70 protein-coding genes and 1 tRNA gene (1 of these 71 cut by a window edge) are annotated in these 55,948 nt (G+C 32.6%); 17 read left to right on the top strand and 54 right to left on the bottom strand.

Going from position 1 to position 55,948, the window contains the following annotated elements; all coding sequences use genetic code 11:
* The 7 genes from BKH44_RS06895 to BKH44_RS06860 all read right to left on the bottom strand — a co-directional run.
* On the bottom strand, positions 1-24 hold the 5' portion of the coding sequence (locus tag BKH44_RS06895) for a phage baseplate assembly protein V (RefSeq protein WP_095271655.1). The gene continues 453 nt to the left of window position 1, outside the view; the window shows 24 of its 477 coding nt (coding positions 1-24); its start codon is at positions 22-24; the stop codon falls past the left edge of the window.
* A gap of 9 nt (positions 25-33) precedes the next feature.
* Positions 34-228, bottom strand: a complete 195-nt coding sequence (locus BKH44_RS06890; protein WP_095271652.1) for a hypothetical protein — start codon at positions 226-228, stop codon at positions 34-36.
* A 493-nt stretch (positions 229-721) separates the two neighbouring features.
* Positions 722-2,440: a terminase gpA endonuclease subunit gene (locus BKH44_RS06885; RefSeq protein WP_095271650.1), complete on the bottom strand. Its 1,719-nt coding sequence runs from the start codon at positions 2,438-2,440 to the stop codon at positions 722-724.
* Position 2,441: 1 nt separating this feature from the next.
* On the bottom strand, positions 2,442-2,981 hold the full coding sequence (locus BKH44_RS06880; protein ID WP_095271648.1) for a hypothetical protein: 540 nt from the start codon (positions 2,979-2,981) through the stop codon (positions 2,442-2,444).
* On the bottom strand, positions 2,978-3,499 hold the full coding sequence (locus BKH44_RS06875; protein ID WP_095271646.1) for a hypothetical protein: 522 nt from the start codon (positions 3,497-3,499) through the stop codon (positions 2,978-2,980). The genes BKH44_RS06880 and BKH44_RS06875 overlap by 4 nt, the downstream gene beginning before the upstream one ends.
* 352 nt (positions 3,500-3,851) lie before the next feature.
* On the bottom strand, positions 3,852-6,188 hold the full coding sequence (locus tag BKH44_RS06865) for a phage tail tape measure protein (protein ID WP_095271640.1): 2,337 nt from the start codon (positions 6,186-6,188) through the stop codon (positions 3,852-3,854).
* Positions 6,185-6,703, bottom strand: coding sequence for a hypothetical protein (locus BKH44_RS06860; protein WP_095271639.1), 519 nt, complete (start codon positions 6,701-6,703; stop codon positions 6,185-6,187). The genes BKH44_RS06865 and BKH44_RS06860 overlap by 4 nt, the downstream gene beginning before the upstream one ends.
* A gap of 75 nt (positions 6,704-6,778) precedes the next feature.
* Here BKH44_RS06860 and BKH44_RS06855 point away from each other — a divergent pair, with 75 nt between their 5' ends.
* The gene (locus tag BKH44_RS06855; protein WP_095271636.1) at positions 6,779-7,630 is read left to right on the top strand and encodes a hypothetical protein; all 852 of its coding nucleotides are present in this window, start codon (positions 6,779-6,781) and stop codon (positions 7,628-7,630) included.
* A gap of 197 nt (positions 7,631-7,827) precedes the next feature.
* Here BKH44_RS06855 and BKH44_RS06850 read toward each other — a convergent pair whose 3' ends face one another.
* The 19 genes from BKH44_RS06850 to BKH44_RS08835 all read right to left on the bottom strand — a co-directional run bounded on the left by BKH44_RS06850 (position 7,828) and on the right by BKH44_RS08835 (position 21,076).
* A complete protein-coding gene (locus tag BKH44_RS06850) occupies positions 7,828-8,088 on the bottom strand; it encodes a phage tail assembly protein (protein ID WP_095271634.1) in 261 nt (86 codons plus the stop codon).
* Positions 8,089-8,159: 71 nt separating this feature from the next.
* Positions 8,160-8,369 (bottom strand): hypothetical protein, encoded by a 210-nt coding sequence (locus tag BKH44_RS08725; RefSeq protein WP_257842618.1) that lies wholly within the window; start codon positions 8,367-8,369, stop codon positions 8,160-8,162.
* Positions 8,335-8,637, bottom strand: coding sequence for a hypothetical protein (locus tag BKH44_RS06845; protein WP_095271631.1), 303 nt, complete (start codon positions 8,635-8,637; stop codon positions 8,335-8,337). The genes BKH44_RS08725 and BKH44_RS06845 overlap by 35 nt, the downstream gene beginning before the upstream one ends.
* Entirely contained in the window at positions 8,637-9,110 is a 474-nt protein-coding gene (locus BKH44_RS06840; protein WP_095271629.1) for a glycoside hydrolase family protein, read from the bottom strand. The genes BKH44_RS06845 and BKH44_RS06840 overlap by 1 nt, the downstream gene beginning before the upstream one ends.
* Complete coding sequence (locus BKH44_RS06835) at positions 9,107-9,424, bottom strand: phage holin family protein (protein WP_095271627.1); 318 nt, start codon at positions 9,422-9,424, stop codon at positions 9,107-9,109. Before BKH44_RS06835 ends, BKH44_RS06840 begins: the two co-directional genes overlap by 4 nt.
* The gene (locus BKH44_RS06830) at positions 9,424-9,984 is read right to left on the bottom strand and encodes a hypothetical protein (protein ID WP_095271624.1); all 561 of its coding nucleotides are present in this window, start codon (positions 9,982-9,984) and stop codon (positions 9,424-9,426) included. Before BKH44_RS06830 ends, BKH44_RS06835 begins: the two co-directional genes overlap by 1 nt.
* Before the next feature lie 149 nt (positions 9,985-10,133).
* Positions 10,134-11,597 (bottom strand): hypothetical protein, encoded by a 1,464-nt coding sequence (locus tag BKH44_RS06825; protein ID WP_095271623.1) that lies wholly within the window; start codon positions 11,595-11,597, stop codon positions 10,134-10,136.
* A complete protein-coding gene (locus BKH44_RS06820; RefSeq protein ID WP_095271620.1) occupies positions 11,590-12,678 on the bottom strand; it encodes a hypothetical protein in 1,089 nt (362 codons plus the stop codon). The genes BKH44_RS06825 and BKH44_RS06820 overlap by 8 nt, the downstream gene beginning before the upstream one ends.
* Positions 12,679-13,173 carry a phage tail protein gene (locus BKH44_RS06815; RefSeq protein ID WP_095271619.1) on the bottom strand — a complete coding sequence of 165 codons (495 nt, stop codon included), beginning with the start codon at positions 13,171-13,173 and terminating at the stop codon, positions 12,679-12,681.
* Complete coding sequence (locus tag BKH44_RS06810) at positions 13,173-14,201, bottom strand: baseplate J/gp47 family protein (RefSeq protein ID WP_095271616.1); 1,029 nt, start codon at positions 14,199-14,201, stop codon at positions 13,173-13,175. Before BKH44_RS06810 ends, BKH44_RS06815 begins: the two co-directional genes overlap by 1 nt.
* Positions 14,198-14,581 (bottom strand): hypothetical protein, encoded by a 384-nt coding sequence (locus tag BKH44_RS06805; protein WP_095271615.1) that lies wholly within the window; start codon positions 14,579-14,581, stop codon positions 14,198-14,200. Before BKH44_RS06805 ends, BKH44_RS06810 begins: the two co-directional genes overlap by 4 nt.
* Before the next feature lie 302 nt (positions 14,582-14,883).
* On the bottom strand, positions 14,884-15,972 hold the full coding sequence (locus tag BKH44_RS06800) for a phage tail sheath family protein (RefSeq protein WP_095271612.1): 1,089 nt from the start codon (positions 15,970-15,972) through the stop codon (positions 14,884-14,886).
* Positions 15,973-15,981: 9 nt separating this feature from the next.
* The gene (locus BKH44_RS06795; RefSeq protein WP_095271609.1) at positions 15,982-16,491 is read right to left on the bottom strand and encodes a phage major tail tube protein; all 510 of its coding nucleotides are present in this window, start codon (positions 16,489-16,491) and stop codon (positions 15,982-15,984) included.
* 285 nt (positions 16,492-16,776) lie between these two features.
* A complete protein-coding gene (locus tag BKH44_RS06790; RefSeq protein WP_095271607.1) occupies positions 16,777-16,965 on the bottom strand; it encodes a hypothetical protein in 189 nt (62 codons plus the stop codon).
* A gap of 3 nt (positions 16,966-16,968) precedes the next feature.
* Positions 16,969-18,714: a phage major capsid protein gene (locus tag BKH44_RS06785; RefSeq protein WP_180674139.1), complete on the bottom strand. Its 1,746-nt coding sequence runs from the start codon at positions 18,712-18,714 to the stop codon at positions 16,969-16,971.
* A complete protein-coding gene (locus tag BKH44_RS06780) occupies positions 18,707-20,155 on the bottom strand; it encodes a phage portal protein (protein WP_095271601.1) in 1,449 nt (482 codons plus the stop codon). Before BKH44_RS06780 ends, BKH44_RS06785 begins: the two co-directional genes overlap by 8 nt.
* Positions 20,152-20,367, bottom strand: a complete 216-nt coding sequence (locus BKH44_RS06775) for a hypothetical protein (RefSeq protein WP_095271598.1) — start codon at positions 20,365-20,367, stop codon at positions 20,152-20,154. The genes BKH44_RS06780 and BKH44_RS06775 overlap by 4 nt, the downstream gene beginning before the upstream one ends.
* Positions 20,364-20,684, bottom strand: a complete 321-nt coding sequence (locus BKH44_RS06770) for a hypothetical protein (protein WP_095271597.1) — start codon at positions 20,682-20,684, stop codon at positions 20,364-20,366. Before BKH44_RS06770 ends, BKH44_RS06775 begins: the two co-directional genes overlap by 4 nt.
* 251 nt (positions 20,685-20,935) lie before the next feature.
* Entirely contained in the window at positions 20,936-21,076 is a 141-nt protein-coding gene (locus BKH44_RS08835) for a hypothetical protein (RefSeq protein WP_180674138.1), read from the bottom strand.
* 810 nt (positions 21,077-21,886) lie between these two features.
* Here BKH44_RS08835 and BKH44_RS06765 point away from each other — a divergent pair.
* From BKH44_RS06765 to BKH44_RS06755, 3 genes are read left to right on the top strand one after another with little or no spacing between them, the layout of a single operon-like run.
* Positions 21,887-22,117 (top strand): type II toxin-antitoxin system HicA family toxin, encoded by a 231-nt coding sequence (locus BKH44_RS06765; RefSeq protein ID WP_095271594.1) that lies wholly within the window; start codon positions 21,887-21,889, stop codon positions 22,115-22,117.
* On the top strand, positions 22,114-22,479 hold the full coding sequence (locus tag BKH44_RS06760; protein ID WP_095271591.1) for a type II toxin-antitoxin system HicB family antitoxin: 366 nt from the start codon (positions 22,114-22,116) through the stop codon (positions 22,477-22,479). Before BKH44_RS06765 ends, BKH44_RS06760 begins: the two co-directional genes overlap by 4 nt.
* A gap of 23 nt (positions 22,480-22,502) precedes the next feature.
* A complete protein-coding gene (locus tag BKH44_RS06755; RefSeq protein ID WP_095271589.1) occupies positions 22,503-22,778 on the top strand; it encodes a helix-turn-helix transcriptional regulator in 276 nt (91 codons plus the stop codon).
* A gap of 426 nt (positions 22,779-23,204) precedes the next feature.
* Here the strand turns inward: BKH44_RS06755 and BKH44_RS06750 are convergent, their stop codons facing one another.
* From BKH44_RS06750 to BKH44_RS08985, 5 genes are all read right to left on the bottom strand, one after another.
* Positions 23,205-23,432, bottom strand: a complete 228-nt coding sequence (locus tag BKH44_RS06750) for a helix-turn-helix domain-containing protein (RefSeq protein WP_095271586.1) — start codon at positions 23,430-23,432, stop codon at positions 23,205-23,207.
* A gap of 403 nt (positions 23,433-23,835) precedes the next feature.
* Positions 23,836-24,081, bottom strand: a complete 246-nt coding sequence (locus BKH44_RS06745; RefSeq protein WP_095271583.1) for a transcriptional regulator — start codon at positions 24,079-24,081, stop codon at positions 23,836-23,838.
* A 396-nt stretch (positions 24,082-24,477) separates the two neighbouring features.
* Positions 24,478-24,717 (bottom strand): transcriptional regulator, encoded by a 240-nt coding sequence (locus BKH44_RS06740; protein ID WP_095271581.1) that lies wholly within the window; start codon positions 24,715-24,717, stop codon positions 24,478-24,480.
* 377 nt (positions 24,718-25,094) lie between these two features.
* Entirely contained in the window at positions 25,095-25,316 is a 222-nt protein-coding gene (locus BKH44_RS06735) for a helix-turn-helix transcriptional regulator (RefSeq protein WP_095271578.1), read from the bottom strand.
* A 43-nt stretch (positions 25,317-25,359) separates the two neighbouring features.
* A complete protein-coding gene (locus tag BKH44_RS08985; protein WP_257842617.1) occupies positions 25,360-25,485 on the bottom strand; it encodes a hypothetical protein in 126 nt (41 codons plus the stop codon).
* A 326-nt stretch (positions 25,486-25,811) separates the two neighbouring features.
* Between BKH44_RS08985 and BKH44_RS06730 the strand changes: the two genes are divergently transcribed.
* Positions 25,812-26,030: a hypothetical protein gene (locus BKH44_RS06730; protein WP_095271576.1), complete on the top strand. Its 219-nt coding sequence runs from the start codon at positions 25,812-25,814 to the stop codon at positions 26,028-26,030.
* Here BKH44_RS06730 and BKH44_RS06725 read toward each other — a convergent pair.
* The 8 genes from BKH44_RS06725 to tatB form a co-directional block, all read right to left on the bottom strand.
* The gene (locus BKH44_RS06725; RefSeq protein ID WP_095271574.1) at positions 26,027-27,073 is read right to left on the bottom strand and encodes a site-specific integrase; all 1,047 of its coding nucleotides are present in this window, start codon (positions 27,071-27,073) and stop codon (positions 26,027-26,029) included. The genes BKH44_RS06730 and BKH44_RS06725 overlap by 4 nt on opposite strands.
* 185 nt (positions 27,074-27,258) lie before the next feature.
* Positions 27,259-27,346, bottom strand: a tRNA-Ser gene (locus BKH44_RS06720).
* A 25-nt stretch (positions 27,347-27,371) separates the two neighbouring features.
* A complete protein-coding gene (locus tag BKH44_RS06715) occupies positions 27,372-27,752 on the bottom strand; it encodes a hypothetical protein (protein WP_095271571.1) in 381 nt (126 codons plus the stop codon).
* Positions 27,749-27,961 (bottom strand): PP0621 family protein, encoded by a 213-nt coding sequence (locus tag BKH44_RS06710; RefSeq protein ID WP_257842616.1) that lies wholly within the window; start codon positions 27,959-27,961, stop codon positions 27,749-27,751. Before BKH44_RS06710 ends, BKH44_RS06715 begins: the two co-directional genes overlap by 4 nt.
* A complete protein-coding gene (gene rsmG / locus BKH44_RS06705; RefSeq protein ID WP_095271568.1) occupies positions 27,961-28,539 on the bottom strand; it encodes a 16S rRNA (guanine(527)-N(7))-methyltransferase RsmG in 579 nt (192 codons plus the stop codon). Before rsmG ends, BKH44_RS06710 begins: the two co-directional genes overlap by 1 nt.
* Positions 28,536-29,576, bottom strand: a complete 1,041-nt coding sequence (gene queA / locus BKH44_RS06700; RefSeq protein WP_095271565.1) for a tRNA preQ1(34) S-adenosylmethionine ribosyltransferase-isomerase QueA — start codon at positions 29,574-29,576, stop codon at positions 28,536-28,538. The genes rsmG and queA overlap by 4 nt, the downstream gene beginning before the upstream one ends.
* Positions 29,577-29,580: 4 nt before the next feature.
* The gene (tatC, locus tag BKH44_RS06695) at positions 29,581-30,330 is read right to left on the bottom strand and encodes a twin-arginine translocase subunit TatC (protein WP_095271563.1); all 750 of its coding nucleotides are present in this window, start codon (positions 30,328-30,330) and stop codon (positions 29,581-29,583) included.
* A 3-nt stretch (positions 30,331-30,333) separates the two neighbouring features.
* On the bottom strand, positions 30,334-30,852 hold the full coding sequence (gene tatB / locus BKH44_RS09025) for a Sec-independent protein translocase protein TatB (protein WP_095271560.1): 519 nt from the start codon (positions 30,850-30,852) through the stop codon (positions 30,334-30,336).
* Between the two features lie 201 nt (positions 30,853-31,053).
* Here tatB and serS point away from each other — a divergent pair, with 201 nt between their 5' ends.
* Genes serS through BKH44_RS06650 form a run of 8 tightly spaced genes read left to right on the top strand, consistent with a single transcriptional unit; the run spans position 31,054 to position 39,751 of the window.
* Positions 31,054-32,343 carry a serine--tRNA ligase gene (serS, locus tag BKH44_RS06685; RefSeq protein ID WP_095271556.1) on the top strand — a complete coding sequence of 430 codons (1,290 nt, stop codon included), beginning with the start codon at positions 31,054-31,056 and terminating at the stop codon, positions 32,341-32,343.
* Positions 32,344-32,354: 11 nt separating this feature from the next.
* Positions 32,355-34,805 (top strand): tetratricopeptide repeat protein, encoded by a 2,451-nt coding sequence (locus tag BKH44_RS06680; protein ID WP_095271553.1) that lies wholly within the window; start codon positions 32,355-32,357, stop codon positions 34,803-34,805.
* Positions 34,798-36,843: a UvrD-helicase domain-containing protein gene (locus tag BKH44_RS06675; protein WP_095271550.1), complete on the top strand. Its 2,046-nt coding sequence runs from the start codon at positions 34,798-34,800 to the stop codon at positions 36,841-36,843. The genes BKH44_RS06680 and BKH44_RS06675 overlap by 8 nt, the downstream gene beginning before the upstream one ends.
* Before the next feature lie 2 nt (positions 36,844-36,845).
* The gene (gene flgA / locus BKH44_RS06670; RefSeq protein ID WP_180674137.1) at positions 36,846-37,517 is read left to right on the top strand and encodes a flagellar basal body P-ring formation chaperone FlgA; all 672 of its coding nucleotides are present in this window, start codon (positions 36,846-36,848) and stop codon (positions 37,515-37,517) included.
* Complete coding sequence (locus BKH44_RS06665) at positions 37,514-38,089, top strand: UbiX family flavin prenyltransferase (protein ID WP_095271545.1); 576 nt, start codon at positions 37,514-37,516, stop codon at positions 38,087-38,089. The genes flgA and BKH44_RS06665 overlap by 4 nt, the downstream gene beginning before the upstream one ends.
* A complete protein-coding gene (gene coaD / locus BKH44_RS06660) occupies positions 38,086-38,577 on the top strand; it encodes a pantetheine-phosphate adenylyltransferase (protein WP_095271673.1) in 492 nt (163 codons plus the stop codon). The genes BKH44_RS06665 and coaD overlap by 4 nt, the downstream gene beginning before the upstream one ends.
* Positions 38,562-39,170: a dTMP kinase gene (gene tmk, locus BKH44_RS06655; protein ID WP_095271543.1), complete on the top strand. Its 609-nt coding sequence runs from the start codon at positions 38,562-38,564 to the stop codon at positions 39,168-39,170. Before coaD ends, tmk begins: the two co-directional genes overlap by 16 nt.
* Complete coding sequence (locus tag BKH44_RS06650; protein ID WP_095271540.1) at positions 39,167-39,751, top strand: ComF family protein; 585 nt, start codon at positions 39,167-39,169, stop codon at positions 39,749-39,751. Before tmk ends, BKH44_RS06650 begins: the two co-directional genes overlap by 4 nt.
* Here the strand turns inward: BKH44_RS06650 and BKH44_RS06645 are convergent.
* From BKH44_RS06645 to BKH44_RS06605, 9 genes are read right to left on the bottom strand one after another with little or no spacing between them, the layout of a single operon-like run.
* Positions 39,748-40,593, bottom strand: coding sequence for a hypothetical protein (locus BKH44_RS06645; protein WP_095271537.1), 846 nt, complete (start codon positions 40,591-40,593; stop codon positions 39,748-39,750). The two genes, BKH44_RS06650 and BKH44_RS06645, sit on opposite strands and share 4 nt — an antisense overlap.
* Positions 40,583-40,792 (bottom strand): DUF5408 family protein, encoded by a 210-nt coding sequence (locus tag BKH44_RS06640; protein ID WP_095271534.1) that lies wholly within the window; start codon positions 40,790-40,792, stop codon positions 40,583-40,585. The genes BKH44_RS06645 and BKH44_RS06640 overlap by 11 nt, the downstream gene beginning before the upstream one ends.
* A gap of 3 nt (positions 40,793-40,795) precedes the next feature.
* Entirely contained in the window at positions 40,796-41,629 is an 834-nt protein-coding gene (locus BKH44_RS06635; RefSeq protein ID WP_095271532.1) for a metal ABC transporter permease, read from the bottom strand.
* An 11-nt stretch (positions 41,630-41,640) separates the two neighbouring features.
* Entirely contained in the window at positions 41,641-42,996 is a 1,356-nt protein-coding gene (locus BKH44_RS06630; RefSeq protein WP_095271529.1) for an FAD-dependent oxidoreductase, read from the bottom strand.
* 2 nt (positions 42,997-42,998) lie between these two features.
* Positions 42,999-43,736: an ATP-binding cassette domain-containing protein gene (locus BKH44_RS06625; RefSeq protein ID WP_257842615.1), complete on the bottom strand. Its 738-nt coding sequence runs from the start codon at positions 43,734-43,736 to the stop codon at positions 42,999-43,001.
* On the bottom strand, positions 43,733-44,572 hold the full coding sequence (locus BKH44_RS06620; protein WP_180674136.1) for a zinc ABC transporter substrate-binding protein: 840 nt from the start codon (positions 44,570-44,572) through the stop codon (positions 43,733-43,735). Before BKH44_RS06620 ends, BKH44_RS06625 begins: the two co-directional genes overlap by 4 nt.
* On the bottom strand, positions 44,572-45,936 hold the full coding sequence (locus BKH44_RS06615; protein WP_257842614.1) for an SH3 domain-containing C40 family peptidase: 1,365 nt from the start codon (positions 45,934-45,936) through the stop codon (positions 44,572-44,574). The genes BKH44_RS06620 and BKH44_RS06615 overlap by 1 nt, the downstream gene beginning before the upstream one ends.
* Positions 45,933-46,289, bottom strand: a complete 357-nt coding sequence (locus BKH44_RS06610; RefSeq protein WP_095271523.1) for an arsenate reductase family protein — start codon at positions 46,287-46,289, stop codon at positions 45,933-45,935. Before BKH44_RS06610 ends, BKH44_RS06615 begins: the two co-directional genes overlap by 4 nt.
* Before the next feature lie 19 nt (positions 46,290-46,308).
* Entirely contained in the window at positions 46,309-46,767 is a 459-nt protein-coding gene (locus BKH44_RS06605) for a low molecular weight protein-tyrosine-phosphatase (RefSeq protein ID WP_095271520.1), read from the bottom strand.
* Positions 46,768-46,862: 95 nt separating this feature from the next.
* On the opposite strand from BKH44_RS06605, the gene BKH44_RS06600 reads away from it, so the two are divergent.
* A complete protein-coding gene (locus tag BKH44_RS06600; RefSeq protein WP_095271517.1) occupies positions 46,863-48,026 on the top strand; it encodes a metallophosphoesterase in 1,164 nt (387 codons plus the stop codon).
* Between the two features lie 38 nt (positions 48,027-48,064).
* On the opposite strand, the gene hisS is transcribed toward BKH44_RS06600, so the two are convergent.
* Positions 48,065-49,387 (bottom strand): histidine--tRNA ligase, encoded by a 1,323-nt coding sequence (gene hisS, locus BKH44_RS06595; RefSeq protein WP_095271515.1) that lies wholly within the window; start codon positions 49,385-49,387, stop codon positions 48,065-48,067.
* An 88-nt stretch (positions 49,388-49,475) separates the two neighbouring features.
* Here hisS and waaF point away from each other — a divergent pair, with 88 nt between their 5' ends.
* Together waaF and BKH44_RS06585 are read left to right on the top strand one after the other, a co-directional pair.
* The gene (gene waaF, locus BKH44_RS06590; protein WP_095271512.1) at positions 49,476-50,504 is read left to right on the top strand and encodes a lipopolysaccharide heptosyltransferase II; all 1,029 of its coding nucleotides are present in this window, start codon (positions 49,476-49,478) and stop codon (positions 50,502-50,504) included.
* Complete coding sequence (locus tag BKH44_RS06585; protein WP_095271509.1) at positions 50,494-51,081, top strand: flavin reductase family protein; 588 nt, start codon at positions 50,494-50,496, stop codon at positions 51,079-51,081. Before waaF ends, BKH44_RS06585 begins: the two co-directional genes overlap by 11 nt.
* Here the strand turns inward: BKH44_RS06585 and BKH44_RS06580 are convergent.
* Genes BKH44_RS06580 through BKH44_RS06565 form a run of 4 tightly spaced genes read right to left on the bottom strand, consistent with a single transcriptional unit; the run spans position 51,076 to position 54,262 of the window.
* A complete protein-coding gene (locus BKH44_RS06580) occupies positions 51,076-51,531 on the bottom strand; it encodes a hypothetical protein (RefSeq protein WP_095271507.1) in 456 nt (151 codons plus the stop codon). The genes BKH44_RS06585 and BKH44_RS06580 overlap by 6 nt on opposite strands.
* Before the next feature lie 48 nt (positions 51,532-51,579).
* A complete protein-coding gene (locus BKH44_RS06575) occupies positions 51,580-52,371 on the bottom strand; it encodes a TerB family tellurite resistance protein (RefSeq protein ID WP_095271504.1) in 792 nt (263 codons plus the stop codon).
* 10 nt (positions 52,372-52,381) lie between these two features.
* A complete protein-coding gene (locus tag BKH44_RS06570; RefSeq protein WP_095271501.1) occupies positions 52,382-52,693 on the bottom strand; it encodes a hypothetical protein in 312 nt (103 codons plus the stop codon).
* A 39-nt stretch (positions 52,694-52,732) separates the two neighbouring features.
* On the bottom strand, positions 52,733-54,262 hold the full coding sequence (locus BKH44_RS06565; RefSeq protein WP_095271499.1) for a DUF5644 domain-containing protein: 1,530 nt from the start codon (positions 54,260-54,262) through the stop codon (positions 52,733-52,735).
* 308 nt (positions 54,263-54,570) lie between these two features.
* Here BKH44_RS06565 and BKH44_RS06560 point away from each other — a divergent pair, with 308 nt between their 5' ends.
* Positions 54,571-54,783 (top strand): hypothetical protein, encoded by a 213-nt coding sequence (locus tag BKH44_RS06560; RefSeq protein ID WP_095271496.1) that lies wholly within the window; start codon positions 54,571-54,573, stop codon positions 54,781-54,783.
* Between the two features lie 159 nt (positions 54,784-54,942).
* Here the strand turns inward: BKH44_RS06560 and BKH44_RS06555 are convergent, their stop codons facing one another.
* Positions 54,943-55,335: a DoxX family protein gene (locus BKH44_RS06555; RefSeq protein ID WP_095271495.1), complete on the bottom strand. Its 393-nt coding sequence runs from the start codon at positions 55,333-55,335 to the stop codon at positions 54,943-54,945.
* Between the last annotated feature and the right edge of the window lie 613 nt (positions 55,336-55,948).

Here is a 55,948-nt window from a genome sequence, read left to right as displayed (position 1 = left end):
GTAGATTTTCACTTCCCCAAACATCATTATCCTTTAATAGATTTTTCCAATCCCACTTTGTGCATTCGCAGTCCCTGTAGTCTTGACTTCAACAATGGCTTCTGTTTGAAGATGGACGATAAGGCACTGAGTGATTGCATCAATGAATAATTTATTTTCAGGAGTGATTTTCAAACCTTTGATTTTGAGATAGGTTTGTATTTTTTCAGATAATTTTGTTGGGTTCATTGGGTATCCTTATTAGTTTTTAAGAATATTGCTAGGTGTTTTGCTGTTTCAATCATAGCACTCATAAAAATCCTTATTCCAATAAATATAATCTCATATTCTAACTCTTGATTTTTGGAGGGTATGTGTATTTAGGTTAAAAAATAGTTTAATACCATTTTAGAATCATCATTTAAAATAATTTATAATCATTTGAAATCATCTACAATCATTTTAGTTTATTTACTTTTTGTTTATATTTTAATTTAAATGAGGTTTTTATGAAGCATAAAAGAGGGTTAGATATTGAGAGAGGGCTAAAAACCCTCTTATCTTGAGATTCAATATACCTTGCTTATTAATAAACAAAGTAGTATAATAATCATCAAGATATTGCTCAATATCTTAAGTAATGACATTTTCATCACCTCTTTTCGAGGTCATAAATTTGCCAAGAGGTCTTGACCCTCTGGCAAAACCTCACATAAATCATACAATAAAATCAATCCTTATCTTAATTTTGCTTTCCTTTCAAAGTCCAGACATCTAGTTTTTTCAGCTTAGCTCCCAAAAGATTCAATACACTAATATCTAATGCCTCATTCCTCTCCCTTAACTTCTCCCATTTATAAACACTATAGCCTTTATCATTTTTGGTTTTGACTAATTTTTCTGAAGTGAGTTGATAAAAATACTCTAAGCTATAGTTTTGATTGTAGTGCTGGTATCCTGCTCCAAAACTTTTGGTTTGAAGCAGCCTAAAGATTTCAGATTTTCCTTTATATGTCCCTACAGAATAAAGCCATATGTCTTTTAATTTTTTGGGTTTGTTGACAAAATCTTTTTTAGTTTCTCCCTCACTAGCTCCCTTAGTAGCTACAAATCTCCCCTTACCCATCTTGACAAATTTATAAACTTTTTGTGTTTCAAATCCACTATCCACAAGCACAATGCTAGCATACATCCGCCTCCCATTGATGGTGCTAAACATCTTTTTAGTAGAGACATAGGCATCATCCCATACTTTGGGTAGATTGGGATCACCTTGTAAAATCAAGTATTCTATCCCCCAGCTTTCAAATCCAAGCCCCCATCCCCTGAACTCCATCTCAATCCTATCATGTTGAATATCTACACCACAAGTGATAAACATTACCTCATCAGGGAGAGTGCTAGCGGTATAATTTTCTCTCCTTGCATAAAGCTCATTTTCTTCAAACTTAATGCTTGGTGGTTCAAAAGACTCAGCTTTGATCGTATTGGTAAAGACTTGGAATTTTTGCACATTGTCTTTGGATTCTAAAAAATCTTTTATTATATCTTTTAGCGTAAAAAAGGGACTATAAAGGGCATTGAGATAAAAGCCTGCTATTTTTGAAGTGGGATTTTTTGCCTCCCAACTGCCTTTAGAGACGGCATTATTCTTCTCACTCTCACTCCACAGACCCCCACATTCAATACAAGCATACCCCACACTTTCCAAATCATGACTTCCATCTTCTCTTTGACTCCATTTGATATTTTCAAAAGATAGTGTTTGAGAAAAGCCACAATAAGGACAAGGCACAAAATAAAAGCGTTTATCACTTGCTTCAAATTCCCTCTCAATACTGCTATGTCCTTTGATAGTTGGCGTGGATACTTTTATGATTTTCCTATCATAATAAGTATTGGTTCTTTTTTGTGCAAGGTCAATGCTATGCCCTTCTTTGGTATTTTCACACCTATCGACCTCATCGACTATGAGGACTTTGATAGGCTTTGAAGCTAGCTTTGAGGGTGAGTTGCTACCCACTAAAGCGAGGTTACCGCCTTTGAAGTTTTTGATAAGGATTGTATTGCTAGCCTCCCTATCATTGATAAGCTCATCTAGCACTTTTGTATCTCTAAACATCGGTGCAAGCCTTCGCTTGGAATAATCCTCTGCCATATCTTCAGAAGGCAATAAGAAAAGGATAGGGCTAGGGTTTTGGTGGATATAATAGCCAATGGTGTTATTGAGTATTTCAGATTTGCCTAGCTGGGCTCCCCACATCAATACCACTTCCCTGATATTAGGGTTAGAGATAGCATTCATTGGTTCTATCTGGTAACTCAAAGCTTCAAATCTCCCAAACAATGCTGAGCTTTCTTTAGACAAGACCCTATATGTGTTACTCCATTCTGTGAGGCTTAGCTTTGGTTTGATGAAGATAGATTTAGCAAACGCTTCAATCAATGGGGATTTACTCATTTCACCTATCCAACTCCTTCATAAAGATTTCTTTGACTTTAGGCATTAGGCTTTGAGACTTTTCTTTAGCTATTTGACAAAAAGGCTTAGAACTCAGAGGATATAAGAGTTTTTGAGTTCCAGAAAAGCTCGCATATGCCTTGCTTGATTTTTTGTATTCAAAGTTTGGATTTTTCATATGCTTAGAGTTTTCTCTTATAGCGATGAATTCTCCTTGTTTATCTCTATTTTTGGCTATAAAATGCCCGTTTAGAAATACCTTGCTAGATTGATTGAGTTTGACATTCACGCCTATGATTTTTCTGCCTTGCATGACTTTGGATTTCTTGAAGTGCTTGATACTCACTCTTCCGCTAAATCCTAAAATTGAAGCTTTTAGATTATAAAGAGAGGCTTTTTTTATCATAGTGAGGGATTTGATTTTTTTATCTGGCAAATCAAATCCTTCCCTGATAGCCTTAGCTTGTTCTTTGGCTACTTTGATTATAGCTTTATTGAGGGATTTTTGTATATGCTTGCTTAAATCTTTTTCTAAGCTCACAATACCACTCCTTCAATGCTTAGCTCTTTACAATAATAGCTCACTCCTCGCTCAGTAATCATCACCCAGTTCTTCTTGGATTCACTCAGCCTTTGGATAAGGATTTTTTTAGGCTTTTCAGAGAGGATAGATAGTTTGAGAGGTTTGGCTTTTTTGACCAGCTCTTTAAACCCTTCAAATTCACTCATTTGTGTGATGAGGATTTTAGCTTCAAAGCTGATAATCTCTTCATTGCCTCCTATCTTTTGATAGATTGGTTTTTTGATTGTTTCAATCTTCTTGATACCCATATTCAGAGTCGTGGTTATGGACTCGATATTTTGAGAGACTTTGAAGGCAAATCTATCTATTTTAATGAGTGTATCTTTGCTCTGAATGGATTTGTATTCCTTAAAAGGGTCTTTTAGCTCTTCTTGTGGTTGATTTTCTAGTTCTTTTTGCTTTTGTCTTTGTTTTTGCACTTCAGATTCTAGCTCTTTTCTTGGGTCTGTTTTGGTTGTGCTAAAAATATTTTCCATTATTTTTCCTTTTTATGTTAAAATTCTGTTTTAATGCTGTATTTAAGCAATACAAACAACAAGGATTGAATTTGACATTAATGGCAATAGCTATCATTTTTCTCTTCTTAGGGTTGTTCTATTCTCTGATAGTCATCTCTATGGAATTCAATAAACCACAAAAAGATAAAACCTTCTTGTTTTTTAAACACAGAGCCAAACAATGGAAAAATATCATTTTTGCCAATTTTTGCTTTATCATATTTACCTTTTTTTTATATTTGCATACCAAAAACATAACAGCAATTTATTTTACTTGCTTTTTTATATTTCTTTTTCTAGGCACTATTTTCAACCTCATTAAGACTTATCGCTACAAATCATCATCATAACTATAGCTATTGATAGCACTCACGATAGCTTGTGGACTTTGATTGGTATTGATAGTGATATTTTTATAGTCATTGATTTGTCTTGAGTTATCAGTTTGATTACTTTGAATAGAGCTTAACATTTTAGCTTTATTTTCATTTTGTTTAGCGATGACCTCATCAATGAGACCTTTATGAATGATAGAATTGGTTTGATTTGCATTCACATCAACCTTCTTATCCCCAATCCCAAAAATATCACCTATCCAACTAGTAATCTTCCCCACTGCTTCAAAAGTCAGAGTAATAATTTTTATCAGCCATTCAAAAGGCTTAGCTATCAAATTTATCACCTCGCCAATCACCTTACCCACTGTCAATCCAACTCGTGCAAAACCACTCAGCTCTTCTTGTGTGCTATTAATTTGCCCAAAGATTTTACTAAAAAGTGGAGCAAAAGGAGCAAAAGCGGTTTTAATTGACACCCATAAAGCAGAGAAAGTTTGCTTGAGTGGGGTGATGGCTTCAGATATACCTTCAAAAAATCCTCCAAAAAATGCTTTAATTGGTTTCCAAAATTTGTAAACAGTCAATGCCACGCCTGCTAAAGCCATACCAATCCATCCTATTGGAGTAGCAAGCAATGCAATACTAAAAGCACGAATACCAACAATAGCCGCCCTTAGACCTGTGCTAAAAGATAAAAAACCAATTTTCAAAAAGTTCAAGGCTTTTCCAAATATCCCTATTTTTCCTGCAATCAAGGAGTCTAAAAATCCAAATATCCTCTTTGTCGTCACCATAATACTTTTATTTAGGGTATTAAATCTAAGTTTTAGCCAATTCAAACTATCTCCAAAAATAATATTAGTCAAATTTGCCTTTTTAATAGTATCAGAATAGCTTATCATTGCTATTTTAGACTTTGTCATCATAATTTGAAAAGGATAAAATACAATTGTTTTAAGAGGATTAAAAGCCACTTTAATAAGACCAACACTTTTTACCAATGCAAGGATACCAACACTAAATCCAATAAATAATTTACTCCATTCATTGTTTTTTAAAAAGTTTGTCAATCCTCCTAATACACTCCTTGTCAAATCAGCAAGCCATTTTAAAGCAGGCACAAAGATACTCCCTATCTCATTTTTAAATTCTAGCCAAGCAGCCTTTAACTCAAATATACTATCTCCAAATCCATCACCTGCAGCTCTATCTACAGCTTTTTGTAAGGCTCCTGCAGAATCCTTACTTGATTCAAGTGCTTTTTCAAAAGCCCTCACTCCATCTTTTGCCGAATTGATATTATTTGCCATTTTCTTGCCAAAGATTTCAGATATGACTCCAAACCTCTCTTCATCACTAAGATCATTTAAATCTTCAAAGAGATTTTTGATAGCTTCTTGAGGATTGTTTTGTATATCTTCTTTTAGTTGCTCTGCATCTAGTCCCATTTTTGCCAAAGACCTTTTAAAGCCCTCAGTCGCATTATCAATATTATTGAGTTCGGTAAAAAATTTATTGATAGAACTACTTGCCTCAGAGCTATCAAGCCCTACAGAGAGGAATGAGGCAGATAGAGCAGATGTTTCCTTAGCAGACAAGCCAAATGCCTTAGCCCCTGCTAGAGTAGATTTAGTAACTTCTAAAATCTTTTTTGCACTTTGCTGGGTTACTTTTGACATAGCAGTGATTTCATCAGAAAAAACTTGTGTTTCTTTGACCCCCATACCAAAAGCTTTAGAAATACTTGAGCTGAGATTGACTGCTTCATCTTGAGATAGACCTAAGCCTATTTTTAGATTGATAGCATTTTGAGTAAAGTCTTTGAGTTCTGTTTTGCCTATGCCTAGCTGGGCAGATAACTCACTTATTTTTAATATATCATTAAGCCCTAATCCATTGGCTTTACCCAAATCAAACATATCTTTTTTGAACTTTCCAAGCTCTGAGTTTGAAAAATCAGCGAATTTATTGATTTCATTGATAGCTGTGTTAAAATCAAGACTAGCAGACACAGGGCTAGATATGAGACCTTTTATAGTGCTATATGTCCCTATAAATTGTGGGATTATATTTTTTAGCTGATTGGTAGCTTGGTCTATGTTGAATTTTAGTTGCACACTTGTAGCTTCTTTGATTTTAGCTTTTAGTTCATTTATTTCTGCAATAGGCTTATTTTTAGCTAATCCTTCCTTAAGTCCTTTGGTAGCCTCTTCTAATGCTTTTTTGATATTGATACCCAAATCAATTTTCATTGATTTATTGATAGCCTTGATACTTTTATTCAGTGCATCCAAATTAGCCTGTATATCTAATGTAACTCCTGTTTTCATTTTTTATCCTTTGTGTTGATTTTTTTATTATTTTGGATTAAAATTAACTTGATTAAATTAAAAGGTTTTAATATGTGGTTTCTTGTAAGTATGCTATGTTTCTTTTTGGTTATTTTTCTAATAAGAAACATGACTAAATTTTTAAACATTGAAACAAAAAAAGCAATATATATAGACTTTCCTAATAATTTTATAATGTTAATATATGCCTCAGCATTTATAGGGGGCATTCTATACTTTTTATCAGCTTGGATAGATGGTTGGGTGATTGATGTTAATAGCAAAATGTTTATAATAAGCATGGTGATGATGGGTTGGGGTATTGTTTTATTAGCTGGTTTATTCCTTTTCATGTTCTTTTTTACTCCTATCGCAATGATTTTGTTTTTTATTTTCGAACATTTATTTTTATTTTGTCTCCATTTATCAAAAGATGAACTCAGTGTTACAGAAAAGTGGGATTTATTTTCATAAAATACCCTAAAATAATTATCTAATGTAACTCCTGTTTTCATTTTTTATCCTTTGTGTTGATTTTCTGATAATTTTGGTGTAAAATATTTAAAACTTTTTGAGAAAAAGGAAAGCTTATGCAACTTGATTTGGGCGATTATCTCCTCATTAGTGCCATAATACCTTCTAATGATAGCTATTCGAAAAGTTTGGAAACAAAAGCACATAATGCAATCGCTGAGCTTAAGATTGCTACCATCAAATTTCAAATAGCTATGAATGATATTCTTCAAAAAGAAAATGAAATACTTGCTAAAAATATCAATGATTACAATCAATTTTTTGATGAGACTTATACTGAACTCCGCCCTAAGTTTCAAGAAAAAATCCAATCTCTTGATAATGGACTTCAAAAAGAACTTCAAGAGATTAAAACAAGCATTGAATCTAAAAAATCTGTCGATATTAATGAATTGGTAGAAACAAGAAAAAAGCAAAATGAGATAGTAAAAGAATACCTTAAAAATAAAATCAAGATAGCTAATGACATTGAACTTGATAAAAAAATCAGCCTCATTAATAAAAAATTTGAATCTAAAAAAATAACAAGCTTCATTAAAAAAATAAAAGCAAAGTTTTTTCAAAGAGCTATCTATGTTCAACAAATTAACCAATATACAAATATTGTTTTGCCAACCAATAACGATGAACCTAAAAAATCTATAACAAGAAGGCTTTGTATATACACTCTTAATTTTTTCAAAATCATTACATTTTACTATCCTTGTATATTTATAACCATAATTTTTATACTCGCTGGGAATAATGATTATGAAAAAATTATGGAAACTAGTGCTTATGGCTTGTTGTTTTTTATACCTGTTTATTGGGTATTGCTTCTGATCCAAAAAATAATGACAGATATTTTTGACAATGCTAATAAAGATGAATATGTTAATTGCTACAGATTCTGGGAGCAAATGATGTAATTGATTTTTAACTCTATCATAGTCTAATATAACTCCTGTTTTCATTTTTTATCCTTTGTGTTGATTTCTTCAAAACCCCTTCACTTCAAGTATTTCCTTAGCTATCCTTAGATAGTCCATAAACTCACTAAAACTCATATCCTTTATATCTGATAAACCAAAGTGCAAGGCATAGCCAATCAAAGCTATGCCCTCCCTTAGTCCTTTAGGTCAATACCTACAAATCCTTTCACACATTCAGATAACCTTAAAAACTCACCAAAAGGAAGAGCATTGATAGAATCTTTATCCAACTCCCCTTCAGTCATATCTATCAATAAAGACTTAATCACTTCAATATCATCTTTATTTTTACTATGAGCTGCATTGATTTGTAACAATGTAGGTTCTTTGAGTGTAATCTCTTGCCCATCCCTGAAAGTAAATGTTTTTACCTCTGTGTTTATTTTTAATGCCATAACTACTCCTTTTTATACTTTGTTTGATTTACCCTATGGGTTAAAAAGCCTTATTACTTGAATAAAGCCATTTAACGCATATGCGGTTCATTCCCTCTGCAAAATTCCAAATCCTTTGCTATCCCTTCAGAATAAATCAAGATGTTTTTAACATCTTGGGCTAAATCCCCAGTTTTGATAGGATTCTCCCTTTTAGGGATTTGGCAAGCTGTAGGGATAAACACTTCCTTAACCCTCACACACCCACTAAAGCATATGCTTGAAAGAATCAAAATACACATCCATTGCATCTTTTATCTCCTCTAGCTTACCTTCACAACCCTCTTCTTTAGGATGGATGACTTTATATTTGGTGATGATTTTTTCTTTTGATAGGGTCTTGATATAGTTTTTGGTATCAAGGGCTTGTTTTGCTATGGCTTGATTTTGCCTTTGGAGCAATTCTTTGGCTAGCTGTGCTTGCACACCCGTTTTTATCCGCACATAGATATACCCCTCAATAGCCAAAAATCCAAGAACTATCCCCGCCAAAATCACCCCTAACCTCATCAGGCATTCACCTCATCATTTTGTTTTATCTCCCTCATTGCTATTGCTAGCTTAGAAGCCCTGCTTTTGACTTGCATAGCCCAGCCACTATTTAGCATTTCTCTACTCGCACTCGCATAATCCCCACTATTGAGGGCTAAAATCATTTTTTTGAAAAGCAAGAGTCTAGGCACGCCCAAATTATAAGCCATATCCAAGACAATAGCTTGCCTATAAGTATCTAGCTTCTTAAACCAGTGGTATTTATTTAGCTCGTTTTCTAGCTTTTGGAGCTGATTTATGAGCCACTCTTGTGCGTCTTCTTTAGAATACCTGCCTTCATTAATAAGGATTTCCCTTTGTTCATCTTCACTCAAAGGATAAGCACTCAAGTTCCTCCCATAGCCTATGGTTTCAATATTTGCAGTATCTAAATAAGGCTTAGCACTAAAACCCTCATGAGATTTGATAAATTCTAATGCTTGCTTGTTCATTCCTTATCCTCTAATCCAGCCTTTTTCTTGAATACCCTTATCACCAGCCTAGCTATGCTCTCAGCACCCACAAAGCCCATCCCTCCACCAATCGCACAAGCAAGACTAGGAGGCAATCCATAAAACACAAACACCTCATACCCTATCCAAGTAATGAGCATAGAACTCCCCACTCCATAAACGATAAATTGAATCATCTTTGCCTTCGTATCAATGACTTCTTCAGAAATAGTCCTCATCACAAACAAGCAACCCACAAAAATCCCAATCACAGCCACAAACAAATAAGTCTTAATCAATTCAAGATAATTCATTATCTTTCCTCCTGCCTTGTGATATCCTCATAATCCTCCCATTTCACCCTCTTGATAGAATCTAAATCATCAAGACTTTTTACATATTCTTTCAACACACCACATATATAAATGATTCCACTCTTAGCTTTGAGTCCATCAGAATAGACTTGTTTTAATTGTTCTTTGGTATGAGGGATATTTTGTTTATCATCAGGATCAGAAGCTTTAGCACACCTAAAAAAGCTATCAATCCCAGCAATGAGCAATCCCATCAAATTAATCTGGTCTTCTTGTGCCATATCATAGATATAAGCACTCCCTAAGGCAGAAGATTGAAAGTTTTGTAAATATTTATCACAAATCCTATTGAGCTCTGAAGTCTTTTTGACTCTTTCATAAGACAATATCTCTTGTCTTTTTTCTTCATATTCTTTTGGCAAATCTTCTTGGATAAAAGGCTCATTTAGTTCTATGTCTTCTAAGGGTTGCACATAGATAAATCTTCCATTGCTATAGAGGGTTTTGAATTCCCCTTTGACCTCAGCAATCTTATCTGTGCTTAATTTGTATGTTTTCATTGTTATCTCCTTATTCATTTATTTTCACTTGCATTCATAGCGATTCAATCGCTTTGTTCCTAAAGTTCAGGGGGCGACTTGCCAATTCAAGCCCCCTTGTCCCCCTCGCAAAAAACTAATTAAAAAACTATAAGTTTTCATTATTTTCCTCATTTCAATATTTGGGGTTGTAAGATATTGCTAGTGATATTCAAATTACCCTCATAAACACTCCCACACCCATACAATCGCTCTCCATCACTAGCGATAAATGCCCTTTCACCCTCATAAAAAGAACAAACACAAAAATCAATGATCTTAGCTGGAAGGATTACAGGAGTCATAGCCCTTATAGGGCTAGTAGCATTACCCACACCCAGTGCTTGGGTTTGGTTATAGCCAAAGGCTGCGATACTGCCATTTTGATACTGGATATAATTAGCAGGATAGCGATACCCTTGCTTTTCAATCCGTTTTACTCCACTAGCAATCTTCTTACACCGACTATGAGCAGTCCTATCATCTCCCAAGCCCATATCAGCACATCCCCAAGAAAATAACTCCCCCTTATTATTTATGGCTAAAGCCACATCATAAACACCACCACCCTTAAACGCTATGATGTCTTTGAGTGGTAAATTGGATTCATTCAATATAGGCACAAAGGTATTCCTTTGATTGGCATCAGATTGGCTTAAATTCCACTGCCCGTTATAGCCTGCCCCCAATAATCTATTATCAGTCGTGATGATGAAAGTATTGCCATACCAAGTTCCATCATTATAAGTAGAATGATAAATTGTTTTAGCATTTTCAACATTGCTTACTAATGTGGGTGTATTCACATTATTGCTATGCCCTAGCCCTAGCCAACCAGTGCGATTATATCCCCAAGAAAAAAGCCGCCCATCATAAGTGATGGCATACACACCACCTGCCCAATTATTACCGATAAAAAAATCTGCTACATTACTCAAAGCTTGTAAAAATTTTGAGCAATCAATATTATTGCCAATCCCAAGCTCCCCATCAGCATTCCTCCCAGCTCCCAGAAGCCTCCCATCTTCTAAAAGCACAAAAGCAAATTGACAACCTGTGCTAAAGCTAGCAGAAGCAATTTTTTTTATCTTTGCAGGGAAACTGACTCTTTGGGGGATTAAGACATTATTGCTATGCCCTAGCCCTAAACAACCCTGAGCATTCACTCCCCACACCCACATAGCATCAGAGTCCTTTTCTTGAGCGAAAAAACTCCCATGCCCACCAACTACATCTATTATCTCTACACCATAAGGGATACCCACACGATAAAATCCAAAGCTAGCCACTCCTTTCCCAGCCCCGCTCCTGATAGCATCTCCTCCTGCGACCATTATGTCCCCATATTTGATAATATTGCCTTTGTTATCTTCATAAACTTCTTGATAAAAAACACTCCGATAGCCATTGACATTTTTCAAAAGCCTGATTTTTTTCTTTGAAGTATCTTTTAAAATATCTTGTGCGATTTGATTCAAGTCATCTTTAAGGCTTTCATTATAAGTTTTCAAAATCCCTAGACTATTTTCCACACTAAGAGTTTTCAACTCCTTTAATTCTTGGATTTTATTTTCTAAGTTTTCTAAATTATCCATTTTTAACTCCTATTAAATTTTTTAAATCCAAAGGAAAGCTTTTTATCCTCTCTCCTGCATAAATCCCCTCAAGATAGCTAATATGATTGACTTCTACATCATCGCTCCTCCCATAGATAGGGTTACTCATAGAAGCCTTAAATCCCACTTGATTATTTTTCCATCCATCTGTGCCTCCTTTCCATTGCCAGCCTGTGCTACCATTATTAAAAAACACTCCATTTCCAGTCAAACTATCATTCCCCCCTTGTATATCCCCTCTAATATCAGGCAAGCCACTTTCTTCAAATCTACCCACTAAATTCAAATCTAAAGTCCCTTTAGAATAAAGCCCTCCTTTTGGGATAGAAAAATACTCCCTCCCATCATTGCCTACGCACCCTAGTGTGAAATACCATAGCAATGGATACTCATCCCTGCTTAATCGCTCCCCCATCCCTACATAATCACAAGGCAGTGAGTTGCGATAAAAATAATTTTTCCTACCAATATCATTGAGCTTATCCATATTTGATTTAATGGCTTGGATTTGAGTATCTAGGTAGTTTTCCAAATCCAAAAGCAGCATTTTTAATTTGGCTTTGTATTTAAAATCTTCAAGCAAATCCTCAAATTTATCAACAAAATCCCTAAAAGGTTCAAACTCAGCCTCTGATATATAATCATCAGCCTTAAAAACCATCTCCCCACTCCTACCTTCTATAGAAGTTTTTAAAACAAAAGTCCCCCCAATCCCTTGCATTTTTTTAATCTTTGGTGTGAGTGCTAGCACAAAAATACTCTCTTCACTCACGATAGCTAGTGCATAAATGGTATTTTCTGAAGCAATGTCATAATCTAGGTTTACCTCAAAACACAAGCAGTTATTGTCATCAAAATAAGCCCTCCTCACATCGGTTTGGATAAAAGCATTTCCTTTGATTTGCTCAAGTGTGAGTTTTGAATCTTTTAATTTTGTTTCCAAAACCTCATCATTTGGATTTTTAGAACCAACAAAAAGGGCTTTTGTATTTTTTTCTTTGAGGGTTTGAAGTATTTGTTTTGAAGTCAAGTTATTTAGGATTGATTGGATTGTTTGCATTCATAGCCTCCATAAGATTGAATTTTTTAGCAAAATATCACATTGCAAGCAAGGCATTTCAAAATCAATCCCAGCCAAGCTAGCCCTCAAAGGCTTCGTTTCTTCTACGATACTTTTAATAGCCATTAATCCCTCCTCATCAATCCCATTATCAACATTAGCTTTGATAGAGAATTCAAAGGGTTTTAATTTATTATCTTCTTGAATGCTCTGGATAACAACCTCACCAAAAACCTTATTCAAACTAGTTTTTAAGGCTTCTTTGGTTCCAAGTCTTGATTTTGAAAGCATAGGAGTTTGAAGTATTTTTATTATTTGATTGAGGTTAAAACCTAAAATATTAATATCAAAAGTCTGTGCAATCAAAAAAGCATTTTGCTCTGTAGGGCTATAGAAGTTTTGATTTGTAAAATTTAGTTTTTCATTCACAAAATCCCCTAAAACCTCATCAATGATTTTGAGTTCTTTGAAGTGTGAGGGCAGGAGTGATTTCATCAAGCCTCCTTATCTATGATAGTTAGGTTTTGGAGTTTGAAAATCCCATTTTCCTCCATAGCAGGCAATGGCGAAACTTCAATATCAAGAATATCCAAACTCAAAAAGCTAAGAGCAATGATTTTAGATTCACTCAATCCCTCTTCAATCTCTAAAGTTTCAAACAACCCCCTGACTTGCTTATCAATATCAAAAATAATGCTAGAGATATTTTGCAGCGATTTTAATGTCAAAGTGATAGTAAGCTCTATGGGTATCTCTATGGCTTTGGTATAGATAATGGTATCTGTGAGTGGTATATTAGGTTCTATTGAAGCTTTTAGCTTTTGGAGTGCATCTTCAGAATTCTGTGTATAAATGACCTCAACCACACCTAAATCTTTGTGTTTGATTTTACTTTTAAGCACTTCAGGTATCGCACTATAGTATTGATAGCTTTTGAGATTCCCTGCTGTTGAAGGCTTGCTCAAAGAGAGTAAAAACCTCTTTTTGAGGCTTTCATCATCTTCTTTGCTTGCTTTTTGCACAAAAGCACTTAGTTTTTTGATGCTTGTGATGTAAATATGAGGGATTTCAAGATAAATCGTATCAAAATCCCCTTCTACTCCATCTTCTAAAACAATCTCACCCTCCCCTTTCAAGCCTTCATCAATGCTCAAATCTTGATTCAAAAACGCATTATGTCCTTTCATATCAATAAACTTAGTGCCTTTTGGAAGGTGCAGTGGAGTGCTAGAGCAAACCTCAATTTTTGCCATAAAAGGAGTGCCTTCAAATCTCTTAATCCCAGCCAATGCTACCAAAGAATCCAAAAACTCCCCACTGCTATAAGGGAAATAGTTTTGTGAAATGACAAAATTAATATAATTGATGTATTTGTTCAACCTGAACAAAAAACAATCCAGCAAAATAGCAAAATCATCACCCCTCAAAGGCTCATAATCAGGTAGCTTCTCTCTCAATTCACTCAAAATAATGTTTCGTTCACTCTCTATATCACAAGGGATTAAGAAATCAGGTAAGTTCATAGGCTAAATTCCTCACAATAATACCTCACACTAAAGTTCAAACTCAGCTGATGATAAGGGACATCTTCAAAATTGCTCTCTAAAGCCGTAGTCCTCAAACAAAATATAAAAGTATCTTTTGGGAGATTTTTAATGATTTTAAATACCTCTTGGGCTAAATCATACTCTGGACTCAAAGAGATAATAAAAATGCTTAGCTCACAATCATATTCCCAAGTCCCTGAAGCAGGTATGTTGACCTCTGATGAGTTTTCTTTGATGATACATACAGGCAAATCCTCTTTGTCATAAGTGTATCTTTGTGAATAATCAATACTTTTAAAGCCTACACAACCTAAAGATTGGGATAATAAACTAAGTAACTCTTCTCTTTTTGTCATTTTTATTCCTAAACTTATGCTATAATTGACTTATCTAAGCTGATTACTTAGATAAGCATTAAAAAGTGTGTGCCTTATAGTGAATCCCGATGAGTCCATTATGGACAATCGGGTTTTTTTTTGTAGTGGTGGGAGGGTGGGAATTCACTATAAGGAGTCCAAAAATGGACTTAAACATCCTTTTTGTAGTTCTATCAATGCTTATTAGCATTTTTAGAGAAGAGATTAGGGATTTCCTTAACCTCAAATAACTGCACACCACACACTTCACCTCAAAGGACTCATCACCCTTTGGGGTGTTTTTATATCTCTTTAACAAGCTCAGAACCATAATCATTAACTTTATAAATCTTATTGGTGATGTTTTTCATCAATGGCATTTCTTGGATTTGATGTTGGATATAGATTTTACCCTCAGCTATGGATTCATTGGTATTTAAATCCATTGGCACAGATACTTTAAAGCCCACAGCCACATTATTTGCCACAAGCTTGCGGTAAAATGCTTCCAAATCATCTACTACTTTTTTAAGGTAATCGCTCACTTGCTTATCAATAGCTTCAATTTGAGATTTTTTGATAGATTCAATGATGGTATCAAAGATAACCACACTATGAAGGCTTTTAAAATCACTATCCCTTACTTCTCCTCCCCAAGCCCTCAATCCACTATGACTAATCACCAAGCTAACCCCGACCCCTCTAAGCCTATCAGCCACACAATCCTCCCCACTGATGAACTCTACTTTATCCACCACTCCTATGATTCCATCAATGAGGCGATTAGAAAATGTTTGAGCAAAGCCATATTCAGATGCACTCATCACTTTGGCATAACTAGCAATGATAAAGCCCCCCAAAGGTCGCACAACTTTATCCAAGCGAGTTACCTTTTGATAAGTAATGATCGCTCGCTTGGATTGGAAATCTTTGAGTGCTTCTAAAATCTTATCTTCACTCCCCTCATCAATCTCAATTGCATAAATCGCTCCTAATTTATCCCCTACTCCTTTTAACTTTTCCCACACACCCTTATCTTTATTGTAGATTGAAGCAAGGATAAATTTAGGGCGATAGCCTGTGCTTTGTTCAGATAAAATCAAATCATCAATAGCTTTCAATACATCTTCAGCTACCCTATCTGATTTGATGAAGCTAGAAATGATAAGCGTGGATTCCAATCCAGCAGCTTTCAAATCCTCTAAAGTATCTTTGATACTTCCCTCTCCGACACAATCTATTGCCTCTTTGATAGAAGGGTAGTATTTGAGTCCTGTATTTTCTACTTTGACATCATCACCCACAATAGCAATGCTGCGTGTATTATTGATAGATATATCTGAACTGCTAGCGTTTTTAACTTCAATATTGATTCCATATTTTGCACCCATATCACCTCCTTATTGTATGTTTTTTCTTATTTCTAAGAATTGGTCGACTCCATTGATGGCATAAATAGAGTTATGCACATCATAAAGCAATGCAGGGACTTTATCTATTTGATAGCTAAACATATACACATTCATCTCCAAACTAAGCTCAGCTTCTTTGTTCATTTCAAACTTAGGCAACTCTAAGATTTTGATATTGCCATTGAATGTAGCAATGATTTGTGTTTCTTTTTTTACCATCCCTCCGCTAGAGAGGTTTGATTTGATATAGATTACTTGTGGGATATAAGCATTCAGGGTATTGAAATACACCATATCCACATTATTTAGCACAAATTTAGCATTCAGAGGTTTTAGCGTGGGTAAGACTTGCTCATATTTCCCTATGCTAGAGCTTTGTTCTATGACTTCTTGTTCTATTTTTGGGGGTTCAAAAGATTTCAAAACCCCCAAACAACCTACCCCATCTATAAATAGATTTCCCCCACTGAAAGCCTGTGCATTAAAGTTAAATGCCATTTTGATACTCCTTTTATTGATTTGTCTGGATTTAGCCTTGCTAAATCTAAGAGCATTCAAAGCGATTCAATCGCTTTGTTCCTAAAGTTCAGGGTTATTCACTCGTTCATCAACCCAGTTTTATTTGTCTTTTCCAAACCAAACCCAACTACTGACCTGACAGGCAAAAGGTCTAAGGGTGCGTGTTGGGGGTTTGGGGTTTAAGGGGATAAGGGGGCGACTTCGCAATTCAAGCCCCCTTGTCCCCTCTAATACAAGCTTATTCCAAAACTTTGCTTTGTCATCTTATTTGTCTTTTCCATTTATCTTCTTACTCTTAGTCTGAATAGTTTCTTCTTCTATAACCTCAATCACTTTATTTTTCACCAGACTCAATATATAGCCCTCATCTGTGCCTTTAGGGAAGTTTATGATTTCACCTTTGGCTTTGAATTCATTATTAATCTGTGTGTTGTATAAAACTTTATAATCCATCCCTTAAGCCTTTATTTTTGAAATCACAAACGCATTGTTTCGCTTCAAAGCAAAATCAATATCATAAAATCCCTCGATAATGAGGTTATCCCCTTGTTCTTGATAAGTTTTTATCTCAATGCCATCACTCCAAATGCCTAATATCGCATTAGAAAAATCCCCCAATATGATGTCTCCATCTTTCATCAAGTTGTTTGGATAAATATCAAAGCCTCCGAGTTTGTTATTTTCTAAAAGGGTTCGCTCAGTGGTTACATTGGTCGTATTGATAGATTTTGGTGTGCCTTCAAGTTCAGTGAAGCCCATCGCATTCACAAAAAACGCACATCTTGAAGTATCATAATCTGCTGATTGTAAGAGTCCTTTGAATCTCAAAGTCGATTTGAAATCAGGGGCTTTCATAAAGCTTTCTACCATTTGCACGCCACTGGTTTCAAAAATCCCTGTGATAGGCTCAGGTGATTTGCCATAAAGGACTACTTTTTCAAGTTTTCGCCTTATGCCTGTTACCATTTTTGAAATCACAAAGGATTCTAGGGCTAGTGGAGTCATTTCAAACATCCTTCTAGTGATGATGACTTTGTTAGAGAGGGTTTGAGGGGTTAGTTTGATATGGTCAAAACTTAGAGTTTGTGCCTTAGAAGTTGCTCCCTCATCTAAGAAGACAGCATCTAATTCAGTATTATCTCTTGGGATTTGTTGCACAGATACCAAGCCACTCATAATATCTAGCTTTTGAAGCAGTGGCGATGTGCTACGAACCAAGTCAATAAACTTATCCCCCCTCCAATAAAGTGGTTCAATAGAAGCGACTCCATCATTAGTGGATTTAGTGATAATATCTCCCCCAGAGCCAGTATCAAATTTCTTATAAAAAGTATTAGGGATTTTGAATTTCCTTGTGCTTTGATTGAAAAACTCCATTTCAAAGCCATCAGCCTTATTGGTGATGATGTTAAACAAACTGAACTCTTGCTCAATTTTGGTTTTTGAAGTTTGGATATGGAAGGTTTTGTTTTCTTTGGATTTTTCAAAAACACTCTTTTGAAACTCAGCATAGCTCACTCCCTCACTGATAGCTTTGAGTCCTAATTCCTTTTGCCCTATTATTTCAGCTAATTGTGCGATTTCTAAGGCATCATTTTTGAGGACACTTAGTTCTTGACTTGGCATATTTTCTTCTCCTTGATTTGTATTTTGTTGGATTTCTGGCATATTTTCTTCTCCTTGTTTTTCTTCTGATAATGGTTTTTTTGTTTTAGCAAAACTAGAAACCACCGCCTTAGGGTCAGCACCCAACCACACAGCTGAAAGCTCAATGATTTCTCCACTCTTGATTTTAAAATGTGGCAAATCATCAATCTCACCGATTCGCTCAATATCTGCTTCTCCAAAGCCTACAGATACACTATTAGATAACCCCGCCTTGTATCGTTCAAAAGCTTCTTTAGAAGCAGGGATATTGGCGAAAAACTTCACTTTAACTTTAAAGCCCTCATTATCTTTTTTCACCTCATCAATGAGTCCCACAGAATTATTAAAGGTCGGGTTGTGATCTAAAAAAAGATTCTTAGCCTTCCACTTCACTTTATCTGTATCTATGCTGATGTAGTAATCTTGATAAAATCCTTCTCTTTTAATCGTAGGATTAGCACTCAAAGCCTTAAAACATATGCTCATCTCTTCATCATCAATAGGGTCTTGAGGGATAAGCTTAGCACTGAAATTCAAGTCTTTAATATCAATCATTTTCATCTCCTTTTGGATTGTCTTCTTCATCTTCATCATCTTCTTGATTATTTGCTGGAGTTGGGTGAGGGGATAGCACAGACCTCAGCCTTGAGAGTTCAGTGAGCAAAATATCATTCACTTCTTTTATATCCCTCACTTGTGCTAAAGGCTCGATCCCTTTATCACTCCAAATTTGTTTTATACTTTTGAGTCCTAGTTCAACTTCCATTTTCAAAGCAGTGATTTCTTTTGCTGGGTCGACATAAGGATAACCCTGTGTTTTGAAGCTATATTGAGAAAGGGCATTTTTAGCTTCTTTGGGCGTGATTTTTCCTCTCAAAGCTAGGTTTTGGATAAAGGCTTCATAAATAGGAGAGTGTATTTTTCTAATCAAAAGCTTTTGAATGCGTTTGAAATTTCGCCTCTCTCCTTCAACCCCTAGTCTTGAACTTGAAAAATTAGCATTCCTCAGATTGCCTGTGAAAGTCATATAAGAAATCCCTAGAGCTTTAGCGATTTTAAGGTTTATATCTAGCATAAAGGCTTCTATGTTAGGGTTATGATTGATGTTGAGTGGTTCGATTTTATAATCCTCATTCATAGCTATGATTCGCCCATCTTCTATTTCAATGGTCTTTGGCTCTACAGGCTTATTTTCTTCCAAATCACCCATAAAATTACCGCTATAGCCTTCTGTTTCTTCTTTGGGCGTGGCAATGAGGGATAGTTTAGAAGCGATGTTAGCTTGTGTGATGACAGATTCTATGTATTTATCACTTTGCATCACTTTGAATATCACAGGGGTCAAATGGCTAATCCCTCGAATCTGCTGTGTGCTAAAAGTGCGTTTGAGGTGTATCATATCCTCTGCACTCACACGAATCTTTTTACTCCTATCCATATCATCGATGTTGATATGATAGGCTATGACTTGATTGACTTGATTGAACTCGATACCTTTTTTGATTTTAACCCCATCATTGTAGTTATAATCAATATGCTCAGGAGGGATAACCTGCAGTTTGAGTCCATCAGCTTGAGAACTCATATGCACAAAACACTCTCCATCACGCAGATAGTGCATCAAAACAAATCGTTCAAAGTCTTTAAAGTCAAATTCTCCTTTCAAATCACATTCTTTTTCCCATTCTTTCCAAAAGCCCTCAATCTTGAGGTTAAAATCTTCATTTTGAGTATCCAAATCTAGGATAAAGCCCTTTTCTCCATAGATTTCAGATTCCATTGTTTGTAAATATCCATAAATAGAGGGATTAGAGATAGCAAGGTTGCGAGCAATTTTCAAAAGTCGCAAAGAAGCAGAATCCAAATCAAGACTTTGTAGCATTTTAGCTGTTTGTTTGTAATACACACTCTCAGGAGACAATGCCCCCATATAGTGAGAAAATTGCCTTTTGATAGCAGTTTTTAGTTTTTTGAATTCAAAGCCAAATATCCTCATAACACCACCTGAATATAAGGAGGGAGTTTGTTAGCAGAAGCGATGAAAGAGGCTTTAAGTTTTTCCAAAGCTTCAATCATTTCAAACACAGATTTTTTCTCAATCGATATTCCATCGATGCTGTATTTAATGATTTGAGATTCACTCATAGGCTGGGTTAAGAGTTCGTTTATATGCTGGTTGCACAAATCAATCTTTTCTTTTAAAGTCATCTTGCTTCCTGTGGTTTTATTTCTTCTAAAACAAGTCGTTTTAACACATTGACTTCACTTAGGATTTGCACAATCTTGTAGGATTTTCCAGATTCTTTATGTGTTAGGATATCTTTGAGTTTGAGCTTTGAATTGAAAAAATCCTTAGCACTCATCACAAAGGTATTACAATAGCCAACAGCCCTATCATCATATATCACTTCAGCATTTTGTTTGAATCGCCCCTTAAAGCTAAATTCATCTTTGATAAATTCATCAGCCCCCGCAGAAGATAGGATTGAAGCGATGTCTTTTTGCAATAAAGATTTTGGAACCAAAGCAAGCCTTTAATATTGAATGAGCGGATTATAACTCTTGATTTTTAGGAGCTATGAGTATTTAGGTTAAATAATATTTTAATCCTAAATCACAATTTTCATTTAAAATCATTCACAATCATCTGCAATCATTTATCATCATTTTTATTTGTTTACTTTTGGTTTACTTAATAGATTTTATAAGCATTATAAGCATATTGAAGAACCAAAATTTATAAATTCAAGACTCTACCCCCAAAATCTAGCATCTGCTACCTCACTCCAGCTTCCACCACAACTGAACTCCCAAAATCCTTCATTTCATATGATTTTTTAGATACTATTTTTTTGTTTTTGTCAAGTCCAAAAGTCTTAAAAGCATCAATCTTTAAGCCTCTTGAATCCTCAAACAAATCCCTTCAAATCTTTTTTAAAATCCAAATACTATTTCAATCCCTCAAAACAAAAGCCCTCACTATCTCTTTGAATCAATCCTAAAGCCTTTTTATTTCTAGTATTTTTAAAATCTATTTTCAAACAAAAATCATATGAATATGAACTGACCTTTTTCAACCCACACACCCCCTCTCCCCGCAGGCGGGCAACCGCAGGGAATGGGGGGAGGGTTAGGAAGAACCTAAGAGAGGGGGAGTGCAAAAGAGATAAATTCAATCAATTAAAATTTTAAAAGCTTTGAGATTGATTAAAATCATTACCTTCAATCCTCATAATCCATTCTTAATCTTGAGTTGTTACCTTTTAAGATAAACAACTTAAATCTTTTTTGGATTTAAATTTGCTTTTTAAAAGAAAAAAATACAAGATTTTAAGAGAATATTTTTGTGCACTTTATCACTACAACTAAGAGACATCTCTAGCAAAATCATCAATCAAAGTTTTGTGCAAAATCAATCAATCCATCATTTAAAATCAAAGGCTTTAAAGTCTGTATTTATGAGTTGTTTTAGGGTTGATTTTAAGTAAAGTTTTCAGGGTATATTTTTCGGAAAATCAATAGCCATATTTCATAATGCTTTTGCGGAAATTAAGGGATTTATTCGTGGTTATTTTTCGGAAAATCAGTTTGAAGATAAGAGCAAAATCACAGGGATTTTTGAAGCAGTTTTTATATGATAAATTCAGCGGTAATTAAGTAAATATCCTTAAGAAATATATAAGTAATATATGTGTATAATATACTTATATTAAAGATAAGGATTATGATGAGTTCTAAAGATAAACTTTTGAAGAATATACAAAATAATCCTAAAAATGTATCATTTGAAGATTTAAAGAAAGTTTTAGAACAAAATGGTTTTATATTAGATAGAGCAAAGGGCAGTCATCATACTTTCTATAAAGGAGATATTACCATCACTATCCCATATAAAAAACCTATCAAAGAAGTTTATGTAAAAATGGCCTTAATCTATATTAAAGGAAATAACCAATGAAAAAAGATTTGAATTATTATCTTAACCTACCTTATGACATTTTGATTAAAAAGATTCCACAAGAAGAAGGCGGGAGTTATAGTGCATTTATGCCTGATTTTAAAGAAATAGCATTTTTCTATGGGGATGGGGATACCCCCCAAGAAGCTTTAAAAGACTTAAGAGAAGCATTTGAAGCTACACTAGAAAGTATGATAAATCGAGGAGTTTTTATCCCTGAACCAAATCAAACTGATAAAACAGTGCGTTTAAATATCACTCTGCCCCAACGCATTGTAAATATAATTGATGCTAAAGCTAAAGAAATGTGTTTGAATCGCTCAGCTTTAATTGCAGATTTAGCTAGAAAGGCATTTATGTAAATAAAACAAATAAAGGAGTAAAAATGGATTTTGAAAAATTAAAACAAGAATCAATGAAAGACCCTGTATTTAAAAATGAATGGGAAAGACTTACCCCTTATTATGAACTTCAAGAACAACTTATTAAAGCAAGAGTTCAATCTAAAATGACTCAGAACCAAATTGCTGAAAAAATGGAGGTTAAACAAAGTGTTATCTCAAACTTTGAAAGAAAAAAACTTGATTATCGGATTTCAACACTTATAAAATATGCTGATGCTTGTGGCAAAAAATTAAAGATTGAATTTGTAGATAAATAAAATCCAGAGGTTTGGAACACAATCCAAACCTCTGGATAGATTTTACTTTGAATCCTTTTTGTCCATCTTAAATACTTTATAACTCAAAAGCCCAAGCCATATGATGATAATCCCAAATAAAATATTCTCTAGCATTTTTTAACTCCTTGTGCTAAAATTATGGATACACAAATTTAATGGTTAAGATAAGAGGGCTTAAGCCCTCGTTCAATCACTATGTAAGGATTTTATAAATCCAAACAATGGTAGCGATTAATTCGGAAAGTTTAATCATAAAATCTAACCATTTCATTTGTGTTTCCTTTCTTCTGGATTTAAAAGGATTGTTTTAATCCTTTTATGCTGTAATTATATACTATTTTAATATTATTGTCAATACTTTTAGAATTATTTTGATATTTTTTTCAGATATTTCGTATCAAAATACTATTTTGATAACAACCTCTTAATAGTCCGATAGTCTTCAAGCTCTTTTTTTAATTCTTGAATCTCTAAAAACATCTCTATAGACTTAACAACTTGATTATTTATTTCTGCACTAGTAGCTAACCTTCTTATACTTGCTTCGCTAAGCCCTATCGCTTCACCTAATTCCTTATAAGTCATTCCTAGCTCTTTGGCTGTCTTTTTGATAAGGTTTTGTTCATTGCTCATTTGGATTCCTTCTCTAGTTTTTCTATGCGTTTGTCAATCTTTTTTTCTAGCAAAAACACATATAAGGTCAATAAACTCACTGCTATGCCTAAAATCAAAGTTTCCATTTTTATCTCCTATGGTATAATTAGCTCACGATACAATGTTTAAGCCTCCCCTTTGGGGATTAGCCTGTAAGTAATTTATAGATACTTAAGGCATAAAAAACAATTTGGGTTAGAATCAAAATAGCTTTTAGCTTTTTCATTGTATCGCTCCTTTCTTTTTGGATTTAAAAACAATTCTAAATTGTTTTTATGCCATAATTATACAATAATTAATTGTTATTGTCAATACTTTTATAATTATTTTTAATTAATATTTCATATTTTATAATTTTAAGTTATGCAAAAGAGTTTTAAAATCACTCTTCTACAATATTTTTAAGGGCGTTTTTAAGAATTTCATAGTCTTGTAATTTTTTCTTCAGATTAAGGTTCTCAAGATACAAATCAATCGCTTTTTTTATTTGATTGCTAATTATTGCATTATCTTTGGAAGCCATATTGTTTAAACTATCACCACTATACCCTATCGCTTCACCTAATTCTTTATAAGTCATTCCTAGCTCTTTGGCTGTTTTCTTGATAAGGTTTTGTTCATTGCTCATTTTTGTCCTTTAATCCTTTGATTTTATTTTCAAGTTTATTCAAACGCCACTCATTTATTCCAACCCAGCCTGCCAATATGATGATTAACAAAAATTCTAAGTCCATTTTTTACCTCCTATGGTATAATTAAATGTATAGATAAGATGAACCCCTTTAAAAGGGGCTTTGTTTAACTTATAAATATTTTAGCTATCGCTAAAATATAAAAAACGATTTGTAAAACTATTGCTGCAGCTCTAAGTTTTTTCATCTTATCTTGCCTCCTTTCTTTTTATTTCAAAAGTCTTTTTAAATCCTTTTGATACCATAATTATATATTAATAATATATATTTGTCAAGTATTTTATAATTATTAATATATTATATTTAATATAAAAGTTATTAAAAATACTTTTTTAAGAATCTAAAAAGTCTTTTAAATTTTGCTTAAAAACTTCGCTTGCTTTCAATTTATCTTCTAATTCTTGAATCCTATAATACATCTTTATGGCATATGCCATTGGTGAACTCACATTGTCAGTAGCTATAGCATTTTTGATAGCCCCTTCCGTATACCCTATCGCTTCACCTAATTCCTTATAAGTCATTCCTAGCTCTTTGGCTGTTTTCTTGATAAGGTTTTGTTCATTGCTCATTTTTGTCCTTTTGTAGTTTTTCTATGCGTTTGTCAATCTTTTTTTCTAGCAAAAACACATATAAGGTCAATAAACTCACTGCTATGCCTAAAATCAAAGTTTCCATTTTTATCTCCTATGGTATAATATTTAAGAGTATCAATGCTAAATTTTTTTAGTAACCCCCTCCTCTCTCTTTTAGAAGAGAGATTGGATTTTGATAATCCAGTAAATCAACTGAATCATCAGGACTAAAATTCTGAGTAACTTTAGCATTTGATACTCCTTGTTTTGGATTTGTTTTTAGTTATCTACCAAAAACATAAGAGTATTATATAGAAATTTTCTAATAAAATCAAGATATATATAGAATATTTATAATAAATATGATAATTAAATTAGATATTTTCTAAATTTGAAAGTGTTTTTATAGCATTTTGCACTAAATCCATTTTTCTCTTTAGTCTATGATTTTCTAATATCAAATCAAGACAAAAATCAGCATTTTTTGGGATTTTTTCTTTCCATTTTGAAAAAGCAGTGAAGTGCATTCCCATCATTTCAGCTAATTGATTTTGTGTAATTCCTAATTCTGCACAAATCATTTTTACCTTGTCCATCCTTATCCCTTTTTAGTAATATTCTAAATATTATAATATATTTTTAGATATTTTCATTTTTATCCTTTTCTAGTTTTTCTATGCGTTTAGTTAAATCTCTAATCTGCCACCATGTACAAGCTAAAATCACTATTAAAGAAACACTCGATACAATATCTAACCAATTCATTTTTCACTCCTTTTTTATATGCTATAATGCCAAAACACAATGAAAAAAGCTACCATATTTACCCTTGTAAACAAGGGTCGGGGTTCACCCCGCCCAAATCTTGATGATTTGGCTAATGGTTAAGATTAAAAAACTTAGTTCTGATAAGATTTTAATCGTTTTTCTTAGCTTCCTCATTGTGTCTCCTTTCTTCTGGATTTGTTTTTAGTTATCTACCAAAAACATAATGTAATTATATTATAAATAATTAAAATTGTCAAGTCTTTTTTTGTATTTTATATATAATATGGTATAATTTTATATTAAAACACATAAAAGGATAAATATTGACAAGGCTAGAATTTGATAAAAAAATAAAAGAATTAGACTTGACTCGCAAAACTTTTGCAGAAATAGCAAATGTTAGCTATAGTGGGATTTCAACAAATTGGAAAGATGACAAAGAAATTCCTAGCTGGGTAGAACCCTTTTTATACTACTATGAAAAAAGCAAAACATTTGATACTTTTTTGAGTGCGATTGAGAAGTATAAGGATAAAGATTAATCCCATAATTTTTCTACACATTCCTTACCGCTATCAGGCATCAAATGAGAATAACGCATTGTCATTTGTATGTCTTTGTGATTGAGGAGTTTTTGTATGATTTGAATGCTCGTGTCTTTTATAGCTAGATGAGAGGCAAAGGTATGACGCAATGTGTGGATAACGACTTTTTGCTTATCATCTGTAACATTTTGATTGAAAAGCTTATTAAATAGGTCTCTCAAGTCTTCAGTGAGCAATCTTTTAGCTTTTTGAATAACTTTATCATCATCTTTTAGATTACCCCATTTTTGAAGCAAAAGCTCTTTTACCTCATCATTTAGATAACCTTGATAGGTCGAAGAGTTTTTAAAGTCTCTTAAAACAATGGTTTTATTATCCAAATCAATATCTTTTTTTCTAATTTCTAAAATAGTCATCAACCTAGCACCCGTGCAAAGGGCTAGATTGACAAACAACAAATATTCATATTTATCTTTCAAAACCTCTTTAAGGTTATTCACTTCCTCTTTGCTTAAAAATCGCTCTCTAGCATTATTGACTTTTAGACTCCTGACCTTATTTAGGTTTTGATTGATGATTTTGTATTCATCTTCGGCAAACTTAAGGATTGCTTTTGCTATAGCAATCACTTGATTGATAGTTTTATTAGCTAATGTATCCTTTAAAGAGATAATAATATCATTCATATCTTTTTGAGTGATGAGGTGGATATATTTATCGTTAAAAGGCTCTAAATGCTTGATTCGTCCGCTATATGTTGAAAATGATTTTTTCCTTAGGTGAAGTTTTTGGATTTCTAAATACCTATCAGCAACCTCTTTGAATTTGAGAGGTTTTTGTTCTACTTGACTATTTTCTAACTCTGTTCTTTTGCCAAAAGCCTTTTTTTCATTCCAGCCTTCAAACTTAGTGCCAACTTTCTTATGCTTCCTTTCTCCATCTTTTGTATACCTTACATAATATGATATGTTCCCATCTTTTAAAATCTTATACCTCACACCCTCGTATTTAAGACTTTCAAAAATTTTTTCCGTTCCCATTTCGTTCCCACTTGTAAATTATTTTGAATGATTTTAGATGATTTTAAATGATGAATTATGATTTTTTACATTTTAAAATCACAAATAATTATACCTCATCAATATCGTAATTATGGGTTAAAATGATGTTAAATGATTCCAAATGATGAATGATGATTTTTTTAAGAATTGCAGCTAAAAACCTATGGCGGAGAGAAAGGGATTCGAACCCTTGAAGGCTTTCACCTTACACGCGTTCCAGGCGTGCTCCTTCGACCACTCGGACATCTCCCCTAAATTTTTGAGAATTATAACCTATCTATACTAAAACATCTCTAAAAATAACCCCATCAATACCTATTTTTGCCAATATTTGTATTTCTTCCTCATCTTCAATCATATAAAGTATTTTAAGATCCATCAAATAATTTTCAACAATTTTTTGATAAATTTCAGGAGATTGATCCAAAATAACATATGCAGGTTTTAACGCTGCAAAGATCATAAAATCCTTAATATTATCAACATAGACAGCATATTTAATATTATTTTCACAACAATGTTTTGATAAAACATAATCCTTATCCCGATCACCATAAAACCAAATCATTATATTATTTGGCACAGAAGCAATGCCTGATAATGAACAAATTTCTTTAAACTTTGGATAAGCAATAGCTTTATGTCCAATGATAATCATCTTTGACCTCTTTTATTCAAGCAAGTTTTTGAACAAAAATATTCACCTCTTTTGACTATAGCTTCTTCAGATGAAATATAAGTACCACATTCACAACACTCAATCATTAGTTCTTCTGTTTGCTTTTTTTTCGTCCTTTGAATTGGTCTTCTAAAGAAAAAAAACCATACAACCACACCAATCACAATCAAAAAAAATAAAATCCTCATTAAATTTCCTTTCTATAAAAATAAACCCGATTTTCCCTCAAAAAACATTCATTATCCTTAAAATCTATTTCTTTATCTAAAGAAATTCCTTTATAAAAGAGATAATGACCATTTTTGTTTAAAAACTTTTCAGACCAAAATATCAAATCCTTGCTTGACATCACTGCTCTTGAAGTAATCAAATCTGTATTGAAATCTTGAGGAATCTTTAAATCTTGTATCAAACATTTTTCAACACTTATATTTTTAAGACCCAGTTCAATTACAACACTACGCAAAAAACTTGCTCTTTTTATTCGTGGTTCTGTCAAAATAAAAGCAGTCTTTTTTTTACATATTGCCAAGGGTAAGGCTGGAAATCCTGCACCACTTCCAATATCTATGCAAAAACCAAAATCTTCAATAAACCTCAATGGATAGATAGAATCAAAAATATCATTATAAATATCTTCTAAATCCTTAACACCACTTAGATTATGAACCTTATTCCATTGTAATAAAATCTGAGCATAATGCTCAAAGGACTCTTTACAAGCATTTCCTAAAGAAAATTCTTCAATCAATACTTCCAAATTCATAAAATCAACATCCCATCCCCATAGGAATAAAATCTGTATTGTTTTTGAATTGCTATTTCATAAATCTCTTTACATTTTTCTAACCCCACCATTGAAGCAACAAGCATAATAAGGCTTGATTTTGGTAAATGAAAATTTGTCAAAAGATAGTCTGCATAACAAACCCTATTACCCAAATGCAAAAAAATATCGCATTCACCAAAAAAATCCTTACCTTTATCCAATACCTGTAACCTCTGATAATATTCAACACTCCTTAAAGCTGTTGTACCTATACACAAAATACTCTCAGCTCTATGAATCTTTTGCATTGAAGAAACCGGAATATGGAGAGATTCGGTATGGATTTTATACTCCCTAATATCTGGAGTATCAACACTATTAAAAGTTCCTGCTCCAACATGAAGTGTCAAAAAACAATAATTAAAATTTCTCTTAATATATTCCATTGAAGAATCTGAAAAATGCAATGAAGCTGTTGGTGCTGCCACTGCACCATAATTTTTAGCAAATACACTTTGATATTCAACCAAATCTAATGTTTCATCATCACGTTTCATATAAGGAGGTATAGGCATATGTCCAAGCTCTTCAAGCATTTGAAAAACAAAATTCAAATCAAGACAAATATTATTTTTGAAAAAAGAAACTACCCGATAACCTTCATCAAGCATCTCCTCAACCAAACATTCATAGCCTTTTTGAAGGATAATTTTAGTATTTTTTTTTACTTTCCCCCCAATCTGGACTAAATAAACCTTATCCCTTATTTGGCGATGGAACAAAATCTCAATACTACCACCAGATTCTTTATATCCATAAAGCCTAGCCTTTATGACTTTTGTATCATTGAAGACAATCAGAGCTTTTTTTGGAATAAAATCAAAAATATGATAAAAATCACTATGAAATATTCTGTCCTCTTTGCGATGATATACCAAAAGCCTAGCCTTCTCTTTTGGAAAGACAGGATAAGTTGCTATTAAATCCTTGGACAAAACATAATCATAGCTTTCCAACAAAAAATCACTATTCATTTCACTATGCTTTATTCTCTTTTTCTTTTTTCGATTTGACAGCAGGATTGACGATCTTTGTTATCAAAATAGACAAAAGATAAAGACCAATCAAGGGTAATGCCATAAATACTTGAGAAATCACATCAGGAGGTGTGATGATTGCAGCCAAAATAAAAATAATCACGATAGCATATTTAAAATATCTTTTTAAAGTATCATCTGTAATCAAACCAATTTTTGCTAAAAAATAAGCCAAAACAGGCAATTCAAATGCTACACCAAATCCAATCACAAGTCTTGTAAAAAAAGTAACATAATTTGAAGCAGAAATATTTGCCTCAAACATCTCATTGCCAAACATCAAAATGTATTTAATTGTAAAAGGAAAAACAACATAATAAGCAAATACTGCTCCTGAAATAAACATCAATGTCCCAAAAAATACAAAAGGTAAAACCACTTTTTTTTCATTTTTATACAATCCAGGTGCTACAAAAAGCCACAATTGCCAAAAAATAACAGGTATAGAAATAACAAGAGCAGCAAAAAAACTTACTTTCATCGCTACAATAACGCCTTCTGCAGGAGAAATCTGTACCAACATTCCTTTAACCTGATGGCTATCAAAAGCAAGACTCAAAGGTGCTTTTATCCACTCAAAAATATCTGTCCAGAAACTAAAACAAATCAAAAAAGCTATCAAAATAGTAAATACTGAAATCATCAGTCTCTTACGAAGGTCTTGAATATGAGGCTTTAAATCTTCAAACATAAATTAACTCCCCTTTACAACTTTTGAGGTTTTTTTAAATCCTGTACTTTTACCTACTTTTGGAGTAATTTTATGGGTTATTTTTGGTGCATCATCTTTTTTTGTAGCCTCAACATCTTTTTGAGATGGTTTTTTTTTGGCTATTTTTGATGGTGTATTTATTTGTGCTTGTTCTTTAGCTTGAATTTGTTGATTTTTAGATTTTCTAGTACGTTTTTTTGGTTTTGTTTGATTTTCTTCTTTGTATTCACCAAACATTGTATCTATTTCTTGGAGTTGAATATCTTTAGTGACTTTATCAAAATTATCTTCAAAATGACTTTTATATTCTAAAGCTTCTTGTTTGATTTCACTAATATGAAGTTCTTTATCAAAAGTATCTTTAGCATCATTTAAAGTCTTTTTCACAGCCTTAAAAAATTTGACCACATCTACCATTGCTTGAGGCAATTTTTCAGGTCCTAAAAATATAACAGCAACAATCAAAATGACCAAAATTTCAAAAATACCCATACCAAACATTTTAGATACCCTATTTATAGCAGTATTTTTACTCAATGTTCTGATTGTATAACAAATTAGCTAAACCTTTACTTTGAAATCCATAAAGTTTCATTTCTAAAAAAATATATTCCTAAAAGCCCATAGGAATGAAAAATGCTTATACTTAAAAATTTTAGGTAAAATCTCAAAGAAGTTTTTGAAAATTTAAGGCAAAACATAATGATAGACATAAAATTACTACTAAATGATTTTGATTTTGTAAGTAGCAAACTTCAAACAAGAAAAATAGACTCTTTATTGCTTAAAAATCTAAAAGATACTGCTCTTAATTATAAAAACAAAAAGCAAGAACTAGAAAAATTACAAGCCCATCAAAACAAAATATCCAAACTTTTTGCAGGATATAAAAAAGAAGGTAAAAACATACAAGAGCTAAAAAATGATCTTGAGTCTAATAAAAACAACATTATAAAATCTACTCAAGAAGTAACCAGCCTTGAAGAAAATCTTAATAAAATGTTGTTAAACATCCCAAACTTACCAGATATATCAACCCCTATAGGAAAAAATGAAAATGATAATATTGAAATCAAAAAAATACTTTCTCCTAAAAATTTTTCATTTGCTCCGAAAGAACATTGGGAACTAGCCGAAAAAAATGGTTGGATTGATTTTGAAGCAGGTGTAAAACTTGCTAAAAGTCGCTTTAGCGTCCTCAGAGGTATGGGAGCAAAAATAAATCGTGCTTTGATAAATTTTATGCTAGATTACAATCAAAAAGCTGGTTTTGAAATGGTCACTACTCCTGTAATAGTAAACAAAGAAATGCTTTTAGGTACAGGTCAACTCCCAAAATTTGAAGATGATATGTTTAAAATCAATAGTGATTTTGATGATGAAGTTATGAATGTCGCAGAAAAACCAAAAGGTCACGAACTCTACCTCATATCAACTTCAGAAATCACGCTTACTAACCTTTATAATGACACTATTATACCAATTGAAGATTTGCCTATTATGCTGACTGCACAAACTCCTTGTTTCAGAAAAGAAGCTGGAAGTGCAAGAAGAGATACAAGAGGGATGATCCGACAACATCAATTTGACAAAGTCGAATTAGTAGCCATCACCCACCCTCAAGATAGTCAAAAAATGCAGCAAAAAATGATTGAAACTGCTAGTGGGATTTTAACTCAACTTAAACTCCCGCATAGACTTGTACAACTTTGTAGTGGTGATATGGGCTTTAGTGCTAGCAATACTGTTGATATAGAAGTGTGGCTTCCAGGACAAAATTGTTATCGAGAAATCAGTTCCATATCTAATACTCAAGATTTCCAAGCTAGAAGGGCAAAAATTCGTTTTAGGGATGACAAAAAAAATTCCCTAGTGCACACCCTTAATGGCTCTTCTTTAGCAGTTGGTAGGACACTCATAGCAATAATGGAAAACCATCAAATGCAAAATGGAGATATTCAGATTCCAGAAGTATTGGAAAGATATCTTTAAATTGAGTTCTTATGCCAGATAATCAAAATTTCTCTCAGCAACCAATAAATTCAATCACTGATAAAGAAACACCAAAAACATCTTCTATAAAAAAAATACAATCAAAATTCAAGATATTCACAGATAATGAGAAATTTCAAAATTTCAAAAACATCCTTTTAAATAAATATAACAAACTCAAACAAAACAAAAAAAGATTTTTTTTAGTTTTGGGTAGTATTGGGTTGGTTGCTTTGATTGTAATCATTTTACTTGGATTTTTAATCTCTTCACCAAAAAAACAACAAATACAACCAGAGATTCAAAATAATACACCTCCAAAGCCAGAGCCAACGATACCTCCTATCGCAAAACTTGAAACTACAATACCTCAAATCAGCAATCAAAGCTTAGATAATCTTATTAAAAAAGCTGATATTCTTTATAATCAAGGAGATAAAACTGAAGCTTTGAATATTTTTGGAGACATAGCTTCTTTTTCTCAATCTATTGCGAATCATAATTTAGGAGTCATCAAACTAAAAGAAAAAGATTATGAGAAAGCCATTTCTTCATTTGATAAATCCATTGCCTCAGGTGAAAATATCAGTGCAAGTGCTGTTGATGCAATGATTGGAGCTTATTATTTGAATCAACCTAGTTTGTATCATTATTACCTAAAACTTATGAATTCTCATTTAGAAGATTCTGCACATAAACCATTTTATTCATATCTTTACGCATTAAAACAATACTATAATGGATATTATTTTGAAGCATTGTCTCCATTATTGAATCCGAATTCAAAAAGTTTTGAAAAACAAAACCACAGACTAGCTGCCAAAATATTCTTAATCTTTGATGATGACTATAATGCTTTGACAAATCTATATGAAGTAGCCACAAAAAAAGACTACAAAACACTGGGTCTACTTTATGCAAGAGTTGGCGAATATACCAAAGCCAAAAACTATCTTTATCAATACATCAATATCCATCCTGATGATTTACAAACTTTATTAGCCCTTCAAATCATTGATCTAAAATTAGCTAACTTTCCTTCTGCAGCAAATATGCTAGACAATATTCGTGGCAAAAAAGAAGGTTCAAAAAAAGCATTGCAGACCTATCCTATAAAGGTTGTCCTCAATCAATCTCTTTTTGATGTAAACCTAGCTCAAGAAGAATTTTGGAATCGCAGCTTTGAAATCCAAGAAAAAAATCCCTACAAAATTATCTTTTATTATGCTCCTTTTCGCGTATTTGATGTAAAAGAAGCTTTAAATATGATACGAGAAAGTGGTATTTTTTCTGATGTAAGGAATATTGAAGAAGCAAAAAATACTTTAGTTCGTGGCGGGACAATTTCAAATATCAATAAAAATATTGCCAAAGCCCTCATTGAAATCAACAAAAATAATATCCGAGATGCACTCAAATACCTTATTCAATCAGCTAAATCCAATCCAAATCACGCAGTTTTGCATTATAATCTAGGACTTATCTATGCTCAAATGGGAGATTTTCAAAAATCTTATACCCATTTTCTTAGGGCATATCACTTAAATAGCTATGATATCACTTCAGGATTATTTGCAATAATGGCAGCAAATTTCATACATCAAGATTCAAGCAGGATCCTTTATCAAATATCTCAAGATTTCGAAAATGTGCCATTTAAATCTGACACAGAAAAAAAATTTTTATCTTCATTTATCGGTTATCTCAATAATAATATTAATGATGGTACGGATTGGATAGAACAAGCTCAAAAACAACTTCCTATTTATTATGCCTTAAAAGCAGCTTATGGCATAAAGAATAAAAACAAATATGTCATCATTGAAGCATTCCAAAAACTTAGATCTATATATCCAAAAGATATAATCTCAAACGTTTTATACGAATTAGCCCATAACTATGATACCAATATCAAACAAGTTGCCTTAAGACTACACAATATATTTTTAAGCGACAAACTTGATTTAAACAGTGTTTATTATGGACCTGCATTTGCAAGGGAGTTATATGTTTATATTGGTTTTATCACAGGCTCTTTAGAAAAACAAGAGCAAGCTTTGGAAGAAAAACTAATCTCACAAACTCAAAATCCAAATGGAATCTTACAAGCAATAGCTCTCATTGATATTTATAGGCATAGATTTGAAAAATCCTACACGATATACAACACACTAATTGAAAGCCTCAAAGAAGATGATGCACAAACAAAATTTCTCGCTGCAGTCGCTGCAATTGGTGCCAATCATCCTGAAAATGCAGTATTATTGCTCCAACTCTCAAAAATGGATTCACCAACTAATTATGAAAACCGCTATGCTTTAGGACTCCTTTATCAAGAAGCAGGCAATTTTCAAGCAGCTTCAGGACACTATAACTATATTACCACATCAAATTTCAAATCAGAATTTTTTGACTTTATTATTGATATTGACAAAATAAAAGGCAGCTCAAAAAATGAATAAACAAGCCTTCAAACAACTCAATGCTGCTCAACTTGAAGCTGTCAAATATATTGATGGACCTATGCTAATACTTGCAGGAGCTGGTAGCGGAAAAACAAAAACTCTCACCACACGTCTAGCCTACCTTGTTGATGAAGTAGGTATACCAGCAAATGAAACATTAACACTGACATTTACAAACAAAGCAGCGACCGAAATGAGGGATCGTGCTTTAGCACTTATTGAAAATAATACGTCATACCCACCATTATTGTGTACATTCCATAAATTTGGTCTTTTATTTTTAAAATTTCACATCCACTACCTAAAACGCAGCCCAAACTTCATCCTCATTGATAGTGATGATAAAAAAAAGATATTAAAAACTCTCGACACCACTCTCCCTATTGGATATATAGAAGCTCAAATTTCTCGAATGAAAAATTTTTTACTCACACCCCAAGAAGCTATCAATGCTGCTGGGGATAGACATCAAAAACTCATCGCTAATATTTACAAAGATTATAATGATTTTTTAGAGTTAAAAAATATGGTGGATTTTGATGATCTTTTAAATTTAAGCTATAAAATACTAGAAAAAAATCCTTTATTAGCCGAAGAAACAAGCAATCATTATCGTTATATAATGGTCGATGAGTATCAAGACACAAATTATCTACAATACCAATTCTTAAAACAACTCTGCACCTCTCATCAAAATCTTTGTGTCGTTGGTGATGATGATCAAAGTATTTATAGCTGGAGGGGTGCTGATATTAAAAATATTTTAGATTTTAAAAACAATTTTGAAAATACCAAAATCATCAAACTTGAACAAAACTATCGATCAAGCTCACAAATACTACAAATCGCAAATGTATTGATTGCACATAATAACTCAAGACTTGGTAAAGAACTCCAGAGTACTAAAGGTAAGGGTAAAGAAATAACAATTTTATACACAAATGATGAAACACAAGAAAGCAATAAGATTTCTGAAAAAATTAAAAACCTTTTTGAGCTTGGTGCAGATCCTAATGAAATTGCAATACTCTTTAGAATAAATGCGTTGTCTAGAAGTATTGAAGAAGGACTAAATCGAGCTAAAATTCCTTATAAACTTATCGGTACAATCAGATTTTATGAACGTGCTGAAATTAAAGATATTTTAAGTTATTTGCGTCTTATCGTAAATCTAAATGATGATTTTTCACTCTCAAGGATCATCAATAAGCCAAAAAGAGGGATTGGAAAAACAACTCAAGATAAAATATTCAAACACGTTCAAGAGAAAAAAATTTCAGTTTATCAAGCTTTTAAATTAGGTTATCTTAAAGAAATTACCAGTGAAAAAAATCATCAAACCCTTGAGCAATTTTTCTCTATTATAATTGATTTAAAAGATTATTTATCTGATTCTATACATAAATTTATTGATGAATTTATTTCTCAAATCGACCTTACGAGCAGTATTGAAAACTCAAATGAAACAATTGATAGGATTTCAAATATAGAAGAATTCTATGGAATGCTTCGAGATTATTTTATCCAATCCCCAATGAATTCGCTTGAAGATTTCTTAAATGATTTATCCCTAAGAAGTGATTTAGATACAGATGAAACAGGATATATTTCTTGTATGAGTGTACACTCAGCCAAAGGACTTGAATTCAAATATGTCTTTATTACTGGTTTTGAAGAAGGCTTTTTCCCACTCATTCGAGATGAAAGTGATATAGAAGAAGAAAGGAGGCTAGCCTATGTAGCTTTCACAAGGGCAAAAGATGAACTTTATATTTCTTATGTAAAATCTAGATTCTATAAAGGCAGACGAACTGAATTAGAAAAATCCAGATTCTTCCAAGAAGCAGGATTATTAAGAGAAAAAATAGAAAATTCAGCCCAAATAGACTTCAAAAAAGGAGATTTAATCTCACATAAAATATTTGGTTCAGGGAGAATAATCAGCATTGAAGGCAGTGGCAAAAATGCTAAATTAAAAATCAATTTTGGCGGACTACATAGAGATATCTTAGCTTCTTTTGTACAAAAAGGATGAGAATGTTAAGGTTATTTTTATTTTTATTACTATCTTCATATTTATGGGCTTCAAATAATATTGATCAAATCAAAAACTATATACAAAATGCCTATGAAAAACAATATAAAAATTACAATATCCATATCACAAACATTTCTTTATCAATCCCTGCAAATATACCTCTGCAAGATTATAAAATCATATCCATTGATATGGATTCAAAATCTTTGAATAAAAAATCTGCTAATATCTTCTTAAATGCAACCTTAAATAACACTATTTTAAAAATCCCTCTACAATACGAAATACAAGCTACTATTGATGTGTATAAATCAACTTCAACCATCAAAAAATATCAAAATATAACCGATGCCAATACAATCAAAACACAAATCCCTCTAGAAAGGATTGCCCAACTCCCAATCATTAAAGACCAAATCAATCATATCAGTGCCAAATCCTATACCCCACCTAATAGCATCATCACATCAGATAAAATACAATCAAAAATCCTTATTTACAAAGATAATCGCTTTGTAGGTATTATTAAAAATAATCATATCAATATAGAAACTACCCTAATTGCAAAAGAAAATGGCTCAAAAAATCAAATCATTAATGCCATAAATCCTGACACAAAAAAAGTCATTCGGGTTAAAATCATTGATGAAAATAAAGGAGAAATATTATGAAAATGATAGTGGGCATTAGTGGTGCAAGTGGTGTTAATCTAGCCATACAATTCATTAAATCTATCCCAAAAGAAATAGAACTCTTTGTCATCCTCTCTGAAAGTGCAAAAATTGTCTCTCAAAAAGAAATTGAGAGCGAATTAGAAACAGCTCTTGATATGATCATAAAAACAGGCCGGAAACTATCGCTTTTTGATGAGGATGAAATCGATGCAAATATTTCTTCAGGAAGCTTTGGTGTCGACTTAATGGCAGTAATACCAACAAGTATGAACATGCTCGCAAAAATCTCTTGCGGTATGGCTGATGAGTTAATTTCAAGATGTGCAGGCGTGATGATAAAAGAACACAAAAAACTTTTACTTGCCCCAAGAGAATTACCTCTCTCAAGCATAGCATTAGAAAATATGCTTAAACTTTCAAATTTAGGAGTCATTATTGCACCTGCGATAATGGGTTACTATGCCAAAATAACCGATCTTACCTCAATGGAAAATTTCTTGATAGGTAAATGGCTAGACGTTTTAGGAATACCCAATGAACTTTACCCAAAATGGGGACAAAAAAAATGAAGAAAATTGCTATCTATCCAGGCACTTTCGATCCACTCACTAATGGACATTTTGACATCATCAAACGTAGCACAGAACTATTTGACAATGTCATCATTGCTATTGCTAAATCAAGCTCAAAAAATCCTATGTTTTCTCTCCAAACTAGAAAAAAAATGGTAGAACTAGCCACAAAAAATATTCCAAATGTCGAATGTGTATGTTTTGATAATCTGCTAGCAGATTTCGCCAAAGACAATGGTGCAAAAATTATTATTAGAGGATTAAGGGTTGTAAGTGATTTTGAATACGAACTACAAATGGGTTATGCTAATGCCTCTTTAAATGATGAACTTGACACCATTTATTTTATGCCAACTTTAAAAAACGCTTTTATTAGCTCTTCTATCGTCCGAAGTATTTTAGAACATAATGGTAAAGTCTCTCATTTAATACCCAAACCTGTCTATAAATACATCATTAAGGAGCAAAAATGTATATTTCATTAGAAGGCATTGATACCTCTGGGAAATCAACCCAAATCAACCTCCTAAAAAATGCTTACCCCCAAGCAATTTTTACAAAAGAGCCTGGGGGTAGTCTTATTGGGATGCAGATACGAGAAATGATCTTGAAAGAAAATCAAAAAGATACAAACAAAATCCCTAATGCTATGGATTCAAAAACTGAATTTTTATTATTCTTAGCTGATAGAGCTGAACATACTGCAAAAATCATTCTACCCAATCAAGATAAGCTCATCATTTCTGACAGGAGCCTTATTTCTGGTATTGCCTATTCAAAAGGAATAGAAATACCTCAAGCCATAGAATTAAACCTTTTTGCTACAGGTGGGATTGTGCCTGATTTGGTTATCATGCTAGAGATTGATACCAAAGAACTCCAAACCCGCCTCAATAAAAAATCCAATGATATTATCGAAAAAAGAGGAATTGCATATCTATTAGATGTACAAAAAAAAATAAAATCTATGACAGAAAAAATAAAATCTCTTGGTTGTGAATTACACTTCATAGATGCCTCCAAAGATAAAGAAGTCATCCATACGCAAATAAAACAAATCATAGATTCTAAGCTATGAAATGCGTGATTTGTGGGAAATTTTATTGGAATCCTATTTGTAAAAAATGCCTTCAAGAAATCAAAATCACCCCTTCAACCCGTATCATTGAAGGAATAGCTGTTTACAGTTTTTATCGTTATAGTGATATTTCTATACTCATAAGTAGCAAATACTCTGTTTTTGGAAGCAGGATACTAAAAATACTTGCTAAAAAAGCAAGCAAATATTTCTTTGACTCTCAAAAAGAAAATATAAATCTTTGGAAAGAAATAGAGCTTTGGGGTGTAGGGATTGATGATTGTGTAAGAAGCTACTATTCACACACTGGAGTCATCCTTAAAGAATTTTGTCAATATGGTATCAAACCTTCCTATGGAAAACTCTATGCAAAAAATATAGTGCGATATGCAGGCAAACCTCTTGAGTACCGACAAAAAAATCCTAGAGGATTTATCTATAAAGATAAAAAAATCAAACATACCTTTATCCTTGATGACATCATCACAACAGGCACAACGATAAAAGAAGCAAAAAATATCATACAAAAAACTGGTTCATCAGTTATTTTTGCAATCACACTTTGTGATGCTAAACATTAAAATGCATAACCAATTTCTACACCATAAGTTATCGTATTATTCTTAGGTTCAAGCCAATAACCCTGTATAACACCACTTTTATAAGCAGGTTTTTTATTTGAATCTCCAATACTCCAATAATCTAAAGTACCTTGAATAAAAAATATATTCTTTTTTGAAATAAAAACTTCTGCCCCAAAACTGACTCTTGCACCACTTCCATTGTTTTGAGTAAAATGTAAATCATTATCAAACCCAATTTTTTTGAATGCACTTTTATTGTTTCCTAAAAGCAATGCACGCAATTCAGCATCAAGTTTTAATCGGATTTTATTATTTACCCATACCTTAACCCTACCTCCAAAAGGCATATATAAATAAGATTGCTCTCTTGAATAAGCACCTAGCCCTAAAGCGATATTATTAAGATAACGATAACCCATCCCTGTATATAAAACCAACCATTCATCAATACCATTCCCAATGATTAATCCCAAACGATAAACTCCACCCAAATAATAATCATTTGATTTATATTTCACAGGAATATTTTTCCTACTCCCATCAGGATTGGTTAAGACAAGGCTTCCATGATATATATTTTGACCTATATCGGTAGCATAATAAATTTCAAGATCAGATTTTATCAAAGGATTGAATTTAATACCCCCCATAGCACTCACTGTAAACATAGGACCACTCACAGTCATTACTTTTGGTTCTGTATAAGAATAATATTGCATTCCTGCTTTGAGATTTCCATAAGGTTCTAATCTTAAGGATAGATCTGGGAAAGAATCATTTTGAGCATACAAAACCCCGCCAAAGAAAAATAAACAAAAAAATTTGAATTTATTTTTCAATTTTTCCTTCCAATATTTTTATCTTATCCTCTAAATGGTGTATTTCTTTACTCATTTTTGCAGTTGCAGTGATTTGATTGAGTAAAACATAAATATTTATCATCACTAGAAAAATAGCAAACATGCCAATAAAAATAACAATTTTCATTGCCCTCCTAGCAACTTGCAAAGACAAATCTAGTGGCTTAGTTTTCTCCATTATTTACCTTTGATTATTTTTAAAAATCCCAAAATTATAAAATATATTTTTAAATACAATGGCAATCCCCATACACAATACAGATACTATCACAATACAAGCACCAATACTTAAATCATAAATATAAGAAATAAAAAATCCTATCCACATAAAAATCAAAGACAATACCCAAGAAAAAACCATCTGAAACCTCAAAGAAGATACAAACATCGTAGCAATATAAGCTGGTATAGATAAAATTGATAATACCAAAATAAGACCCGCTACATTCATGCTCATCACTACACCAATAGAAACCAATACAAAAATCACAATATTAAAAATCACAATATTGATTTTCTTAAGCTTACAAAACTCACTATCATAAAAAATACTCAAAAGTTCACGATAATAAACCCCCACAAAAACCAATAAAACAATATCAAAAACTCCAATACTGATAATATCATTTGGAGCAACAGCAATAATAGAACCAAATAAATAGCTCGTAATATCACTGCCATATCCCGGAGTCAAATCAATCAAAACAATCCCTATAGCCATACCCATTGCCCAACTTGCAGCAATAAAAGTATCAATCCTGTTCTTGAACTTGATAGTAGCATAAACCATCAGTAATGCCATTAAAATCCCCGAAAGAGAAGCTCCTAAAGTAGTATTGAATCCGAAATACAAAGCAACGCCTACTCCACCAAATGCACTATGGGCAACACCTCCAGCCAAAAAAACTGTCTTATTAGAAACAATAATTGAGCCAATAATGCCAGCACAAATGCTGATTAAAAATGAAGCGATGAGTGCATTTTGAACAAACGAATAAGATAAAAATTCACCCATTCAAATCGTCTTTATAGACTATCTAACTCTTCAGGTGAAAGATCTTGATAAAATCTCTCTAAATCAAACTTCCCACCCAAATAAGTAACAATCTCTTGAGCATCGACTAAAGCATTTTGTAAACAACTCGTTGCACCAGGCGATGGTGTCATATTAAATGTAATGGCTTTATTGGTAGCTATTTTTTTCTCTCCAAGCTCAAGTTTTCTCTTGGTGCGATCTAATACTTGAGGTCTGACTTCTCCAAAACCATCTGCATATTGGAGGTCTTTTAACCTTAAAGAAGGAATGATTTTTTGAGCATCTTTCAAAAACTTCCTTTTACCAACATAGGGTAATTCAAACACTATATTTTTGAAAACATAATCACGAATTTCTTTATCAGAAAATAGATCAAAAGCAATTTTAAATACTTCTTTATTCAAATCCATTTTAAATAAATCTAAACTAATACCACCAAGCCAATGTTTATTACGTTCTAATTTTGGCATAGTCAGTGCCGTAGGTCCAATACGTGTTTTACCTTTGATGACTACATCAGGATCACCATGCACAGCCGCAAATGGGAGTTTTGGATTTTGCACTGTATAAACTTTGCCTCTCAACAAATCAGGCACAAAATAAAAACTACCTGCAACAGGCAAACAACCTAAATCCATCCCATAACCCATTGACTGTGCTAATGGCAAGGAATAAGATCCAGCATTAACCAAAACAAACTTTGCATACACCTCATCTCCATTTTGAGATATGACAGCATAACCACCAGATCGAGGTTCTATTTTTTTCACACGAAAATTTAAAAACACTTCATTGTTAGGATTGATTTTTTTAGCTTCTTGGACAAAATTTTCACTCAACAAACCAAAATTCATCGCACACCAATCTTTTTGAAAACCAGATCCTAAAACATTCTCAAACCTATCATTCCCACTAGAATCTAAGATAACTCTAGGTTCAAGTTCCTTGATTTTATTTTTATCAAAAAATTCCAAATTTGGAAAAATTTCCTTAAAATCTTCGTATCGTTTTTTCATAAACTCACATTCTTCTTCACCCACACCTATAGCCATTTTTTGATTCTCAAAAATGATTTTATTTTGGAGGTTTTTATTCAAAGCATAATGCCTAACTTTATAAGCTGAGAGCTTAACTTTTTTCGCTTTTTCTACCGTATAATTTGTTTCAATAGAACCATCATGGATTGTTTGAGAGTTTGCCTTTGGGCTTGAACTCACTTTCGCAAGCCCATCACATTTCTCTATGATAGCTATTCTCTTAATATCACTATACTCACTCAAAGCATAAAAAGCTGCACAGCCTGAAACACCCCCTCCAATAACGACAACATCAAATTCATTTTGCATTTTTACTCCTCAAGAATTGCAAATCTATCAAGCAAATCAACTTCACATAGATGTCCATTTGTATCTAAATCCAAATTTGGAAGTTTATGCACAATCACTTCTTTATTTACATAAAGAACCCTTGAAGCATATCCCAAAAGTATAGATATATCATGGCTTATTACAATTATAGTATGAATGGTATTAAAAGTTTTTAATATTTTATAAATTTCATCCTGCGTTTTGACATCAATACTAGAAGTAGGTTCATCTAAAATAACTAATTTTGGATCTCCACAAAGTGCTCTAGCTATTAAGACTCTCTGTCTTTGACCTCCTGAAAGATCAGAAATCCTTTTATAAGCTAAATGTTTTATTCCTAATTTCTCAAGCATTTCAAAAGCAAGCAATGTTTCTTTTTTTCCCACCCTGCATCCAAAAATATTTCGCTTCAAAAAACCCATTTTCACAATATCAATAGCCTGTATTGGAAAATCACTATTTATACCAGTATCTTGTGGTACGTATCCAACCAAACTCTGTGAACAAAAATTAACGGGATTGGGATAAAAAATATCCCCAGAATTAGGCTTTAACAAACCAAGTAAAATCTTTATCAAGGTGGTTTTACCTCCACCATTTGGACCAATGATAGCTAAAAAATCTTTTTCATTGACAGAAAAACTAACATTTTCTAAAACATATTCAGAAGTATATCGATAGCATAAATCCCTACATTCAAAGAGCATAATTCCATTCACTCAACATTACCTTGTGAAGCAATCATTTTACAAATATGCAAAATATTATCTTTCCAATCTGCCCTCAAAGGATCTAAAGTTAGGATTTTCAAATGAAGTTCATTAGCAAAAGCCTTGATCCTATCTTTTGAAAATTCAGGCTGCACATATGCCACTTTAATGTCTTTTTTCAAAATGACATCCCTTAGACCAATCATTTGTTTGAGTTTTATAGGTTTACCATCGTTTTCAAGGGCAATTTCTTCAAGTCCATATTCCTTAGCCAAATATCCAAATGCTGGATGATAAACAACAAAAGATTTTTGAGCATTTGGTTTTGAAAAAATACCTTTAATTTGGGAATCTAAAGCATTGATTTCTTTTAAAAACTCTTCTAAATTTGCCTGATAAAATGATTTCCTTAAAGGACGGATATTAGAAAGCGTTTCATAAATCTTTTCTGCTTGAACCTTAGCCAAAGCAACTGAAAGCCAAATATGAGGATCGTGCTTATGCTTAAATTGGTTGGATTGATCTTGTTTTTTTATGCCAATTTCGGATAAATCAACAAATTCCATCAAAGGATTTGCAGAAATAAAACGTGGTTTCCAAGCTTTTTCAAAATCCATCCCAACACCAAAATATACTGAGGCATTCTTTATCATTTTCATCTGAGAAATCAATGGTTCATAAGTCTCAGGACTTCTACCATCAGGAACCATAGAACTCACATCAACATCTATACCCCCTATTTTTTCTACCAAATATATCTGGGGGATAACACTCACAACAACATTTATTTTACCCTGTGCACAAACAAAACTCACAAATAATACACAAAACAATAAATATCTCATCATTTCTCTTCTGCAGAATCTATTTTTGAAGCATAATTATACAAATCAGACATACCTAAAACCCTATCAATCAACATTTTTGATTTTGAAAAAATACCATTTTTTTCTTTGCCAACCCAAAGAGTAGTGATGACAACCCCACCAAGTATATTTTCTTGTTTTGAAAATAATGTTGAAGTCGAAATACTCCAAGCACTATGTGCAACAATAGCCTTGCCTTCATAAGTTCCAATATAAAGCATTATATGTCCCTTGAGCCATAAAATAGTTGCAAAAGGTGTTGCGTGTTCAATGATATATTTTTCTTTCTCTTTAGCACTATAATGACTCAAATCAACCATATTGTCTGCATATTTAGCCTGTGCAGCAGAATTTCTAGGCAATAAAATACCAAAATTGGCAAATGAATCTCTTGTAAAAGCCGAACAATCTCTATTCTCAAGAGACCCTCCCCAACCATACCTTTGCCCCACCATTGCATTAATAATATCAGCCATTGAAGAAACATCCATCTTTTTAGGGAATACACTAAAATCTAAACCTTCTATGTTCGCAGGAATAATGACCGCATAGCCATCAATATTTTTTCTATAAGTATAAACTTCTTTAGGAGCATTTTTAACTTTTTTATCTTTTTGGGTTTTATTTTTTTCTTTTGGTTTGAGTGCAAAAATCTCTCCAATACGAGCTTCTGTTAAAAAATCACCCTTATGAGTATATAAAGGTATCTTATCCTTATCTGGCACAACATAATTTTTCAATGACAATAAATAATCAATATCTTTTTGATGTATATATGCAATATCATTTATCCTAACCCAGCCATATACAAAACTACTTTGTATATGTGCCCACTGCTTGGTTTTATCATAATGAGTGATCAAAACAGGGGTTCCTTGAAATATCAAAGAATTTTGCCATCTATCAAAAGGATAACCACTTGGCGAACTATATCTAGGTTTGTCAGTAGGCACTGCCCGCACACTTGTATCTGAAGTAATGATGGCTTTAATAGCCACACTAGGATAGTTTTGTATATCCATATCTTCATAAATAGCTTTTGTGTATTCAAGTGAATTTTTTTTCAAATTTTCACCATAACCAGGATTTTTTAGCAAGGAAGGTGCGACCCAAAATACATCATCTTTATTTTGATTGACTTGCATTGTCGTCCAAGGAGAATACCAAGTTTTCAAATAATCTTTTTTCAAGTCCTCAAGTGCCTTTGATGGCAAACTAATATTTTCTCCTTGTTGGATATAAAAATTTGCATCTTGAGGCATTGATAAATCTGCTAAAGGAGTATTTTTACTTGCACATCCAGCAGCAAGCAATAACAAAAAAACTAAAAAAGTTGCTTTCAATTTTCACTCCTCACAAAATAAGTTTTATATTCTTCCTCATTAAAGCCTATCAAGATTTGATTATTTTTAAGATTATCAATAATGGGTCGTTTAAGCAATAAAGGATTTTTATGGCATAAGTCTATTTTATCAGATAAATCCAAATCCATATTTTTCAAACCTAGATTCTTATATGTAGCCCCTTTTGAATTCAGAACAATTTCAATCCCTTTGAGTTCCACCCATTTTTGTATATCAATTTTTGCTGGGGCATTCATTTTAAGATCAATAAAATCATAAACAATCCCCCTTTGATCCATAAATTTCCTTGCCTTTTGCACACTCCCACAATTTTTTATTCCAAATAATAGCATTAATAACCACTCCTATTTTTTAATTAATATTGGATTTGAAATAATGATTGAGTAGATTTTTGACACCATTATCAATCATATCATATACATACTCAAATCCATCTGTATCTTTATAATGATAAGGATCAGGTATATCAGCATTATTAAGTCCAAATTTTCCTAATTTGTGAACTTTTGATTTATCAAATCCCATCTCAAGCAAAGCAGATACATTCCCTCTATCCAACCCAATCAAAAGATCAAACATATCATCACTATACACACTTACCTTACGACTCCTAAAACCAGTGATATCAATACAATGTTTTTTAGCAACCTGAATTGAACCCTTACAAGGTGGCTCACCATTATGCCAACCTGAAATACCCGCTGAATCAGTTTGAAAAATGATATTGAATTTTGCAGCATAAAATTTAGCAATCCCTTCTGCCAAAGGAGAACGGCAAATATTGCCCAAACATACAAATAAAATTTTCATCTTACAAAATTCCTTAAACTCTAATAAAATCCAAATTTTCATCGCATATTTTTATATAATACAAAAATTATCTAAATATACAATCAAGGATTATAATGGAAGACACTCCTCACATTGCCCAAATGCAAACTTATCTGTTCCCATTTTTGGCTTCAATAATATTTTTAATCTTTCATTTGATTATTTATCGTAGTTTATTTGCTCATTTGAGTGATTCAAAAATAACAAAAAATATTTTCAAAATTTTAACCTTTTTGAACTTCATTGCAACACTTATTTATATGTTTTCAAGGCACCATATCCTTTTCCCACAATGGTTATTTTTTATACTTTCTATATCAATAGGAATCGCATTCATATTTTTTATAGCTACCATCCTTTATTATTTTTTCACACTTTTTATTTTATTTCTTGATAAAAACAAAAGGAAAATATATTCCCTTCTACTTAAAAAAACCATTATTGTCTTGACTCTTTTTTATATCATTTATGGGATTTACAATGTCCAAACTCCTCCTATCTTACAAAAAGTTTCTATCCCTATATCTAATCTAAAAATCCCTTTAAAAATTATTCAACTCAGTGATATACATATTGGAGGATTGATTGGGCAAAAACGCGTAAAACAATTTGTCCAAATTGCAAATGCACAAAATCCTGACATAATAGTCCTTACTGGAGATATAATAGATACAAATTTAAACAATGCAAAAAATGCCCTCAAGGAACTAGCCAATCTCAAATCAAAGTTTGGTATTTATTATGTACTTGGCAATCACGAATACCTCTATGATACCAATAATATCATCCAATATCTAAAAAATATAGGGTTCAATACCCTTATCAATCAAAACACACTGATTTCCATAGACAATGACCCTATTATCAATATTGCAGGTGTTGCAGATCTGATGGGAAATCGTATGGGATACCTCCAGCCTGATTTCAAAAAAGCATTGGAAGGTATTGATAAAAAAATCCCTACTATACTGCTTTCTCATCAACCAAAAATCATAAAGTACTTGAAAGAAAAATCTCCTGATGCAATACTGACAGGACATACACATGGTGGACAAATATTCCCTTTCTCCCTAGCAGTATTGCTAGAGCAACCCTATTTAATGGGACTCCATCAAATCAACTCTAATAGTTTCTTATATATCAATCAAGGGACAGGTTTCTGGGGACCCCCAATGAGAATAGGAACACATTCAGAAATCACTATCATCAATCTGGTGCCTAAAAATACACTTCACTAAACTGATATAAACAAGAGGTAAAAACCAAATATATTAAGTTATTCTTTTATAATTTCTAAAGCCTTAAGGAAACTAAGCTGCTGAAGTTGCATACCTGAAGTCATATTTTTGAGTGTGATAGTATTGCTTTTGTATTCATCTTCGCCAATAACAATAGCAAACTCATGTCCTTTGCTATCTGCATAACTGAATTGTTTTTTTAATTTATTTACTTCTGGATAAACCTCTGTAAATACCATACTCCGACGAAAAGATTCTGCGAGCTTATGGGCAAAGCCAAAAAAAGCACTATCCATACAAATGATTAAAACTCTCGCACTCGTAGATCTTCCACTCAATAACCCCAATTCTTCAAGCCCAGCTAAAAGTCTATCTATACCTATAGAAGCCCCTACCCCACTCATATTTTGTTTTGAAAAAGTTCGTGTCAAGTTATCATACCTACCACCTGAACACACACTCCCTAGATTCTTCAGACGATTCAAAACTGTTTCATAAACAATCCCTGTATAATAGCCCAAACCCCTTGCAATCGCAAAATTTATCCGATAGGTATCTGTATCCATTTGCAAGTCCGAAAGTATTTCATAAAGAGATTCAAGCTCTGTAATACCTTTTTTAAGTTCTTCGTTCCAATTTTTAAGTGGTGCTACCTCGCAAAAAAATTCATCTGCTGCACCGATCTGTTTGATGCTAATTGCTTCAATCAAACCTTCGACTTTTTTTTCACTAATACAAAGCTCTTTTTTCAACTCAATACAAACACCATCTTTGCCTATTTTATCAAGCTTGTCTATGATCCTCAAAGCAATTTCAACACCTTTCTTATCGACAATGCCAAAATATTTACAAATACCATTGAGTATCTCACGATGATTGAGCCAAACTGTAAACTCTTCAATCCCTAAAGTCGCCATAGAAGCATAAATAACCTGCACAATCTCAGCATCACACGCAATTGAATCACTCCCTATAAAATCAAAATCACATTGAGTAAACTCTCTGTATCTACCCCTCTGAGCCCTCTCTCCACGAAAAACATTCCCAATCACATATCGTTTGAAAGGCAACTCGACTTCATTATGATATTGAGAAATAAATCTCGCCAGAGGAACAGTCTGATCAAAACGCAAAGCAACATCCCTACCACCATGATCCTTAAAACGATAGAGTTCTTTTTGTATCTCTTCACTCCCCTGCCTTACTAAAATATCTGCATATTCAATGTGTGGAGTTTCAATCGGCACAAAACCAAAACTTTCAAAAACTCTAGAGACTTTTGATAATAATTTTGATTTTGCCATTGCCTCTTTAGGTAACCTATCTCTAAACCCACTCAAAGTCCTAGGAACAACTAACATACGCAAGTTTCTCCAAATTTTTAATCTTGTTTGAATTTTATCCTCTTTTGTGTAAAATTCAGTTTAATTTAATAAAATGAGGTATTTGATGAAAATCCTACTGCGTCTACCAAACTGGATAGGTGATGCTGTAATGGCAAGTGCTACTTTTGAATTACTCAAAAGTCATTTCCCCAAAGCTTCATTCACGCTCATAGGACCACAAGCTGTTTGTGGACTTTTTCAAAGAGATACTGCTGTTTCTTTCTGCTTCATTGATGAAACTAAAAAATCAAAAAATAGACTTTTATCGACCTATAAACTCGCAAAAAAAATCACTAAACACGACATAGCTATCACTTTCACAAACAGTATTTATTCTGCGATTTTATTATTTTTTACCAAAACCCCTTTGAGGATTGGCTATAAAAAAAACTTCCGTTCATTTTTCCTCACCCATCCCATCAAGCCACAATCACAAATCCATCAAGTCCTATCATACGCATGCCTTTTACAGCCTATACTCAAAAAAAATACAGATGAAATCATTGCCCAAACTCCAACTCTTAAATTAATCTACTTATTACCCAAATCTTTAAACAAAAACAAAATAAGAATAGGTATTAACCCAGGTGCAGCATTTGGAAGTGCAAAAAGATGGTTAAAAGAATATTTTGCACAAATCATTTCATACTTTATTCAAAAAGATTTTGAAGTTATTTTATTTGGAAATCAATCAGACTTAGAAGCTTCAAAAGATATTATCAAAACAACAACACAACTCTCTCCTCAAAAATCCCTGAAAAATATCACTAACCTGACAGGAAAGACAAATATTATATCTTTGATAGACACTATTAGCACCCTAGATCTATTCATCACAAATGATAGTGGTCCAATGCACATAGCCACAGCAATCCGTATTCCACTCATAGCAATGTTTGGTCCGACAAATGACCAAGAGACTTCACCCTGGAAACACCCTCAAGCCATCATATTAAACAAAAAACTCCAATGTGCTCCTTGCAAAAAAAGAACCTGTCCACTCAAACATCACCATTGCATGGAATACATCCTGCCAAATGAAGTCATAGAAAAAGCCAATCAAATTTTAACAAGGAAAAAATATGCAAATTGATTTCAACCAATCTTCACCGCTAGTCAAATATAAAATCCTGAGCAATTCTATCACTCCAAGACCTATTGCTTGGACAGTTACTACAAGCAAAAATGGCGTGGTCAATCTAGCACCCTTTAGTTTTTTTGCCCCTATCAGTTCTGATCCAATTGTTTTTTCCCTATGCCTCACACCCAAAAGCGATGGCAGACCCAAAGACACGCTCAAAAATATCACTGATACAGAAAAAGCAATGATTTGTATGTGTGAAGAAAAAAACTTAAAGTTTATGAATCAATCAGCCACAGAACTCGAATACGACACAAGCGAAGCAACCAAATTCCAAATTGAACTAGAAATCATAAATTCTAACTATCCACCCATCATCAAAGGAACAAATATTGCCTTTATGTGTAAACTTTATGATTTGCCCTCCATTGGAAAAAATTCTCAAACCATTTTCCTTGAAGCCTCAAATTGTTTTATAGATGATAAAATATATCGTCAAGATTTAAATTTTACCCTACAAAATATTGGAAGGGTGGGGAAATACTACCAACTCTCTAGCAACCTTATAGACCCTAAAAGTCTTTTATAAATTCATTATATTGCCATTAATTCCATCAATAACCTCAAGCTTTTGAGTAACTTTACTTATCAAATCACGCATTTCTAAACTCAACTGATTATTTTTACTTATACTCTCAAACACCTCAAAATCAAGCTTGGCACTCTCTTTTGTAAGAAAATCAATCGCTATCATATCATTGTTATTGATAATATTTTTATCTTTAAGCATCTTTGCCATAGCTAAAAAAGAACGAGCATCTTTCAAACCTCCAGCAATCTTGTCCCTAACATCAACCATATGAGAATAATCATCTGTTAATACAAAAATATCCTTAATATCAACAGTATTCAAATCATCATATAATGAATCATCAAGGACAGGAGTTGTTTTTGCTACAAAGCCTTTAGAAAGAATATTTTGATGATAAAGGCTAGAAAATATATCTTTCAAGCCATCTTGATGATTATTGATTTGCACTCAAATCACTCCTTGGAAATATTCCAAAAAGAAGCAAAAATTATGCCATTATTGTTCTTTTTTTGCTCCAAGCAAAATCTGATAAGCAAAATCAATTTCACGCATTTTTTCAAAGCAAAGCACAAAGCTTTTATTCAAGTTTTTTACATCAAAAATATTTTGTTTGCATTCTATAATCAAATTTTTGAATTTCAAATCCAAATCTTCTTCCTTAAACTCTCCTTGTAAATCAAAAAGACCTAAAGCTTCATCATAAGATATTTTTATCTCTTTGGCATTTTGAGCTTCAAAATCATCATAAATCTTATTAAAATCTTCATTGCTCAGCTCCAAAAATGCAGCTATATCAATGATATTTTCTTTTTCCTCACTTTCAAGCTTCCCATCTCCATAAGCAAACCCAAACAAAAATTCAATGAATTTCAAACGTTTTTTATATTCCCCATAAGTAGCCTGCAACAAACCTTTGCACAATCCTTCTAAATCAGAGTCATCTTGTTGCTTGTAGATTTCAAAAAGGCTTTCTTTTGCATTTTCAACACCTTGCATTTGAACCTGCATATCTTCAAATAAACCTTCAATCAAAGTATTTTGTAAAGATGTCTTTTTGTCCACATTTATCTTTGAAATAATCATAGTCATCAGACCAAATTCTGTTTTCTTCAGTTTGTCCAAAGGACTTATCTGCACATAAGGGTCTTTGGATAAATCGTACTCTTCAACTACAGGCTTGATATTTTTTTTAGATTCCACTGCAATAGGGTTCTTAAGATATTCTTGCAATGTAATATAAAGATAATACACAACGACTCCTGCCAATATTAATAAAACAATTTCCATATCCTTCCTTTTAATAGTTTTTGAATTTATGGTGCAGTTCTCTTCTTTTCCTCTCTTCGCGTTCCTTATTTGCCTTATATAACTGAAGCTGTTCTTCTTTTTGTTTAGTTTCCAAAGCCAAACGACGTTCGCGTTTTTTTCTAATCTGCTGGATATAATCCTCTCTCTTTTCAGGGGATTGAAAATCAATAGGCTTGAGAAGCAATACACACAATAAAAACACAAATAGCACCAAAGCGACGATACTAGAATTATCCCCGCCTATATAATACCAAATATAACCAATCAGTGCAGCCAACAAGACCTTTAAAAACACTTTCATTCTAAATCAACCTCATTACAATAAATCAAGCAATTTTGATTATATAAAATTTACTTTATTTTTATGCAAATGCAAACCAATTTTTTTAGGATCCTTCTCTCCCATAGCAAGCAAAACAAGTTCAGGCAAAAATAGCACAGGTGTAGCATCAAAATCTCTTTTATAATACCTGGAAGATTTTTTTGACCAAGTATCAAACATTTCAAACTGCCCAGTCGATAAAGTCAGCAAAAAATCAACCCCCAAATCAATAGCACCATAACGAATCTCTGCAGATTGCAAAAGTGCAGATTCCTCGCTGACTTCAAACAGATGAGCATAAGATTCATTTTGGATGCTCCCCTCATATCGCTTCAAAGTCATTCTTTTAAAAAAATCCTTATAGCAAATCTTATCAATCTGTGATGTCAAAGACCCGCCAAACATCAAAGTGCTAAATCCATTAAATTGTTGGGAAAATTTTAATTTTATATCATTGACAATCATCTCATTGAGATATCTTATTTCAACGGTATTATCATAACACAGATCATAATCTTTGAGTTTCTGATTGATTTTTTCTAATACATCACTATTTGAATCAATGATTTTCTTAGCATATAAAATATTCGCATAGGCATCTTCATCGCACAATAAAAAAATACTTTTGTATCTGTGTGCAAGAGCCATATTATACGCATTAGCAAATAAAAATTTTTCCTCATCGCAAAATCTCCCCCAATATCCTCCATCAAAACAAAATTCCAAACTCAAAGTCTTCAGCCCCAGCTTTTCAAACATTGCTCTTACGCTAAAAATCAAAGGCTTATAATTAATTTTTTTTTCATAGCCATCAAAAATAGCGTAAACAATACCCTCTTGAGGCTTCCCTATGATAGGTTTTTGAAATTGATATTTTTCATTGATCTTTGAGGTAAAATTGAGCCATTTATTACCTTTTATGGGACATCTAGATCCATTTGTAAACATTTTTTGGATTTCAAATATTTCTTTGTCTATTTGCCGACTTTTTGGATACACAAAATCAGCCACACTGACAAAATTCATCACTCCATTCTTAACATCGCCTATACTTTCAAGCAATCTTTTTGCCTGCTGTGGATGACGTTTTAATAACCATTTTATATATAGAAAAAAACCATCTCCATAATATTCAGGATTCTTTTGGGGTGAAATAAAATTAATATTGATAAATTTAGTCAACTCAGTTTTTTCATCCGAACTCAAAAAATCTCCACTTTCCAAAAATCGATGATAAAAACCCAAAACAGCTTCCCTATCAATCAACAAATCTTTAAAAGCATATCGTATAGAAAGGGGTTCTAAAACCCATTCTTGACCAAACTCTTTCACTAAATCAATGATCTTGATATCATCAAAAACGGCTATATTGTTAATCTTCAAAGCAATATTCCTGTGATATTCAAAATCTTTCAAAGGGAGCGATTGTAAAACCCCTGAAAGCATATCATCATCAAAATATTCTATGACGCATTTTTCATAGCAAGGGTTATAATCTTTTTGTGCATCAAACCTAAAGACACTCAATTCAACTTTCCAGCTACTCATTTTATAAATCCTTGATAAAAAATTTCAAGTTTTTTTAGATTTTTTTCATTTTACCATAAAAATAAAATCTTTCTATTTAAGCCATAAGTATGAAATTATCCTATTTATATTTTATTTATATTTCATCTAATGCGGACAAATCCAAACTAATAAAGTATTTGAGATAAAACACCCTACCATTAAATTTTATTAATTTTTTAGAAAATTTTTATAAATATTTTTTTATAATTAAGGATTTTATCTGATTTCATTTTCATTGACAACAATATATATAATAATAAAAATAAAAACCAAAAAGGAGTATTGAAATGATTATCACTTATAGAGTGCAAGCAGAGGTGCAAAAAAGTTTTAAAGGTGATGAAATAGCATTAAAAAAATGGGCAATGGCAAGACTCAGAGAAGCTCTTGAAGAAACCGATATTGATGATCCAGACTTTGAAGTCGAATACGAAGATTACGAAATTATGGATATGGGTGATGATCATATTGAAAAAAGCAATGACTATAAAACATTTTAATGAGCCCAATTATGTCTAATGGTTTCTAAATCATAAATAAAGCAATGAGTATTTTATCCCTTCCTTTAAAATCTTTCATCAATTCCAAACTCCTTAAAAAGGTTTTCTCTTTTCAAGAAGCTTGATTTTTTTAATCATAGTTCCTACAGATTCCAAACATCACTTACCTTTTTTAATATCCAGAGCAAAACGACCACTATCCAAAAAGAAAATAGACAAAGCACCAAAAAGATAAAGCCCTTGTAGCTCAAAATTCCATCCACCACTTTGATTGAGTGTAAAAATATCCCCTCCACTCACTGCAAACATTGCCACAATCATTGTAAATACAACCAAAATAGCAGCCACTTTCACGCGAAAACCCAAAATAATCATCAGAGGTGCTAAAATCTCACCCAGATATACACCATAAGCAACAAAACTAGGTAAACCCATACTACCTATCAAGCCCTCAACCCCACCAATACCATGGATTACCTTATATACCCCATGAAACAACATCAACACACCAATATTGAATCTCAATATCAATTTTCCAATATCTGCAAACATTTTCTATCCTTTATTCAGTATATTTTAAGCAAGAATTATACTGATTAATATCATAAAATGCGATATAAATTATAGATGAGTTTATCATTTCATATTGTCAATCATAACACACGACCAAAACTCATTGTGTTGACAAATAACAACAGAGATACAACAATGGATTTTGGAATTAGGATATTTTTATTGCAATTTAGTAGAGTATTTTGATATGATAATACTTAGCTAAGATTAAAATAAATTCAAAAGCTGTTGCAAAAACATAAAGGGAATGGATTTCCTCCCCGAATAAGGATCTCCAAGTTTATAATGATTGATTTCAAAATGTTTTATTGCTAATTGTCAAAGGTTCTCAAATTTTTTCAACATCAAATACGAAGGGTATTAACGGAAAATCCATTCCCTTTATGTTTTTTTTTGCTTAAGACTATTTTATCATTCACCTCCTAATGTTTATTCCATCTGTTTTTTTTACAATTCATCTTTTACCTTCACCCCCTTCAACACAGCTTTTTTGCTTTTATCCCCTGATAAGATTTGAGTGATTTGATCTGCAGTGCTTTGATTCTTCATTGCACCTTCCTTAGTCTTAAACCCACCTAAGAGATAATAATGA

Source organism: Helicobacter sp. 13S00477-4, from assembly GCF_002272785.1.
Classification (GTDB): Bacteria; Campylobacterota; Campylobacteria; order Campylobacterales; family Helicobacteraceae; genus Helicobacter_J.
Note: the sequence above shows the minus strand (reverse complement) of the source record. Positions and strands in the feature narration are given on the sequence as shown.

Bases quoted from the DNA above. Each gene is read 5' to 3' on its own strand.
- BKH44_RS06890 (WP_095271652.1), bottom strand. From the start codon at position 228: ATGAACCCAACAAAATTATCTGAAAAAATACAAACCTATCTCAAAATC.
- BKH44_RS06885 (WP_095271650.1), bottom strand. From the start codon at position 2,440: ATGAGTAAATCCCCATTGATTGAAGCGTTTGCTAAATCTATCTTCATC.
- BKH44_RS06875 (WP_095271646.1), bottom strand. From the start codon at position 3,499: ATGGAAAATATTTTTAGCACAACCAAAACAGACCCAAGAAAAGAGCTA.
- BKH44_RS06865 (WP_095271640.1), bottom strand. From the start codon at position 6,188: ATGAAAACAGGAGTTACATTAGATATACAGGCTAATTTGGATGCACTG.
- BKH44_RS06860 (WP_095271639.1), bottom strand. From the start codon at position 6,703: ATGAAAACAGGAGTTACATTAGATAATTATTTTAGGGTATTTTATGAA.
- BKH44_RS06855 (WP_095271636.1), top strand. From the start codon at position 6,779: ATGCAACTTGATTTGGGCGATTATCTCCTCATTAGTGCCATAATACCT.
- BKH44_RS06850 (WP_095271634.1), bottom strand. From the start codon at position 8,088: ATGGCATTAAAAATAAACACAGAGGTAAAAACATTTACTTTCAGGGAT.
- BKH44_RS08725 (WP_257842618.1), bottom strand. From the start codon at position 8,369: ATGTGTATTTTGATTCTTTCAAGCATATGCTTTAGTGGGTGTGTGAGG.
- BKH44_RS06845 (WP_095271631.1), bottom strand. From the start codon at position 8,637: ATGAGGTTAGGGGTGATTTTGGCGGGGATAGTTCTTGGATTTTTGGCT.
- BKH44_RS06840 (WP_095271629.1), bottom strand. From the start codon at position 9,110: ATGAACAAGCAAGCATTAGAATTTATCAAATCTCATGAGGGTTTTAGT.
- BKH44_RS06835 (WP_095271627.1), bottom strand. From the start codon at position 9,424: ATGAATTATCTTGAATTGATTAAGACTTATTTGTTTGTGGCTGTGATT.
- BKH44_RS06830 (WP_095271624.1), bottom strand. From the start codon at position 9,984: ATGAAAACATACAAATTAAGCACAGATAAGATTGCTGAGGTCAAAGGG.
- BKH44_RS06825 (WP_095271623.1), bottom strand. From the start codon at position 11,597: ATGGATAATTTAGAAAACTTAGAAAATAAAATCCAAGAATTAAAGGAG.
- BKH44_RS06820 (WP_095271620.1), bottom strand. From the start codon at position 12,678: ATGCAAACAATCCAATCAATCCTAAATAACTTGACTTCAAAACAAATA.
- BKH44_RS06815 (WP_095271619.1), bottom strand. From the start codon at position 13,173: ATGAAATCACTCCTGCCCTCACACTTCAAAGAACTCAAAATCATTGAT.
- BKH44_RS06810 (WP_095271616.1), bottom strand. From the start codon at position 14,201: ATGAACTTACCTGATTTCTTAATCCCTTGTGATATAGAGAGTGAACGA.
- BKH44_RS06805 (WP_095271615.1), bottom strand. From the start codon at position 14,581: ATGACAAAAAGAGAAGAGTTACTTAGTTTATTATCCCAATCTTTAGGT.
- BKH44_RS06800 (WP_095271612.1), bottom strand. From the start codon at position 15,972: ATGGGTGCAAAATATGGAATCAATATTGAAGTTAAAAACGCTAGCAGT.
- BKH44_RS06795 (WP_095271609.1), bottom strand. From the start codon at position 16,491: ATGGCATTTAACTTTAATGCACAGGCTTTCAGTGGGGGAAATCTATTT.
- BKH44_RS06790 (WP_095271607.1), bottom strand. From the start codon at position 16,965: ATGGATTATAAAGTTTTATACAACACACAGATTAATAATGAATTCAAA.
- BKH44_RS06785 (WP_180674139.1), bottom strand. From the start codon at position 18,714: ATGATTGATATTAAAGACTTGAATTTCAGTGCTAAGCTTATCCCTCAA.
- BKH44_RS06780 (WP_095271601.1), bottom strand. From the start codon at position 20,155: ATGAGGATATTTGGCTTTGAATTCAAAAAACTAAAAACTGCTATCAAA.
- BKH44_RS06775 (WP_095271598.1), bottom strand. From the start codon at position 20,367: ATGACTTTAAAAGAAAAGATTGATTTGTGCAACCAGCATATAAACGAA.
- BKH44_RS06765 (WP_095271594.1), top strand. From the start codon at position 21,887: ATGAGTTCTAAAGATAAACTTTTGAAGAATATACAAAATAATCCTAAA.
- BKH44_RS06760 (WP_095271591.1), top strand. From the start codon at position 22,114: ATGAAAAAAGATTTGAATTATTATCTTAACCTACCTTATGACATTTTG.
- BKH44_RS06755 (WP_095271589.1), top strand. From the start codon at position 22,503: ATGGATTTTGAAAAATTAAAACAAGAATCAATGAAAGACCCTGTATTT.
- BKH44_RS06750 (WP_095271586.1), bottom strand. From the start codon at position 23,432: ATGAGCAATGAACAAAACCTTATCAAAAAGACAGCCAAAGAGCTAGGA.
- BKH44_RS06745 (WP_095271583.1), bottom strand. From the start codon at position 24,081: ATGAGCAATGAACAAAACCTTATCAAGAAAACAGCCAAAGAGCTAGGA.
- BKH44_RS06740 (WP_095271581.1), bottom strand. From the start codon at position 24,717: ATGAGCAATGAACAAAACCTTATCAAGAAAACAGCCAAAGAGCTAGGA.
- BKH44_RS06735 (WP_095271578.1), bottom strand. From the start codon at position 25,316: ATGGACAAGGTAAAAATGATTTGTGCAGAATTAGGAATTACACAAAAT.
- BKH44_RS08985 (WP_257842617.1), bottom strand. From the start codon at position 25,485: ATGAATTGGTTAGATATTGTATCGAGTGTTTCTTTAATAGTGATTTTA.
- BKH44_RS06725 (WP_095271574.1), bottom strand. From the start codon at position 27,073: ATGGGAACGGAAAAAATTTTTGAAAGTCTTAAATACGAGGGTGTGAGG.
- BKH44_RS06715 (WP_095271571.1), bottom strand. From the start codon at position 27,752: ATGATTATCATTGGACATAAAGCTATTGCTTATCCAAAGTTTAAAGAA.
- BKH44_RS06710 (WP_257842616.1), bottom strand. From the start codon at position 27,961: ATGAGGATTTTATTTTTTTTGATTGTGATTGGTGTGGTTGTATGGTTT.
- rsmG (WP_095271568.1), bottom strand. From the start codon at position 28,539: ATGAATTTGGAAGTATTGATTGAAGAATTTTCTTTAGGAAATGCTTGT.
- queA (WP_095271565.1), bottom strand. From the start codon at position 29,576: ATGAATAGTGATTTTTTGTTGGAAAGCTATGATTATGTTTTGTCCAAG.
- tatC (WP_095271563.1), bottom strand. From the start codon at position 30,330: ATGTTTGAAGATTTAAAGCCTCATATTCAAGACCTTCGTAAGAGACTG.
- tatB (WP_095271560.1), bottom strand. From the start codon at position 30,852: ATGTTTGGTATGGGTATTTTTGAAATTTTGGTCATTTTGATTGTTGCT.
- serS (WP_095271556.1), top strand. From the start codon at position 31,054: ATGATAGACATAAAATTACTACTAAATGATTTTGATTTTGTAAGTAGC.
- BKH44_RS06680 (WP_095271553.1), top strand. From the start codon at position 32,355: ATGCCAGATAATCAAAATTTCTCTCAGCAACCAATAAATTCAATCACT.
- BKH44_RS06675 (WP_095271550.1), top strand. From the start codon at position 34,798: ATGAATAAACAAGCCTTCAAACAACTCAATGCTGCTCAACTTGAAGCT.
- flgA (WP_180674137.1), top strand. From the start codon at position 36,846: ATGTTAAGGTTATTTTTATTTTTATTACTATCTTCATATTTATGGGCT.
- BKH44_RS06665 (WP_095271545.1), top strand. From the start codon at position 37,514: ATGAAAATGATAGTGGGCATTAGTGGTGCAAGTGGTGTTAATCTAGCC.
- coaD (WP_095271673.1), top strand. From the start codon at position 38,086: ATGAAGAAAATTGCTATCTATCCAGGCACTTTCGATCCACTCACTAAT.
- tmk (WP_095271543.1), top strand. From the start codon at position 38,562: ATGTATATTTCATTAGAAGGCATTGATACCTCTGGGAAATCAACCCAA.
- BKH44_RS06650 (WP_095271540.1), top strand. From the start codon at position 39,167: ATGAAATGCGTGATTTGTGGGAAATTTTATTGGAATCCTATTTGTAAA.
- BKH44_RS06640 (WP_095271534.1), bottom strand. From the start codon at position 40,792: ATGGAGAAAACTAAGCCACTAGATTTGTCTTTGCAAGTTGCTAGGAGG.
- BKH44_RS06635 (WP_095271532.1), bottom strand. From the start codon at position 41,629: ATGGGTGAATTTTTATCTTATTCGTTTGTTCAAAATGCACTCATCGCT.
- BKH44_RS06630 (WP_095271529.1), bottom strand. From the start codon at position 42,996: ATGCAAAATGAATTTGATGTTGTCGTTATTGGAGGGGGTGTTTCAGGC.
- BKH44_RS06620 (WP_180674136.1), bottom strand. From the start codon at position 44,572: ATGAGATATTTATTGTTTTGTGTATTATTTGTGAGTTTTGTTTGTGCA.
- BKH44_RS06610 (WP_095271523.1), bottom strand. From the start codon at position 46,289: ATGCTATTATTTGGAATAAAAAATTGTGGGAGTGTGCAAAAGGCAAGG.
- BKH44_RS06605 (WP_095271520.1), bottom strand. From the start codon at position 46,767: ATGAAAATTTTATTTGTATGTTTGGGCAATATTTGCCGTTCTCCTTTG.
- BKH44_RS06600 (WP_095271517.1), top strand. From the start codon at position 46,863: ATGGAAGACACTCCTCACATTGCCCAAATGCAAACTTATCTGTTCCCA.
- hisS (WP_095271515.1), bottom strand. From the start codon at position 49,387: ATGTTAGTTGTTCCTAGGACTTTGAGTGGGTTTAGAGATAGGTTACCT.
- waaF (WP_095271512.1), top strand. From the start codon at position 49,476: ATGAAAATCCTACTGCGTCTACCAAACTGGATAGGTGATGCTGTAATG.
- BKH44_RS06585 (WP_095271509.1), top strand. From the start codon at position 50,494: ATGCAAATTGATTTCAACCAATCTTCACCGCTAGTCAAATATAAAATC.
- BKH44_RS06575 (WP_095271504.1), bottom strand. From the start codon at position 52,371: ATGGAAATTGTTTTATTAATATTGGCAGGAGTCGTTGTGTATTATCTT.
- BKH44_RS06570 (WP_095271501.1), bottom strand. From the start codon at position 52,693: ATGAAAGTGTTTTTAAAGGTCTTGTTGGCTGCACTGATTGGTTATATT.
- BKH44_RS06565 (WP_095271499.1), bottom strand. From the start codon at position 54,262: ATGAGTAGCTGGAAAGTTGAATTGAGTGTCTTTAGGTTTGATGCACAA.
- BKH44_RS06560 (WP_095271496.1), top strand. From the start codon at position 54,571: ATGATTATCACTTATAGAGTGCAAGCAGAGGTGCAAAAAAGTTTTAAA.
- BKH44_RS06555 (WP_095271495.1), bottom strand. From the start codon at position 55,335: ATGTTTGCAGATATTGGAAAATTGATATTGAGATTCAATATTGGTGTG.